General features: G+C 38.7%; 54 protein-coding genes (1 of these 54 running past the window's edge). 33 read left to right on the top strand and 21 right to left on the bottom strand.

Annotated elements, in window-relative coordinates; genetic code table 11:
* Nucleotides 1-242: the 3' portion of an antiterminator Q family protein gene (locus DD649_RS18665; protein WP_294110462.1), read on the top strand. The gene continues 190 nt to the left of window position 1, outside the view; 242 of the gene's 432 nt are visible here — the last part of the coding sequence; its start codon lies off the left edge, out of view; the stop codon is at nt 240-242.
* A gap of 51 nt (nt 243-293) precedes the next feature.
* On the opposite strand, the gene DD649_RS18660 is transcribed toward DD649_RS18665, so the two are convergent.
* The gene (locus DD649_RS18660) at nt 294-1,343 is read right to left on the bottom strand and encodes a competence protein CoiA family protein (RefSeq protein WP_294110461.1); all 1,050 of its coding nucleotides are present in this window, start codon (nt 1,341-1,343) and stop codon (nt 294-296) included.
* Nucleotides 1,344-2,081: 738 nt separating this feature from the next.
* Nucleotides 2,082-2,633: a hypothetical protein gene (locus tag DD649_RS18655; protein ID WP_294110460.1), complete on the bottom strand. Its 552-nt coding sequence runs from the start codon at nt 2,631-2,633 to the stop codon at nt 2,082-2,084.
* Nucleotides 2,634-2,817: 184 nt separating this feature from the next.
* Here DD649_RS18655 and DD649_RS18650 point away from each other — a divergent pair, with 184 nt between their 5' ends.
* Both DD649_RS18650 and DD649_RS18645 read left to right on the top strand, forming a co-directional pair.
* Nucleotides 2,818-3,162 carry a two pore domain potassium channel family protein gene (locus DD649_RS18650; RefSeq protein ID WP_294110458.1) on the top strand — a complete coding sequence of 115 codons (345 nt, stop codon included), beginning with the start codon at nt 2,818-2,820 and terminating at the stop codon, nt 3,160-3,162.
* Between the two features lie 799 nt (nt 3,163-3,961).
* Nucleotides 3,962-4,933 carry an FUSC family protein gene (locus tag DD649_RS18645; protein ID WP_294110456.1) on the top strand — a complete coding sequence of 324 codons (972 nt, stop codon included), beginning with the start codon at nt 3,962-3,964 and terminating at the stop codon, nt 4,931-4,933.
* A 198-nt stretch (nt 4,934-5,131) separates the two neighbouring features.
* On the opposite strand, the gene DD649_RS18640 is transcribed toward DD649_RS18645, so the two are convergent.
* Nucleotides 5,132-5,845 (bottom strand): GNAT family protein, encoded by a 714-nt coding sequence (locus DD649_RS18640; RefSeq protein ID WP_294110455.1) that lies wholly within the window; start codon nt 5,843-5,845, stop codon nt 5,132-5,134.
* A gap of 211 nt (nt 5,846-6,056) precedes the next feature.
* Nucleotides 6,057-6,965 (bottom strand): hypochlorite stress DNA-binding transcriptional regulator HypT, encoded by a 909-nt coding sequence (gene hypT / locus DD649_RS18635; RefSeq protein ID WP_294110453.1) that lies wholly within the window; start codon nt 6,963-6,965, stop codon nt 6,057-6,059.
* A 461-nt stretch (nt 6,966-7,426) separates the two neighbouring features.
* Here hypT and DD649_RS18630 point away from each other — a divergent pair, with 461 nt between their 5' ends.
* Both DD649_RS18630 and DD649_RS18625 read left to right on the top strand, forming a co-directional pair.
* Nucleotides 7,427-8,152 (top strand): amino acid racemase, encoded by a 726-nt coding sequence (locus tag DD649_RS18630; RefSeq protein ID WP_294110449.1) that lies wholly within the window; start codon nt 7,427-7,429, stop codon nt 8,150-8,152.
* A gap of 85 nt (nt 8,153-8,237) precedes the next feature.
* Nucleotides 8,238-9,539 (top strand): anaerobic C4-dicarboxylate transporter, encoded by a 1,302-nt coding sequence (locus tag DD649_RS18625; RefSeq protein WP_294110447.1) that lies wholly within the window; start codon nt 8,238-8,240, stop codon nt 9,537-9,539.
* A 217-nt stretch (nt 9,540-9,756) separates the two neighbouring features.
* On the opposite strand, the gene DD649_RS18620 is transcribed toward DD649_RS18625, so the two are convergent.
* Nucleotides 9,757-10,338 (bottom strand): phosphoglycerate mutase family protein, encoded by a 582-nt coding sequence (locus DD649_RS18620; protein WP_294110445.1) that lies wholly within the window; start codon nt 10,336-10,338, stop codon nt 9,757-9,759.
* 319 nt (nt 10,339-10,657) lie between these two features.
* Between DD649_RS18620 and DD649_RS18615 the strand changes: the two genes are divergently transcribed.
* The 7 genes from DD649_RS18615 (at nt 10,658) to DD649_RS18585 (ending at nt 17,449) form a co-directional block, all read left to right on the top strand.
* On the top strand, nt 10,658-10,831 hold the full coding sequence (locus DD649_RS18615) for a hemin uptake protein HemP (protein ID WP_294110444.1): 174 nt from the start codon (nt 10,658-10,660) through the stop codon (nt 10,829-10,831).
* 454 nt (nt 10,832-11,285) lie between these two features.
* A complete protein-coding gene (locus tag DD649_RS18610) occupies nt 11,286-13,298 on the top strand; it encodes a TonB-dependent hemoglobin/transferrin/lactoferrin family receptor (RefSeq protein WP_294110442.1) in 2,013 nt (670 codons plus the stop codon).
* Between the two features lie 26 nt (nt 13,299-13,324).
* Nucleotides 13,325-14,374, top strand: coding sequence for a ChuX/HutX family heme-like substrate-binding protein (locus DD649_RS18605; RefSeq protein WP_294110439.1), 1,050 nt, complete (start codon nt 13,325-13,327; stop codon nt 14,372-14,374).
* A 19-nt stretch (nt 14,375-14,393) separates the two neighbouring features.
* Complete coding sequence (locus tag DD649_RS18600; RefSeq protein WP_336431036.1) at nt 14,394-15,215, top strand: hemin ABC transporter substrate-binding protein; 822 nt, start codon at nt 14,394-14,396, stop codon at nt 15,213-15,215.
* Complete coding sequence (locus DD649_RS18595) at nt 15,212-16,213, top strand: iron ABC transporter permease (RefSeq protein WP_294110435.1); 1,002 nt, start codon at nt 15,212-15,214, stop codon at nt 16,211-16,213. Before DD649_RS18600 ends, DD649_RS18595 begins: the two co-directional genes overlap by 4 nt.
* Before the next feature lie 4 nt (nt 16,214-16,217).
* Entirely contained in the window at nt 16,218-17,018 is an 801-nt protein-coding gene (locus tag DD649_RS18590; protein ID WP_294110434.1) for a heme ABC transporter ATP-binding protein, read from the top strand.
* 230 nt (nt 17,019-17,248) lie between these two features.
* Complete coding sequence (locus DD649_RS18585; RefSeq protein ID WP_294110433.1) at nt 17,249-17,449, top strand: HEAT repeat domain-containing protein; 201 nt, start codon at nt 17,249-17,251, stop codon at nt 17,447-17,449.
* Between the two features lie 104 nt (nt 17,450-17,553).
* Here the strand turns inward: DD649_RS18585 and fghA are convergent, their stop codons facing one another.
* The 3 genes from fghA to frmR all read right to left on the bottom strand — a co-directional run bounded on the left by fghA (nt 17,554) and on the right by frmR (nt 19,855).
* Nucleotides 17,554-18,390 carry an S-formylglutathione hydrolase gene (fghA, locus tag DD649_RS18580; RefSeq protein ID WP_294110431.1) on the bottom strand — a complete coding sequence of 279 codons (837 nt, stop codon included), beginning with the start codon at nt 18,388-18,390 and terminating at the stop codon, nt 17,554-17,556.
* Nucleotides 18,391-18,451: 61 nt separating this feature from the next.
* Entirely contained in the window at nt 18,452-19,564 is a 1,113-nt protein-coding gene (locus DD649_RS18575; RefSeq protein WP_294110429.1) for an S-(hydroxymethyl)glutathione dehydrogenase/class III alcohol dehydrogenase, read from the bottom strand.
* An 18-nt stretch (nt 19,565-19,582) separates the two neighbouring features.
* Nucleotides 19,583-19,855: a formaldehyde-responsive transcriptional repressor FrmR gene (gene frmR, locus DD649_RS18570; RefSeq protein ID WP_294110427.1), complete on the bottom strand. Its 273-nt coding sequence runs from the start codon at nt 19,853-19,855 to the stop codon at nt 19,583-19,585.
* A gap of 420 nt (nt 19,856-20,275) precedes the next feature.
* On the opposite strand from frmR, the gene DD649_RS18565 reads away from it, so the two are divergent.
* The 14 genes from DD649_RS18565 (at nt 20,276) to DD649_RS18500 (ending at nt 33,387) form a co-directional block, all read left to right on the top strand.
* A complete protein-coding gene (locus DD649_RS18565; protein WP_294110424.1) occupies nt 20,276-20,590 on the top strand; it encodes a non-heme iron oxygenase ferredoxin subunit in 315 nt (104 codons plus the stop codon).
* A 2-nt stretch (nt 20,591-20,592) separates the two neighbouring features.
* Nucleotides 20,593-20,901, top strand: coding sequence for a recombinase-like helix-turn-helix domain-containing protein (locus DD649_RS18560; protein WP_294110422.1), 309 nt, complete (start codon nt 20,593-20,595; stop codon nt 20,899-20,901).
* A gap of 62 nt (nt 20,902-20,963) precedes the next feature.
* Nucleotides 20,964-22,004 carry an aromatic ring-hydroxylating dioxygenase subunit alpha gene (locus tag DD649_RS18555; protein ID WP_336431035.1) on the top strand — a complete coding sequence of 347 codons (1,041 nt, stop codon included), beginning with the start codon at nt 20,964-20,966 and terminating at the stop codon, nt 22,002-22,004.
* The gene (locus DD649_RS18550) at nt 21,997-22,770 is read left to right on the top strand and encodes an SDR family oxidoreductase (protein ID WP_294110418.1); all 774 of its coding nucleotides are present in this window, start codon (nt 21,997-21,999) and stop codon (nt 22,768-22,770) included. Before DD649_RS18555 ends, DD649_RS18550 begins: the two co-directional genes overlap by 8 nt.
* 48 nt (nt 22,771-22,818) lie before the next feature.
* Nucleotides 22,819-23,595 (top strand): IclR family transcriptional regulator, encoded by a 777-nt coding sequence (locus DD649_RS18545; protein WP_294110414.1) that lies wholly within the window; start codon nt 22,819-22,821, stop codon nt 23,593-23,595.
* Between the two features lie 111 nt (nt 23,596-23,706).
* Nucleotides 23,707-24,633 carry a VOC family protein gene (locus DD649_RS18540; protein ID WP_294110411.1) on the top strand — a complete coding sequence of 309 codons (927 nt, stop codon included), beginning with the start codon at nt 23,707-23,709 and terminating at the stop codon, nt 24,631-24,633.
* Between the two features lie 3 nt (nt 24,634-24,636).
* Nucleotides 24,637-25,851 carry an FAD-dependent oxidoreductase gene (locus DD649_RS18535; protein WP_294110409.1) on the top strand — a complete coding sequence of 405 codons (1,215 nt, stop codon included), beginning with the start codon at nt 24,637-24,639 and terminating at the stop codon, nt 25,849-25,851.
* A gap of 21 nt (nt 25,852-25,872) precedes the next feature.
* Nucleotides 25,873-27,159, top strand: a complete 1,287-nt coding sequence (locus tag DD649_RS18530) for an MFS transporter (RefSeq protein ID WP_336431034.1) — start codon at nt 25,873-25,875, stop codon at nt 27,157-27,159.
* A 30-nt stretch (nt 27,160-27,189) separates the two neighbouring features.
* Entirely contained in the window at nt 27,190-27,708 is a 519-nt protein-coding gene (locus DD649_RS18525; RefSeq protein WP_294110680.1) for a cupin domain-containing protein, read from the top strand.
* A 15-nt stretch (nt 27,709-27,723) separates the two neighbouring features.
* Nucleotides 27,724-28,623, top strand: a complete 900-nt coding sequence (locus DD649_RS18520; RefSeq protein WP_336431054.1) for an alpha/beta hydrolase — start codon at nt 27,724-27,726, stop codon at nt 28,621-28,623.
* Nucleotides 28,620-29,414: an SDR family oxidoreductase gene (locus DD649_RS18515; RefSeq protein ID WP_294110407.1), complete on the top strand. Its 795-nt coding sequence runs from the start codon at nt 28,620-28,622 to the stop codon at nt 29,412-29,414. The genes DD649_RS18520 and DD649_RS18515 overlap by 4 nt, the downstream gene beginning before the upstream one ends.
* An 11-nt stretch (nt 29,415-29,425) precedes the next feature.
* Entirely contained in the window at nt 29,426-30,220 is a 795-nt protein-coding gene (locus DD649_RS18510; protein ID WP_336431053.1) for an aspartate dehydrogenase, read from the top strand.
* A 13-nt stretch (nt 30,221-30,233) separates the two neighbouring features.
* The gene (locus tag DD649_RS18505; protein WP_294110403.1) at nt 30,234-31,703 is read left to right on the top strand and encodes an aldehyde dehydrogenase; all 1,470 of its coding nucleotides are present in this window, start codon (nt 30,234-30,236) and stop codon (nt 31,701-31,703) included.
* Nucleotides 31,704-31,743: 40 nt separating this feature from the next.
* Nucleotides 31,744-33,387, top strand: coding sequence for a thiamine pyrophosphate-binding protein (locus DD649_RS18500; RefSeq protein ID WP_294110401.1), 1,644 nt, complete (start codon nt 31,744-31,746; stop codon nt 33,385-33,387).
* A 591-nt stretch (nt 33,388-33,978) separates the two neighbouring features.
* Here DD649_RS18500 and DD649_RS18495 read toward each other — a convergent pair.
* A complete protein-coding gene (locus DD649_RS18495; protein WP_294110400.1) occupies nt 33,979-34,299 on the bottom strand; it encodes a DUF1090 family protein in 321 nt (106 codons plus the stop codon).
* A 569-nt stretch (nt 34,300-34,868) separates the two neighbouring features.
* On the opposite strand from DD649_RS18495, the gene DD649_RS18490 reads away from it, so the two are divergent.
* On the top strand, nt 34,869-35,969 hold the full coding sequence (locus DD649_RS18490; RefSeq protein WP_294110398.1) for an acyl-CoA desaturase: 1,101 nt from the start codon (nt 34,869-34,871) through the stop codon (nt 35,967-35,969).
* Nucleotides 35,970-36,043: 74 nt separating this feature from the next.
* On the opposite strand, the gene DD649_RS18485 is transcribed toward DD649_RS18490, so the two are convergent.
* Entirely contained in the window at nt 36,044-36,946 is a 903-nt protein-coding gene (locus DD649_RS18485; RefSeq protein ID WP_336431033.1) for a hypothetical protein, read from the bottom strand.
* Nucleotides 36,947-37,381: 435 nt separating this feature from the next.
* Here DD649_RS18485 and DD649_RS18480 point away from each other — a divergent pair, with 435 nt between their 5' ends.
* Complete coding sequence (locus DD649_RS18480; protein ID WP_294110393.1) at nt 37,382-38,326, top strand: ATP-grasp fold amidoligase family protein; 945 nt, start codon at nt 37,382-37,384, stop codon at nt 38,324-38,326.
* A gap of 94 nt (nt 38,327-38,420) precedes the next feature.
* Here the strand turns inward: DD649_RS18480 and DD649_RS18475 are convergent, their stop codons facing one another.
* The 8 genes from DD649_RS18475 to DD649_RS18440 all read right to left on the bottom strand — a co-directional run bounded on the left by DD649_RS18475 (nt 38,421) and on the right by DD649_RS18440 (nt 48,943).
* Nucleotides 38,421-39,563 carry an MFS transporter gene (locus DD649_RS18475; protein ID WP_294110678.1) on the bottom strand — a complete coding sequence of 381 codons (1,143 nt, stop codon included), beginning with the start codon at nt 39,561-39,563 and terminating at the stop codon, nt 38,421-38,423.
* 724 nt (nt 39,564-40,287) lie between these two features.
* Nucleotides 40,288-41,919 (bottom strand): sodium/sugar symporter, encoded by a 1,632-nt coding sequence (locus DD649_RS18470; RefSeq protein ID WP_294110391.1) that lies wholly within the window; start codon nt 41,917-41,919, stop codon nt 40,288-40,290.
* 242 nt (nt 41,920-42,161) lie between these two features.
* Complete coding sequence (locus DD649_RS18465) at nt 42,162-43,166, bottom strand: substrate-binding domain-containing protein (protein WP_294110388.1); 1,005 nt, start codon at nt 43,164-43,166, stop codon at nt 42,162-42,164.
* A gap of 177 nt (nt 43,167-43,343) precedes the next feature.
* The gene (galM, locus tag DD649_RS18460; RefSeq protein ID WP_336431032.1) at nt 43,344-44,384 is read right to left on the bottom strand and encodes a galactose-1-epimerase; all 1,041 of its coding nucleotides are present in this window, start codon (nt 44,382-44,384) and stop codon (nt 43,344-43,346) included.
* Between the two features lie 56 nt (nt 44,385-44,440).
* Entirely contained in the window at nt 44,441-45,598 is a 1,158-nt protein-coding gene (gene galK, locus DD649_RS18455; RefSeq protein ID WP_294110384.1) for a galactokinase, read from the bottom strand.
* Between the two features lie 83 nt (nt 45,599-45,681).
* A complete protein-coding gene (locus DD649_RS18450; protein ID WP_294110382.1) occupies nt 45,682-46,731 on the bottom strand; it encodes a UDP-glucose--hexose-1-phosphate uridylyltransferase in 1,050 nt (349 codons plus the stop codon).
* 20 nt (nt 46,732-46,751) lie between these two features.
* Nucleotides 46,752-47,780, bottom strand: coding sequence for a UDP-glucose 4-epimerase GalE (gene galE / locus DD649_RS18445; RefSeq protein WP_294110380.1), 1,029 nt, complete (start codon nt 47,778-47,780; stop codon nt 46,752-46,754).
* A 233-nt stretch (nt 47,781-48,013) separates the two neighbouring features.
* Entirely contained in the window at nt 48,014-48,943 is a 930-nt protein-coding gene (locus DD649_RS18440) for a cation diffusion facilitator family transporter (protein ID WP_294110378.1), read from the bottom strand.
* A gap of 309 nt (nt 48,944-49,252) precedes the next feature.
* On the opposite strand from DD649_RS18440, the gene DD649_RS18435 reads away from it, so the two are divergent.
* On the top strand, nt 49,253-49,690 hold the full coding sequence (locus tag DD649_RS18435) for a universal stress protein (RefSeq protein WP_294110376.1): 438 nt from the start codon (nt 49,253-49,255) through the stop codon (nt 49,688-49,690).
* An 82-nt stretch (nt 49,691-49,772) separates the two neighbouring features.
* Here the strand turns inward: DD649_RS18435 and eco are convergent, their stop codons facing one another.
* Nucleotides 49,773-50,249: a serine protease inhibitor ecotin gene (eco, locus tag DD649_RS18430; RefSeq protein WP_294110375.1), complete on the bottom strand. Its 477-nt coding sequence runs from the start codon at nt 50,247-50,249 to the stop codon at nt 49,773-49,775.
* 267 nt (nt 50,250-50,516) lie between these two features.
* Between eco and DD649_RS18425 the strand changes: the two genes are divergently transcribed.
* The 3 genes from DD649_RS18425 (at nt 50,517) to DD649_RS18415 (ending at nt 53,120) form a co-directional block, all read left to right on the top strand.
* Nucleotides 50,517-50,738 (top strand): DUF465 domain-containing protein, encoded by a 222-nt coding sequence (locus DD649_RS18425; protein ID WP_294110372.1) that lies wholly within the window; start codon nt 50,517-50,519, stop codon nt 50,736-50,738.
* A gap of 302 nt (nt 50,739-51,040) precedes the next feature.
* Nucleotides 51,041-51,406, top strand: coding sequence for a nitrous oxide-stimulated promoter family protein (locus DD649_RS18420; RefSeq protein WP_294110371.1), 366 nt, complete (start codon nt 51,041-51,043; stop codon nt 51,404-51,406).
* Between the two features lie 892 nt (nt 51,407-52,298).
* Nucleotides 52,299-53,120, top strand: coding sequence for an AraC family transcriptional regulator (locus DD649_RS18415; RefSeq protein WP_294110369.1), 822 nt, complete (start codon nt 52,299-52,301; stop codon nt 53,118-53,120).
* A gap of 150 nt (nt 53,121-53,270) precedes the next feature.
* Here DD649_RS18415 and DD649_RS18410 read toward each other — a convergent pair whose 3' ends face one another.
* The gene (locus DD649_RS18410; protein ID WP_336431031.1) at nt 53,271-53,711 is read right to left on the bottom strand and encodes a helix-turn-helix domain-containing protein; all 441 of its coding nucleotides are present in this window, start codon (nt 53,709-53,711) and stop codon (nt 53,271-53,273) included.
* 88 nt (nt 53,712-53,799) lie between these two features.
* Between DD649_RS18410 and DD649_RS18405 the strand changes: the two genes are divergently transcribed.
* Nucleotides 53,800-55,011, top strand: a complete 1,212-nt coding sequence (locus DD649_RS18405; RefSeq protein WP_294110366.1) for an MFS transporter — start codon at nt 53,800-53,802, stop codon at nt 55,009-55,011.
* A gap of 96 nt (nt 55,012-55,107) precedes the next feature.
* Here the strand turns inward: DD649_RS18405 and DD649_RS18400 are convergent.
* Nucleotides 55,108-57,671, bottom strand: a 2,564-nt coding sequence (locus DD649_RS18400) for a hypothetical protein (RefSeq protein ID WP_294110365.1), incomplete at its 5' end; no start/stop codon positions are given.

The following is a 57,671-nucleotide window of genomic DNA, read 5'->3' as shown; positions in this document are numbered from 1 at the left end:
TCCAGATGGAACAAGAATGTGACTTTATCGAATGTTACTACGCTAAAGGTATGTCCAAACGTTCTATAGGCCGTAAGTATAAGCTGAATGAAAGTGAAGTCCGTAAACGCATGGCGATAGCGGAAAGCTTTATCTTAGGATGCTTAACTGCTGTAGATGAACCTTTAGAACTAAATTTACTTTACGGCTTTCCCCGTCACCAGCAACGCGTACAGCCACAAAATGCCGCTGTTCTTAGATAACCCTGCCCGAGTAGATGGTATCGTTTTTGAACCATGTTAAAAATTGCATGGTTATATTCGTTTGGCCCTCAGTCCTTGAAAATACCAATTCTGATTTATAAAAGGGCTTCCACGATAATCAAATGTGAAAGTAGCTATAGATTTATACTTATTACTCCGGTATTCAAGGGGGGAGTTCGGCAAGTAAAAATCACCAAGTAACGCATTACAATATTTACAACCATTGGAAAGGTAAAAACCACCCGCAGTTTTACTATAACGTTGTTTTAATTCGCCTATGCCATGCGATTTTAGAACTTCATTACTTATATGCTTGTGTATAAGGTCTTTGCAATCTTGATTACCAAAAGAGATAAAATCTAGAGCTATATTATCGAGTGAATGGATCCCTATTCCTCGGACAATGTTAGTTTCTTTCCCACACCGCCAGCATTCCTCTTTGTACGGAATAACCTTAGCTTGTAACTTCGAATTATTATGGGGATGCCAAGTTAACTTTTTCTCTAAAACGCCTGTAATGAATTGGTCGACTGAAACCGAGAATTGAGGCAAATAGTAATTATTATTTTCGTCCTGCAGCAGACCAAACATTGGTAAATCGTAGGATATACAAATATCGCGAAAATAAAATTCTTTGCCTTTTCTCAATTTGTGTAACCAAAGAACTCTATTAATGCCTGACGCTATGTACTTAGCCTGTCGTTCTTTGAATACATCCATGCTCTGTTGTGATAGCTGTACTTCAAATATCAATTGAACATTATTTTTAGTGCAGTAGACATCAGCTATCCACTGCTCACCTGTTGGCGTTTGGCCTGATTTCTCTGTAGTAACAGACCATCCAGCTTTGTGCGCTAACTTTGCAATTAAAAATTTCAGGTATAAGTGATCTGGGCTTTCCCTTGCATACTGGCAATCGCTTTTGGGTTTGTGCGAAAAATGAAAGTTATTTAGCTTACTGGTTTTGGGTATGGCCCCGTGTCCACAGCACGACATTACGAGAGTTCGTTTTTTATATGAGTCTTTTAACTCTTCCCATTCCCTCTCATTAAAAGTGAATGAGTGAATTTCTTCCCCATCTAAAATTGCTTTTATCGGCATGCCCCCCCTCCCTGAAATAATGAAAAAGTCAAAGCTAGTATACATAAGTACACTTCCTAACTGGTACAGAAAAGCACAGGTTAAAATTCAGCCGCACCTATTAGGTACAATCCGAGGAGGGGTAACGCATCGGGACACAGAAAAAATGGGTGTCCTGCGCATTGTCCCATGATATGTACGTTAGGCAGGTATATTAACTATATAATATATATAATATTTTTATATTAATATATATTACATAGGACAGATGGGACAGCGGGACAAGCAAAAATAGATAAATGTATTTATAAAAATACTATACTCTCCCCCTCCTCGGTCTAATCACCCTAGCAAAATACTTTGGTAGTAAGCTTGGTAGTAAAATTAAAAACAATAAATACAAATAACATTATTTATCAAATGATTACATTACCAATTCCAATTCCGCCAGCCCAAAGATAATTACACTCCTTGCTGAGGACAATCTATTTCTATGCGTGGCTTGCGGCTGGGGGATGAGACTCGTTTTTACATAAATGCATCAAAAGCCGAAGGAAAGACTGATCATTGACTTTTATTTTCCGGCTAATGCATATAATTCCTTTATGGATAAAACAAAAAACTGGTGAGTTTTTTCACAAGGCTGTCATACGACAACTAAAACAATACCAAGAAATGGCTGAGCATGGGATTATCAATCAAGATATAGATATATCCGACAAAAAATTACCATTCAACCCAGGGGTCGACTAGATTAGGTTACACTCTTTTCCATATAGTAATATCGCTACTAGTTGCAGCTACAATAAATTCACCATTCCATGAAAAGCCGGCGCAGACAAAAAAGTCAGACATTATTCTCAAACAGCCTTCTTGAAATCTATCTATTAATGGATCTTTACCTAAAGGCGCCCATATTAAGTATTCTAAGGGCCATTTAGGAGAAGCAACTGTCAATGTCTCGCCATAATGGTTTGCTACAGGCAATCCCCCACCGCATAAACCAGATATAGATATGGACTCATTTGATATAATACCTATCCCCATAGATGTTAGGTTAAAGGAGCTATACCAATCGCCATACTCTTCATAATCTCTCGCAATTTTTTCACCTGTATTACAATCTATTAATCCTCTGCCTGCGGATGATATTACCAATAACATATTGCTATACTGCTTAGAAAAACCGACCTCAGTTAAGCCACCAATGGCAATTATTGAACATAACTCCCATCCTAATGGTGCTTTAGCATCAGGGATACTTTCAACTATCTTAACTAACCTATGTTTTGTATTGAATAAATTGCGCAAAGCATCACCATCCCGCCAGTTAGTTTCAATAATGTTAGCTTAGCGGAAGTACAAATTGAAGCAAACAAAAGACCCGCGGAATTTGGCTTTACTTACGCCATCGCGATCAAGGCGGTAATTTCAGATAAGCTAACATAGATGGTATTATGCAATCACTTCATTAAATTACTTTGAGAGAAAAGCCATGTTTGAATCTAAAAATATGCCACTAATTTCATTCAGTGCATTTTTAAAACGAATGCTATTGCATTTTAGTTACGCACTTGCGCTAGTCCTTGTTACTTTGCTAATAGGCATTGTCGGGCACATAGCCTTTGATTCGAGCATAAATTTACATGATGCAGTATTTAATAGTGCTTTTATAGCCAATGGCATTGGCCCATATATTGTTCCACAAAATATTTCAGGAAAGTTTTTTTTCGCTTTCTATGGTGTATTCACCAGTGTCGTCTTTATGACCACTCTAGGATTAATATTTGCACCTATTGCCCATCGATTATTACACAAATTTCATTTAGATGATGAATAAGAAAATCCATTAGAGTGGATTATTTTAAAACAGTTTCTACTAGAAATTTAAATGGTAGATGCTCATTCACCTCAGCAATTTTTATTGGACCATAAATATAAAGGTGATACGTCTATGTCTGGATATTTTAATTCATTCTTCGCTTCCTTTTTCACTCCTCTAATTATTTTTATTATGGTATTTTTATATAACTATAGTTTTTATTAAAAAGCCTTTAATCAAAGGTTTATTGTTCCATTTCCCGAACTACCATTCTACTCTAAGAACCTTTTTATAATCTAAATGTCTATTGATGCATAATCACAACTTTTTTGGCGCATATGAAAAGTCTATTTACGTTGATATCTGTATTTGCGATAGATATTGCAGGGTATTTGGTTTATATAGCAGTACTTTATATTAAAGTACGCTTTTAGCAGCCTCAACTTCCCGTATTGCTTGCGCGACAAGTGAAAACCTTGAACTAAGTTAAATTCATGTCGACTACTTGTAATATTTGATATAAATCACTGATAATGTATTAAATAGTAGATTAGGTGTTATTATCGACACCACTTCAATAAGTGGATCTACACCCTTTTTGACTTTAGTGAATTTTTTTAAGTATTCTGATTTGGAATGATTTTGGAAGTGGCTCTTTTACTAAAATGATGCAAAGGTTACAATGAAGAAAACAACTATTATTAATATCTATAATCGAATAAATATTAAATATGATACAAATGACTTAAGCACACATTTTAATCATAATAGCTAACGAATTAGCACATGCTTACTTCTCATCCAACTAGGTGAATTCATGGCGAAAGTCGCAGAAAGCTTTTATTTAACATTATGTCTCGTCATAAGTTTTATCATTACCTACTATGCAGCAGGCATTGATGCAACACTCTGGAGCTCACTATCAACTCTGCATGGCTACACAATATTCAATAAAGCCAATCAATATAAAAATATCATCTATTCGCTATTGTGTTCCTTATTGGTTTTTTTGGGTTCCGCGTTAGGCTACCTTTTCGGTTTTGACTCTCTATTTTTTATCGTCCTCTTCATATCGCCTTTTGTTTACTACCAGTTTTACAATATTGATTCATCATTAGATATGTCAATTAAGTACTTTATGATTTTCTACATCATAGGCGCAACACTTAATGAATCTAGTTTTGATGGCCTTGTAATAGGTCTACTAATAGGAACAATTATAACGCTTGCATTTTGCTACGCCATGAGTAAACGCGAAGAAATCACGCTATTTCAAATAAAGAAATACATCACACTAAAGAGAGATAAGTTATCTTATAATCAATTATTTCAGTCATTTATCTATTCTTTAGGGTTACTTTTATGTGTTTTAACCTCTAGAGCTATTAATCTTGACCATTTTTTCTGGGCTCCATTAACGTATATTTTTGTTTTAAATCCTAAGTTAACCAATATCATTAAGCTAACTAGAGACCGTGTTATTGGTACACTAGTCGTTGTTTTTCTACTCTATTTTTCCTTTAACCTCGTAGAATTTATGCCGTATATTGGCTTTGCACTCATACTCATTTTTGCTTTCTTGATCCCTATTAGTAATACAAAAAAAAATAATGTATTTGGTACGTTTTGTCTTACAGGACTTGTATTATCCTTAATAGAAATGTCCATTTTCTTTAATAATGTAGATTATCACCTTTTACCTGAGAGAGTCATGGAAACGCTTATTGGAGGGATATTTGCAATTATATGTAGTTATTGCATTAAATTAATGATGAAAAAAAATAAATAATGACTTCTAAAATGAATTACCCTTATTTTATCGAATGATAAAATAACTAAAGAACTTAACTGAAAACTGGAAATTTTAAAATAATCTATATAGGTTAAGTAGTTAAATAATTTAATCCGGTGACGGATGAAAGCTCCGTCAGCCCGTTTTAAAATTTATCTTTGCTTTTTTGAAAGTTATCTAAATTCCGTCTATATGTTAACGCAATATATTTTCTCGAATTTCTACAAGTGTTTTTATTTGCCTTCCAGTGTCTGTAAAATTTAATGGTGATAACCATTGTTGCATAGTTTTATTGACGATATCCCATTCAGTATCAATAATTGAAAACCAATCTGTATCACGGTTTCGCCCCTTAGCAACAAGTGCATTTCTAAATGTACCTTCATATTGAAATCCAAGGCGTTTAGCAGCACGGCGGGAAGGCTCATTTAAGCTATTACACTTCCACTCATAACGTCTATATTTTAGCTCTTCAAAAACATATTTCATCAAAAGCCAATGCGCTTCAGTTGACATAATCGTGCCACTTAGTAGAGGCGAAAAGTGAACATGTCCAACTTCAATGACGCCATTATTTGCATCTATTCGCATAAGAGCAAATACACCTATGGCTGCCTGTGTGTTTTTATCTAAAATGGTAAAGAAAAATGGATCATTTTTCTGACATTTATTTTCAACCCACGAAAAATATTCAGCAAAATTTTTAGGCGCTTCATCAAACAACCATGTCCAACTTCTACCATCAGGCGATTTTAAAAATGAATTATATAAGCTTTCAGCATGATCCAAATTTAGAGGCTCAACCATACAATATTTGCCTTCCAACACAACGTCAGATGGCTGTGGACGAGGAGACCAATTTTTAACTAAATGACCTATTGGCTGTCCAAATTCATTCTGTGTGTACATAAAAACCTCTTTTTAATGGATTATCACAATTCTAGTGAAATGTTGATAACACTCAAGAACCAGTTTTTTGATATCATTAAGTACCAGTTCTCATCATCAATAATTTATTGTTTAGCTAGTCATGAATATCTAATAGCCATATGCCATCACTCATTTAAATACTTCACACAATAACCTATTACCTTAGCGATGAATGAAAAATTTACTTTCTTTAAAGATCTTTTAAATCATCAGGAATATTCTTTTTTAAAATTCGCCAAAAATCTTCTGCGGTTTTATTTAATCTCGTATCCATTCGATAAATATATGCCTGAATAGGAATAGTTAGCTCTGGCGTATCAAGGCAGACTAATTTTTTTTCTTTCAGTTCATCAACAACAGAATAAATAGGTAACCAAGCGATACCATGTCCATCTAACGCCATATTTTTCAATAGCTCACTCATCGAGGACATAAATAATGTTTTAGAACTAATCGTCCCCGATTCACTTAATCGGCGATTAACTAACCTCCCCATATACGATGCACTCGTATAATTGAGTAACGGCACCTGTGGTTGATAAATATCGAATAATGGTGCTCCAAATTCATTTGTGGCACAAATAGGGTAAAGCTCAGACTCAAATACATTTAAACAACTAAAGGGGGGTTGCATAAGATCTTCATCATAAAAAGAGATAATAAAATCACTTTTCCCTTCCCGTAAGGTATTGACCACTTGAACAACATCAATCGCTTCAACATGATAAACAAATTCGCCACCATAACTTGATAGTGAATGAACTAACTTAGGTAACATAGTGAGTGATAATGAATGCGCCGCCGCAATTTTTATATTGGGAATACTAAGTACATTACGCCCTGAAAGCTCATTAAGATTGCATTCGAGTTGCTGTAAAAGACTCCGAGCTTGAGAATGAAAAACCTTACCTTCTTCTGAAAGCTGTAACGGTAATGTTGTTCTATCAAATAACTCAACACCTATAGCTTCTTCCAGTGCTTTTATTCGGCGGCTAAATGCAGGTTGAGAAATATTGCGCTGTTCTGCTGCGTGAGAAAAATGACGACAAGACTCTAAAGTTAAAAAGTCATATAGCCATTTCGTTTCTATATTTTTCATATTATTTGACCCTAATCACACTTTACGGCAATGATGTTTAATTAATTACTTTAATTTCATTGATAATTAAAGTTAATTATTAGTTACATTATTCGGTAATATTTGTATCTTCATTATTTGTATTATGCATAACCCTACTAATTTAAACATTACTTAAAATCAATTTATATTGCTTATATTCCTCATACTGCCTTCAACACTAGGACAAATAGTCGCTCACTAAATATTTCCAATAAAATATAGACTATCTGAATTTATTTAATGCACATTTTGCATGATGCCATACATATTTGCATTTCTCTTACCCTATAAACACTGATAGAAATTAATTCCAGATTAAATAAAATCGTTAAATTTTTAATTAATCACATTTGCAACCTCATGTTAAATGAAATAGTCAGTCTATTATATTTATTTTAAATTGATCTTGCTGAGATATTAAATATTCAGGAGTAATTATAGTGAAAGGATTAATTGGCGTACTCGGTGGAATGGGTCCAGCTGCAACTGTAGATTTATTTAATAAATTTGTAACATTCACTACTGCAAATAATGATCAGGAACATATCCCATTAATTATATCTTCTATTCCCGATATTCCAGATAGGACAGAGGCTCTTTTAAATCACGGTATATCTCCGTTACCGGCTATGACCGACTATCTTAAAAGGCTCGAAGGTGCAGGTGCGGAATGTATTATAATACCTTGTAATACAGCACATTTTTGGTTTTCAGAGTTAAAGAAATCATGTCATGTAGAAATGCTAAACATCATTGAAACAACCATGAAAGAAGTGCTTTTAACAAAAAAAAAATCAATTGGTTTATTAGCAACCAACGCAACGCTATACATGAATTTATATCAAAAAAACATTGAAGACAAAGGACTTAATTGCATTACACCAGATGTTGAAAATCAAAAAAAAGTAATGAAAAGCATTTATTTATTAAAATCTGGAGATTTCAACCTTGCAGAATCCTTAATGAAAGAACAAGCCAGTTTATTATTTTCCCAAGGGGCAGAAATAATAGTATTAGGATGCACTGAAGTACCGGTCATTCTTGCTAATGAAGTTAAAAATAGTCCTGACAAATATATAGACTCTACCGGTTCATTAGTACGCGCTGGAATTGAATGGTATGAAAACAGAGTCGGAAAAATAAATTTAAAAACAAATAAGAATTAACAATAAATACTCATGTGTAGTATCAAATTATAACAACTAAATTTTTCAATTACTAATGACAATATATTGTCTATTGGAGACGATTATGGTTTGGCTAGAGGTCATTGTTGTATTAGGTGCTATTTTCTTCGGTATTAGAATGGGGGGAATAGGTATTGGTTTATGTGGTGGATTAGGATTAGCAGTATTAACCATTGGATTTGGCTTACCTATCGGTTCACCACCCGTTGATGTTATTTTAATTATTATGACCGTGGTTGTGGCAGCCTCTGCGCTTCAAGCTGCGGGAGGTATGGATTTTTTAGTTCGTGCTGCCGGTACCTTTATGCGAAAAAATCCAAAATATATTAATATCATTGCGCCCATTACAACTTGGGTAATGACAATTATGGCAGGGACTGGTTTCATTGTATTTTCCATGCTTCCTGTCATTGCTGAAATTGCAAAAGACTCAGGCGTTCGCCCTTCAAGGACACTAGCAGGCTCCGTCGTTGCCTCTCAGATTGCAATATCAGGCTCTCCTATTAGTGCAGCAATGGCGGCCATGTTAACTATAATGGAAGGAAATGGTGTCACTTTTATTGTGGTGATGTCGGTTTGTCTGCCCGCTTCTTTTGTCGCGGCAATGGTAGCGGCTTTTATTGCATCGCGTCAGGGTTGTGAACTTGAAGATGACCAGGTTTATTTAGAACGTCTACAAAAGGGCTTAGTCCATAAATATGAAGAGAAAAAAGGTGACAGTACAACAAAAGAAAAATTCTCAGTTGTTCTATTCTTATTAGCCACCGTCGCCATTGTCATCTTGGCCGCATTTCCTCAGCTACGTCCAGGTTTCGATATCGGTAAACCGATGGGAACACGCGATATCATCATTATTTGTATGTTGAGTGCTGCGTGTTTGATGGTGATATTTTGTAAGACTTCACCTAATTCCATCGTACTCGCGCCAACCTTTCGCTCAGGTATGAGTTCGTTAGCGGTCATACTCGGTATTGTGACATTGGGAACGACCTTTGTTGATGCACATATGGAACAAATCAAAGAAATTGCGGGAGATGTACTCGCAGCCTACCCAATACTGCTTGCATTAGTTTTATTTTGTACCTGTGCATTATTATATTCACAAGGCGCAACAACACCTTTAATTATTCCACTAGCAATTGCATTAGACGTACCGACATGGGCAATTTTAGCCTCATTTGTCGCGGTAACGGGGGTCTTTGTACTACCGACCTACCCAACCTCCTTAGCAGCCATAGAATTTGACTCAACGGGATCAACTAGAGTGGGTAAATATATTTTAAATCATCCGTTTATGTTACCTGGGCTCGGTGGGATTATCGCTGGTGTGGCTTTTGGTTTTATCATCGCGCCAATGATTGTGTAATCAACTAATATTTGTATAACAGATTTTATTTCTCGAAAAATGAAACTAGAAAATTGAATTATTTGGCTTCAAACCTATTAGGTTAATTCGTACCTAATAAGAATGAAGCCTTTTTTCATCATGATTAATACGTTAAATTATGAACTTAAGGTGGATAAAAAAAGCGTTAGCAACCAGAGTTTATCTCAACACTTTTATCGTCATAAAATACAAATAATTAATCAGGGCATTTATCAGAAACGTTATTTAAGCCTTGCTGTTTATGTTCGAAAGTAATTGTTTTAGTACCGTTATCTCGGTTAATTCGAAGAATATAGATACTGTCAAAATCACTACCTGGCCATTTAGGGACCAAATCAGCATCACCACCTTCATGTTTCATAATATCTTTTGCAGCTTTGACCAAATTGTCATGCTCCCAAGCAATAAAAATAACTGAATTTTCATACTGTTGGCTTAACAATTCTTTGCGTAATTCTTTTGTCTCTTTTGCATGAAAATTAAGGTGAATAGGTAGTGAAACTTTAATCGCTGTCGGGGTGATCGTTTGAACTGCACGTAATGAACTGCCTAACTTACTTTGTTTAGGTGCCGAAGCAAATAATGCATCTGGCTGACCAAATTGGCTAATCAGTACGCTAGGCAAAGCTAGAGCACGGTTTAAGCCTTTACAAGTTAATTGTCCGCTATCATTATTGGGTTTTTCACCATGTCTTACAAAAATAATAGTTTGCGTTGAAAACGCTATCTGACTGAATCCCATGATAAATAAACCTAAAAATATAAGTGCTTTGTTCATATATTTACACCCTTACTCAATGAATGAATAACAACGCTAATCATAGTATAAATACACCTGTACTATTAACTAACCTAAATTCTAAAAGCTTAAATCGTTTTACACCAGATATTTTCAATCAAGCAAATTAATTATTTATTTAGCTTCAGCCCTACAACGGCCACCTGTTCGATTGTACTTCTTTAAGTATATGTTATTCCTTTAACATGTAGACCTTTTGTTATTTCAATGTGAAAAATGCTTGATATCGATAATGATTTTAAAGATAATGATTATCAGTATCATTTTTATTATCAACAAATTTAATGTGGTAAATAACATGACCAAGCCACTTGTTGCAGATAGCATCGAAATAATCAAGCAACCGATAAAAACTGACGTGATAGAAAGCCAACAGCTATTGGGTCCGACAGGTAAAGTTGAAATACAGCATCGTGGTGAAATTTATCAATTAAGACAAACACGTACCGGTAAATTAATTTTAACCAAGTAATGTATTAAGTTAATAAATATACAATATATTCCGCAAGCCACCTAGGTCGTATATCCAGGCAGCCAGCTTAATCGAGTACATAAGGAAAGGGTTTCTTATGGTGTTTAAACTGGTGTCAGCTTTTGGGATATTACCTGCCAATCGATATCATCTTGTCAAATCCCTCATCGCATTAAGCCATGATTGGGCAAATTATCACATTGCCTATAGGGTCACACAACACCAACAAAAACAACCGCCTAACCAAACTCAAGCCACGCGCCTTTTAGCCGAAAAAACTCATCTCACTTGTTGTTTAAATAACAAGTTAGTTCTCTATTTTAATGTGAGTTATCAACGACAACTAATTCATAACTAAAACAAAAATATCATCAATTCATTTTGTATGTCGGTGATGGCAATTAATAGTGCCCCGATAAAATGAATCAATAAACTTTTGCGGAGTATCACTATTATGTCTCATGTATTACGTGTGTCAGTTTTAACCAGTGCGATTGTTTCAATTATAGCCAGTGCTCATGCAGAAACAGCGGTACCAGCTACAGCAAAAAATAGTCATGAAGTGATGACTGTTTATGCAACAGGAAATGAAAGAGATAGCTTTGACGCACCCATGATGGTGACAGTAATCAAAAATAATTCTCCTGAAACACAAACCGCGAGCACGGTGAATGATATCTTGCGTAAAGTGCCCGGAATTGGAGTGACAGGTACCAGCCGTGCGAATGGGCAAGATATTTATATGCGCGGTTTTGATAGACGCGGAATTTTGACTTTAGTTGATGGTGTTCGCCAAGGCACTGATACTGGCCATATGAATGGTACTTTTGTTGACCCTGCCCTAATCAAGCAAGTAGAGATTATTCGTGGCCCTTCAGGACTATTATACGGTAGTGGCGCGATGGGCGGTGTAATTGCATGGGAAACCGTCGATGCTAAAGATTTACTGCGTGAAGGACAAAACAGCGGTGCTAGGGTATTTGGCTTAGGAGCAACAGGCGACCACAGTTTTGGATTTGGTGGCACGGCTTTTGGTCGTACCGATAATCTTGATGGATTATTCAGTTTTGTGACTAAGCAAGTGGGAGATACTCGCCTAAGTAATGGCGATGATATGGATAACAAAGAGACTATCGCAAACTTACTGGCAAAAGGAACTTGGCAGTTAGATGACGCACAAAAACTGTCAGGTCAGATGCGTTATTATGATAACGACGCTTATGAGCCTAAGAATCCACAAGAAATTAGCACCAGCAAAAGTAATTTAAAAGTCAATCGCACCACTCGCCAACGTGATGCACAAGCTACTTATCAACTGAATCCTGAATCACAAGACCTACTTAATCTTAAGATCACGCCTTATTATTCAGATATTAATATCACAGCAAAAGGTGTCGGTACCAATTACGAAGGTAGAACTCAAAAAACTTACGGATTGAAATTAGATAACCGTTCCAATTTTTATGACTTACCTGTTGCCGCACATAATTTAACTTATGGTAGTGAAGCTTATAAACAAAAACAAACGCCTTACGCGTCAGCAACACAATTCCCTGATGCCGATATCACCTTTGCTTCAGGCTTCTTACAAGATGAAATCACCTTAAAAGACTTACCAATTTCATTTATTTTAGGTACACGTTATGACCATTACAAAGCCACAGCAAAAGGTCATGATGATGTTAAAAAAGGTAACTGGTCTTCTAAAGGTGCGGTAAGTATTACGCCGACTGAATGGTCAATGCTATTTGCTTCATATTCAGAAGCGTTCCGTGCTCCCACTATGATGGAAATGTATAACGACGAAATTCACTTCCAAGGCGGCCCTATCATCAATAGATGGCGTCCAAATCCAAACTTAAAACCTGAATCTACCAGCACGGCTGAATATGGTTTTGGGCTACGTTTCGATGATTTGATGATGGAACGCGATAATTTGCAATTCAAAGCGAGTTATTTTGATACCAAAGCTAAAGACTATATCGATACACATGTTAATTCCGATAAAGTTGACTTTAGTAATAACTATACTACATCAGTTAATGTCAAACGTGTAAAAATTAAGGGTTGGGATGCCTCTATGGACTATAAAACCGACTATTTCAGCTGGAATTTAGCCTATAACCATACCGAAGGTAAAAATGAAGCCAATGGCAAATCTATAACCTCGATCAAACCCGATTCAGTCACCAGTAATATCGCAGTTCCTATTGACGATAGTGGTTTTGCAGTGGGTTGGTTAGGCGAATTTACACGTCACACTGACTTCAATACTGCGGCTAATGTGCAACAACAAGCCGGTTATGCGGTACATGATTTTTATGTCAGCTATCAGGGTGAAGGCCAACTCAAAGGTTTAGGTACTAGTGTCGTCTTAGGCAATGCCTTTGACAAAGAATATTATTCATCGCAAGGCATTCCACAAGATGGACGTAATGCCAAACTGCTTGTCAGCTTCCAATGGTAATTCACAAAAAAATTAAGGAGATACCCGTGAATTCAGCACTTTTCGAGCGTTACCAACAGGCCAAAACAGAAAACAAAGCAAAATACGCTCGTGATCTAGCCGCTTATCTCGAGGTTTCAGAAGCGGAATTACTGCATAGCCGTGTGGGTCATGATAAAGCTCAACGTCTTAATGTTGATGCCCCAACCTTACTCACCGCTTTGGCGGCAGTAGGACAAGTCAAAGCTATCACACGCAATGAATATGTCGTTCATGAACAAGTTGGCCGCTATGACAATGCGAAATTTAGTTCTCACGGTGGTTTAATTTTAAACCCTCGCGCATTAGATTTACGCATGTTTTTCTCTCACTGGGATTCTGTATTTACCCTCAGTGAAGAAGCTAAAAATGGTGAGCGCCACAGCATTCAATTTTTTGATAAACAAGGTGATGCACTACATAAAGTTTACACCACAGATGAAACGGATCTAGCGGCTTGGAATGCATTAATCGAGCAATATTCCACGACCGAGAACCCATTACTGGAACTTGAAGCGGCTAAGCCTTATACCACTCAACCGATCAGTGATGAACTCAAACAGCAGCTAGAACAAGAATGGCGCAATATGACGGATGTGCACCAATTCTTTATTCTACTCAAGAAAAATAATTTGAGTCGCCAACAAGTGTTCAGTGCTGTCAGTGATGATCTTGCATGGAAAGTGCCTACAGATTCATTTAATCAATTGGTCAATACTGCTTTTAATGACCAAAACGAAATTATGATTTTTGTTGGTAATCGCGGTTGTGTGCAAATTTTCACCGGTCAAATTAAGCGCATCATGCCTTATCAAAGAGAAGGTTCAGATCTCAAATGGCTGAATATTTTTAATCCTGATTTCACGTTACACATGATCGAGAATGATATCGCTGAATGTTGGGTAACACGTAAATCAACACAAGATGGTTTTGTCACCAGCCTTGAAGTCTTTGATAAAGATGGCAATCAAATCGTTCAAATGTATGGTCAACGTACTGAAGGCACGCCAGAACAAGAACAATGGCGAAATCAAGTGATGGCATTGCCTCACATTTAACCAGTTAGGTAATTTAATAATGAAACAATGGCTTCTAATGATCGCGACGCTGATAGTATCCGTCAGTGCACATTCGGTTGAACGTATTGTCACCCTTGGCGGCGATGTTACTGAAATCGTGTATAAACTGGGTGCACAAGACCAACTCGTTGCACGCGATAGTACCAGTCTTCACCCCGAGCAAGCACTCGCCTTACCGGATGTAGGCTATATGCGAATGCTTAACGCGGAAGGTGTGCTATCAATGCGCCCAACGCTAGTGATTGCCAGTGAACTCGCGAAACCGTCGATGGCTTTAACACAGATAGAAAAAAATGGTGTCAAAATCATCAAGGTTACCGGAAAGCCTGCTTTAGAAGCCATTCCAGAAAAAATTACCACAGTCGCGAATGCTGTGGGGAAAACACAGCAAGGTCAGCAACTCGTTGATCAATTCAACCAAGAGCTAGCCAAAGTCAACACCGCACCAATTAATAAAAAAGTATTGTTTATCATGAGTCATGGTGGTGTTCTACCCTTAGCAGCGGGTCAACAAACTGCCGCTGATAGTCTAATAAAAGCAACTGGGGCCAAAAATGCGATGGCAGCATTCAATAGCTATCGTCCATTGTCTCAAGAAGGTTTTATTTCCAGCCAACCTGACTTAATCATATTCACCGAAGAAGGCGTTAAATCACTCGGTGGTATCGATAAAGTTTGGCAATTACCGGGAATAGCCATGACACCAGCTGGTAAAAATAAAGCCTTATTAGTGGTCGATGATGTGGGAATGCTCAGTTTTAGCCTAGGCACGCCAAAAGTCATGCAACAATTACGCGAGGCGTTAGAGAAGTCCCAATGAGTCGCTTTAAACACCCGTTACTTGTGATTGTTGTTTTATTTATCGTGCTTTGCGCCATCGCGTTGATTGCATCCAACGCGGGTGCAATGAATTTGTCATTAAAAATGCTATGGCAGGCATCAGCAACAGATCCAGACTGGCAAGTATGGCTAAATATTCGTTTGCCTCGTATTTTATTAGCCATTTTAGTTGGACTGGCACTTGCTGTTTCTGGCGCTATCATGCAGGGATTATTTCGTAATCCACTGGCTGACCCGAGCCTACTAGGGATCAGCAGTGGCGCGGCCTTGTGTGTCGCCGCATTTATCATTTTTTCACTTTCACTACCCAGTGTATTGCAAAGTTATGGTCATATTGGCGCAGCATTCATTGGTAGCTTAGTGGTTTCATTGATTATTTTTAGTTTAAATCGCAGCTCTAATGGCAATTTAGCGCGATTATTACTGGCTGGAATAGCGATAAATGCACTCTGCATGTCTTTTATCGGAGTGCTCAGTTATATCAGTAATGACCAACAATTACGGACTTTTAGTTTATGGATGATGGGCACACTCGGTAATGTTGATTGGACATCCCTTTCTATTGCCGCATCAGTGATCCTGCCCATCAGTTTTATTTGTTTATGGCAAGGTAACAAATTAAATGTTCTACAATTAGGTGATGAGGATGCTCATTACCTTGGTTTAAATGTCGAGCGCAGTAAATTTATTCTGTTATTTCTGAGCGCAATGCTAGTGGGCTGCGCTGTCGCAATGAGTGGCGTGATTGGTTTTGTCGGTTTAGTGATTCCCCATTTGATCCGCATGACATTAGGTCCTGACCATCGCTGGTTGATCCCAGGCTCTGCCATTGTGGGGGCAACGCTGCTATTGGTGGCAGATACCATCGCTCGTATTGCTGTTGCACCAGCTGAAATCCCTGTTGGGCTATTAACGGGCTTGATTGGGGGGCCTTATTTTTTATGGTTGATCCTACGTCAACCCGTCGGGAAGGTTTAACGATATGGAAATGAAAATAGAACCACAATCTACATTGCTTGAAGCCAATCACTTAAGTTATCGCATCAATAATAAAACATTAATTGACGATATAAATTTTTCAATCAAACAAAATGAGATGGTGGTGATCATCGGCCCTAATGGTGCGGGTAAATCAAGCTTATTAAAGCTATTAACGGGTTATACTCATCCAACGCAGGGAGAATGTCTGTTAGAAGGCCGTTCAATTTCCGAATGGGATAGCAATGCGTTAGCGCGAAAGCGAGCGGTAATGAAGCAACAGAGCCATTTGCAATTTGCTTTCACCGTTGAGGATGTGGTTGCTATGGGAAGGACGCCTTACGGTTCAGAACATAAGCACGAAGCCATTGAAGAATCCTTAATACAAACTCACTGCCAGTTATTACGTGAACGCGATTATCGCCAACTTTCGGGAGGAGAGCAGCAACGAGTGCAATTAGCCAGAGTACTTGCTCAGCTTTGGCAGCCAACAGCCAGCCCTGCATGTTTGTTTCTCGACGAACCGACTTCGGCTCTCGATTTGTACCATCAACAACACAGTTTACGGTTATTACATCAACTGACTCGCGAGCGTCCATTAGGCGTGTGTTGTGTCTTACACGACCTAAACCTTACCGCCTTATATGCAGACAGAGTGTATTTAATTCATGAAGGAAAACTGGTTGCAAATGGTACACCTACTGAAGTATTAACGACAGATAACTTAACTCGTTGGTATAAAGCAGATTTAGCTGTTAGCCAGCACCCTGAATATGCAACCCCTCATGTCTATTTACGCCATTAAATTACCATTATTTGAACAAATTTAGCATATCAATAATTGTACCTGAAAAGTTATCTATTAACTGATTAAGGTGCCATTTTTATACTTGGTAAAAATAATTAATAAACTCAATAAATACGATGCTAATAAAATCGTAAAAAATCTTTTTTTTATATTTTAAAACTAACTATTCTGATAATTTAAATATCATAAGACATTAAATATAACTTGAATTATCACTCGGATAGATTATGGAAAACAATATTGTTAATACGTTGATTAACTTAACAAATAGAACAAATGATGATATAAAAATTGCTGCAATTAATGCACTGGGAGAATATAAAGCAGCAATTGGTCATAAAACTGCAATTGAAAGATTACTTCTATTATGCAAAGACCCTAATAAAAACATCGCTATTTCAGCAATAAACTCCATCAGTAAACTTTAACATTAGCTTAAATATTTATTATTAACTAGCTCAATAATATTAATATGACCAATACGCTATTCTTATTCATGGGTGAAACCTATAACAAGTTCCACCCTTAATGACTATTTGACGTCGTTTAAATATTTTGCATGAAAAGTAATATGTTCACCGATAAAACTACTGATAAAATAATAGCTATGGTCGTACCCATCACGTAAATTTAATTGATAATGATGCTGTTTTTTATCACATGCTTCTGCAAGTAGCTCAGGTTTAAGCTGCTCATGATAAAAAGAGTCGCCCGTCCCAACATCCACTAAAATAGGTGGAATTGTAGTGGCTTCATTCAGTAAATTCACCGTGTCATAACATAACCACTGAGTACTCTCTGCACCTAAATAAGCGGTAAATGCTTTTTGTCCCCAAGGCACTTGGGAAGGCGCAACAATAGGTGAAAAAGCAGATAAGCTGGTATAGCGAGACGAGTTACGCAGGCCAATCATTAATGCTCCGTGACCGCCCATGGAATGCCCAGAAATTGCACGCTTATCGGATGCGGGTAAATGTGCTTCAACCAAGGCTGGTAACTCAGAGACAATATAATCATACATCTTGTAATGAGTGCTCCACGGTTTTTGTGTCGCATTCACATAGAACCCCGCACCTTGACCGAGATCGTATGCCTCATCATCGGCAACATCTTCTCCGCGAGGGCTGGTATCCGGTACGATTAAAATAATACCATGCTGCGCGGCAAACTGTTGTGCTCCCGCTTTAGTGATAAAATTTTGTTCGTTGCAAGTAAGCCCAGACAACCAATAAATAACCGGACATGATTGTTGTTCAGCTTGCGGCGGTATATATGCAGCAAATTTCATTGAACAACCTAACACATCCGATTGATGTTGATAAACATCCTGCCAACCGCCAAAACAAGCGTGGCGTTCAACTCTTTCCATTAGTACTCCTATTAATAACTCAGATATAGGCGCTAAATTGCGCCTATATGCCTAATGAAAACTATTTATAATGAATAACGGTACGAATCGACTTACCTTCATGCATTAAATCAAATGCTTCATTAATGTTATCAAGTGGCATGGTATGTGTCACGAATGGGGCTAATTCAATGTCACCTTTCATGGCATCTTCTACCATCGCAGGTAATTGACTGCGGCCTTTTACACCACCGAATGCTGTGCCGCGCCAAGAACGACCTGTGACTAATTGGAATGGACGCGTTGAGATTTCTTGTCCTGCGCCTGCGACACCAATAATAATGGATTGGCCCCAACCACGATGTGCGCTTTCTAGTGCCGCTCGCATTACATTGACGTTACCAATACACTCAAAGGTGTGATCAACGCCCCACTCAGTCATTTCCACCAGCACTTGTTGAATTGGCTTATCAAAATCTTTTGGATTCAAACAATCCGTCGCCCCAAACTGGCGGGCTAATTCAAATTTAGCCGGATTCGTATCGATGGCAAAAACACGTCCCGCTTTGGCTTGTCTCGCCCCTTGAATAACCGCAAGACCAATACCACCCAGGCCAAATACAGCAACAGAATCACCCGCTTGCACTTTAGCGGTATTATGCACTGCACCAATACCCGTTGTAACACCGCAACCTAGCAAGCACACTTCTTCATGATTTGCTTCAGGATTGATTTTTGCCAGTGAAACCTCAGCAACAACGGTATATTCACTAAACGTGGAGCATCCCATATAGTGATAAACTGGCTCACCATTATAGGAAAAACGTGTTGTACCATCTGGCATCACACCTTTGCCCTGTGTCGCGCGAACGGATACACAGAGGTTAGTTTTACCTGATTCACAAAATACACATTTTCCGCATTCTGCGGTATACAGAGGGATCACATGGTCACCAACACTCACACTGGTAACGCCTTCGCCCACTTCAACCACAACACCTGCGCCTTCATGGCCAAGCACCACCGGAAACAAACCTTCGGGATCATCACCTGACAAAGTAAATGCGTCGGTATGACAAACACCGGTATGACTAATTTTAACTAATACTTCGCCCGCTTTCGGCGGCATCACATCAATCTCAACAATTTTCAGTGGTTGACCCGGTCCAAATGCAACTGCTGCACGTGATTTCATGTTTATTCCTTTTGATATTTAACGCAGGTATGTGCGAATAAGTGAGATGGCATCATCTACAGAATCTTTTTGAATTTGCGTATCAGCGGAGGCTTGCAACCCTTCACGCAGGTGACTTTCTAAAACCCCTGCCATCAAGCCATTAACCGCACCGCGTATCGCCGCTATCTGTTGCAGTACCGCCGAGCACTCAACTTCATCCTCTAATGCAGTCTCTAGGGCAGATAATTGTCCCTTTAATTTTCTGACACGAGTCAGTACCGCTTTTTTCTCTTTGGGTGAATGTGGCATCGTAAAGCCCTCTCACGTATACATAGGGGGAGTATAGTATTGATAATACAAACTGTACAGAAAATAGGATAAAAAACAGTTCACTGCGCTGTCATTCGAGATGAAATTCATTTTTTATTTTCTAATCAATAAATTAAATTAAAATTTTAAACTCATATAACTTAATTAATCAGTACAAAAAATCAGTAATCATGCTTAATCAGATTCCATTGTCCAATATCCAGTAAAAAACCATAAAGTTTCTGATATGAAACTAAACATCCTCATAAGCACGACGCACACCACATTTTGACACAAATTAATCACATAAAAATAACATTTGATTGACGAGTAATCACCCTAGCAATTAGTCTGGTTTTAAATAATAAACAAAGTTTTACATATGAAACAAAATAGTTATCAGGGTAAATGGAGGAAGAGATGAGCTGGATTACCGTTTGTGATGTATCACAAGTACAAGAAGAATTTCCCTACTCCGCCAAGATCCACGGTACCGAAATCGGTATTTTCTTAGTTGAGAACCAATATTATGCCATGGAAGATATTTGTCCCCACGCATATGCCTTACTCAGCCAAGGATTTGTGGAAGATGGAAAAGTTGAATGCCCACTGCATGAAGCCATTTTTGATATCAAAACAGGAAAGTGTTTACGAGAGCCTGGCGGGCGCGACCTTAAAACTTATCAAACACGCGTTCACGAAAATCAAATCGAAATCAGTTTAATTGAGGAATAGCAATGGAACCGATACAAAACATCAACCCTTACTTACCCGCAAATCATCAAATTATTCCCGCCCGCGAAGGGGGTAAAGGTAGCATTCAATCTCCTGGTACTGCGCCCAATATTGTTTGGCAAACCCGTTCAAGAGTTCCGGATGAATATGAAACCAGCCTAATTGCCGCCTTAGAAACCTTATTTGCATCAGGAATTGAATCACTCTCAGATATTGTTAATGCCCTGAATCAACAGCTCCTTGTTGACCGCCAAGGTCAGTCATGGAGTGAAAGTAGTTTTCGCGAGTTTCTACAAGTCAACGGGTATTAATTCTCTGCTATTTCATAGCGATTATCACTTGAATAATACCGCCGATAACAGGAAGCAGATCAATGACAACAAATACACAACTTCATAGCGCTCAGGATTACTTAGATGTTGGACTACGAGGGCAATGGTACCCCGTATTATCAAGCTGGGAAGTCAATAGCAATCCCATTGGGATCACGCGTCTAGAAGAGCAAATTGTGCTATGGCGTGATGATAAAGGCCAAATCCATGCTCTAGAGGATAGATGTCCCCACCGTGGTGCTAGATTATCAATGGGCTGGAACCTCGGTGAACGTATTGCCTGTTGGTACCATGGTGTTGAAGTGGGTGGTGATGGCGTTGTTAAAGATGTTCCGGCGGTAAATCAATGCCCGCTTGAAGGCCAAAAGTGCTTAAAAACCTATCCCGTTAAAGAACTTAATAGCGCTATTTTTCTTTATTTTGCGATAACCGAAAATGAAACGCCACCAGAGCTTGAATTCCCCGAGGAGTTGGCTGACCACGAAAATCACAGTCATTTTTTGTGTACTGCCACATGGAATTGTAACTATCAATATGCATTAGAAAATGTCATGGACCCAATGCATGGCACCTACTTGCATTCATCATCTCACTCAATGGCAGATGGTGATAAGCAATCAGAAATGATCTTAGTCCCTACCCAACACGGCTTTATCTTTCGTAAAAATGACCAAATTGGTGTCAATTTCGATTGGGTTGAATTTGCAAGTACCGGTGCTAACTGGATGCGCTTATCGATTCCCTATCAAAAACGTTTTGGACCCGGTGGTCATTTCTGGATTATTGGTATGGTCGTCCCTGAGGATAGATTCAATACCCGCGTATTCTTCTGGCGTATCCGTAAAGTTAAAGATTGGCAACGTGATTTATGGCGATTCATGTACCGCAATCGCTTAGAAGGCTTGCATTGGGATGTTTTAGAACAAGACCGCATCATCTTAGAAAACATGGCTCCAAATGCACGCGGACAAGAGTTCTTATATCAACATGATGTGGGGTTATCACGCCTACGCCGAATTATGCAACGAGAAGCAAAAAAACAATTTGACCTGATTTATGGCAAGGAAACGTCAAATGCATGATTTATTAGCCGCAAAACGTATTGTGATTACTGGCGCCGCAAGAGGACTCGGTTTTAGCTTTGCACAAGCGGCGGCTAGGCAAGGTGCGAATGTGATTTTATGCGATATCTTAGGTGACCGATTGCAAGAGAGTGTCGAACTGTTGTGCCGTGAAGGGCTAAATGCCGAAGGGTTAACATTCGATATTGCCAATCCTGATGCAATTAATCAGGCCTTTGACACTATTGGAAAAAAGGGTTCGATTGATGGACTAATCAACAATGCCGCTTTAGCAACTGGCGTCGGTGGAAAACCATTAGATGAGTACGATTTAACGCTGTGGGATAAGGTGATGACAGTCAATGTACGAGGTACTTGGTTAGTCACAAAAGCTGCGCTGCCATTATTAAAACAGTGTACGTCAAAACAAGGTTCATCAACCGCCAAAATCGTAAATATTGCCTCTGATACCGCATTATGGGGAGCTCCAAAACTGATGGCCTACGTCGCCAGTAAAGGTGCCATTATCAGTATGACACGTTCAATGGCGCGTGAACTTGGTGTACATCGAATCTGTGTTAATGCCATCGCTCCGGGATTAACCAAAGTAGAGGCTACTGAATATGTTCCTGTAGAGCGCCACCAGCTCTATGAAAATGGGCGAGCTTTACAAGGTGAACAAATGCCTGATGACGTAACGGGAACCGCCTTATATTTATTATCACCGATGTCTGATTTTGTCACAGGGCAATTAATTCCTGTCAATGGCGGCTTTATTTTTAACTAAAAACAAAATCGCACCAAGCAAAACCGCTTTGGCGGGGAGATTAAGACGATGAGTTCAACATGTAAATATTTAGTTCCAGGTTTGGAAAAAGGTTTACAACTGCTACTTCTCCTCGCGAAGCAGCACCGCGAGCTGACTTTTGCGGAAATTCTTCGTTTAATCGATATGCCAAAAGCGACTGCATATCGGGCAATTCAGACCTTAGTACATTTAGATTTTATTGAACAGCATCCACGAACGGGGGCATTTTCCCTAGGTCGTAAGGTACTAAGTCTCGGATTGGGTTATATCGCTTCACTCGATTTAACCCAGCTAGGCCAACCCATTATTGAACAGCTGCGCGACCGCAGCCAGTGCAATAGCCATTTAGTCATACGCGATGGGCGTGACATTATTTACATTGCCAGAGTCAGCGGCGCAGAATCAAAAATTAACCATGTGAGTGTTGGAACTCGGTTAGCAGCGCACCGAACATCTCTCGGTCGTATGTTATTAACCAGTTTAAGTCGTACTGAGTTTGACTTGCTCTATCCCGATGAGGAATTACCTGATGATGCGGGCAGTAAACAGGTGTTTTGGAACATGATCCAAGCAGACAAATTACGCGGTTATGTGCTTGGCGAATCATTTTATCGTCGAGGTATTTCCTCGATTGTTTATCCTGTTTACAACCAAACCAATGAAGTTGAAGCCGTTATCAGCATTATGGTGCCAATGGATAGCATCCCAGCTCAGGAACGTCAGCGTTTACAAAATGAAGTTAGCAGTGCAGCACAAAAACTTACGGAGTTTATTGGCGGCATAAGACCCGCCAAAGCCGTTTAGCTTCCACCTTATTATCGACAACAAAATTTTAGGTTTATTGCCATAAGCCTCGGCCTCTGTTTGCTCAAAATGCGCATCTGGCAATAACACTACTCTATAGAGGGCTATACTATGTCAGTGATTGGAATAGAAAAAATGGAATTCGGGGTTGAAGACGTTGCTGCCTGTACTCGATTCTTTAAAGACTTTGGTCTGCACGCTTGCGCTGATAATCCAACTTATTTTACGACATTATCAGGTGCAGGGATCAACGTTTCGCCCCTTGATGATAATACCCTTCCTGCGCCTTTTGAATCGGGTTCAACCCTACGCCGAATCACATGGGGGGTGGAAAATACGGCTTCACTCGCTGAAATTATCACGCAAATAGCACAGTGTGATGGTTTCCGATTAACCGAAAATGGTGCCGAATGCCGCGACCCTAATGGCATGACAGTGGCATTTTGCGTTAGCCAACAAAAACCGGTTTCACTCGATATTTCCCCAATTAACCAATGGGGTGATATACGCCGCATAGATGCCCCGAGTCCTGTTTATGAAAAAGCGACTCCCATTAATATTGGTCATGTGGTGTTTTTTGTCGATGATCTGCCCGCGACTGAGGCATTTTACTGCCAAAAATTAGGATTTCAGGTTTCCGACCGTTATATCGATCGGGCTGTATTTTTGCGGGCACAAATCAATGGCTGCCACCATAACTTATTCTTACTCAAACTCCCTCATCGTGGTCGCGGTCTAAATCATGTGGCATTTACAGTCAGAGATATTCATGAGGTCATCGGGGGTGGTTTAGCAATGAACCGCCATCAATGGAGCACCTTTATTGGCCCCGGCCGTCATCCTATTTCATCTGCCTATTTTTGGTATGTAAATAGTCCAACGGGCGGTGCTTTTGAATACTACACCAATGATGACTACCTCACTGAAAAATGGCAGCCGCGGGAACTGGAACACTCTTTAGTGTCATTTACCGAATGGGCAGTTGAAGGTGGTCTCGATTATGACACTCGTCGCCAAGTCAAACCCAATAAGGAGTAGACCATGGACGCAATTATCCAAGGTGGTATTGTGATTATTGGTGGAGGGCAAGCCGGAGGCTGGGCAGCGAAAACACTCAGAGATGAGGGCTACCAAGGCACACTGTCTGTTATCAGCGATGAGATCCATGATTTCTATGAAAGGCCGCCTTTATCAAAGGCAGCATTAACCCAAGATACTTTAGCGCTTTCACGCCTGTTCAGTGAAGCCGATACTGATGCACTCAACTTGCAATGGTTTCGCCCTGTCCGCGCGACTCGAATTGATAGTGACCAAAAACAAGTCCAACTCAGTGATGGACGCCAACTGGCTTTTGATAAACTATTGATAGCCACAGGTGGACGACCTCGTTATCTCTCAAAAGCATGGCAAATACACCCACAAGTTTTTGCACTTCGTTCTTGGGATGATGCCCAGCAGCTACGCACAGCACTACTTTCAGCTCAAAAAATCGCAATCATCGGGGGTGGCTGGATTGGTTTAGAAGTTGCCGCTTCCGCACGAAAAATGGGGCTTGATGTGACGATTTTCGAACGTCAATCACGTCTATGTGAGCGCAGTGTACCCCAAAATGTGTCCGATGCTTTAGCGCAACGTCATCGACAAGCCGGTGTGCATGTCATCACGGATTGCGGTGATATTTACCTTGATGAAACGACATCTGAACTCAACATTGGTTGTCAAAAACAACCTACGCAATCTTTTGACCTTGCCGTCATGGGCATTGGTGTCGAGCTCAATTTAGAGTTAGCCGCACAAGCCGGGCTTACTCTCACTCAAGGTATTGTCGTCAATGGCCATGGGCAAACATCCCACGCTGATATCTATGCGGCAGGCGATGTAGCATGCCATCCAACACTTTCGTTGTGTTTACAGTCTTGGGCCTATGCTCAAAACCAAGCTATTGCGACAGCAAAAGCCATGCTAAATAGCCAAAGCGAAAAATTTAACGAACCAGCTTGGCTTTGGTCTGATCAATATCAGGACAACATCCAAATTCTCGGTATTCCCACAGGGCAAGCTTTACAACATATTCAGCGCCATACTTCGACTTCTGAAATCCATTTTTCACTCAATGAAATCAATGAATTGGTGCAGATGGTTGCATTTAACGATGCACGTGCGATCAAACTCGGTAAACGTTGGATACAAAACAATCGCAGGTTAGACCCGTCAGAGCTTGCTGACCCAGCCTTTTCATTAATGTCGCTGAAATAGTGTATAGCTAAGAGAGATAATATGGCAAATCAAGGTATTACTGTACACACCAAGATACCAGAACAAACCAGCGTCCAAGCGACAGTCCAAAATGACGCTCAAGAAAAAGTGAATTGGTTGATCCCGATAGCCTTGTTTTCTTGCGTATTGCTGGCTTTTTTCGACAAGATTAGTATTGCGGCACTATTTTCTGATGAGAAATTTCAACAAGCCCTTGGCATTGATTTCGATCCCACTCGTCTTGGCCTATTAATGAGCGCATTTTTATTCGCTTATGGCGTTTCATCAATGTTATTGAGTGGCATTGGCGATCGTTTTCATCCCACTAAAATGCTACTTTTCATGGTCAGTAGCTGGTGTATCTTGATGATTCTCATGGGCTTCACACACCATTATGGCACTATGATTTTCTTACGTGTTTTGCTCGGGATTGCTGAGGGGCCGTTGCTCGCTATCTCATATGCCATCGTGCGCCGTACATTCCCACAAAGAATGCAGGCTCGAGCGACCATGCTTTGGCTTTTAGGTACCCCATTAGGCGCCGCGCTGGGTTTTCCTATCGCACTATATCTTTTACAAAATTTTGGTTGGCAAAGTACATTCTTTGTCATGGCAGCCTTTACGGTTCCAGTTTGGTGGTTAGTGATTATAGGTATCCGCCACCCAAATCTAGCTAAAAAAGTAGCACCGCTTGGTAACAAAGCCCTGACAGCGAATATCATTGAAGCAAAAACGCAGCGAAACATCTTACTGCGCAATTCACACTTTTGGATTATCTGTCTATTTAACATCGCCTTCCTTGTCTATCTGTGGGGAATGAACGGCTGGTTGCCGAGTTATTTAATCAAAGGTAAATCGATTGATTTATCGCACGCAGGGATCCTATCTTCCCTTCCCTTTATCGCAATGTTGTTTGGTGAAGTAATTGGTGCTTGGTTATCAGACCGTTATGACCGCCGTGCACTGGTTTGTTTCATCTCCTTACTCGGCGCAATTATCGGACTTTCTGGCGTGTTATTTCTCACGGAAACCTACAGCATCATCATGATGATGGCATTTAGCATGTTTATGTGGGGAGCCGGCGCACCAAATATTTTCGCACTACTCGCCAAAGCAACGCAAAAACAAGTCAGTGCACTGGCTGGTGGTATTTTCAATGGTCTAGGAAACTTGGCTGGCGCAGCGGCTCCGCTCTTAATGGGTATGCTTATCGCCTTCACTGGAAATATGGATAACGGACTTTTATTTATCGTAATTATAGGTTTGGTTGGCAGTTTCTTATTACTGCCGCTACTCAAAAAATACTGATTAATCTGTGTCTTATCAGGAGAGAACACTATGTCACAACTTTCGAACCAAGTTAAACCTCAAGATATTTCAATGGCGCAATGGATTGAGTCTCGCGTGGCACGCTTTGAAGGGCGCAAATACGATTGGAATGCACTGAAGTTTCAAGCGGATTTTGATCCTAAATACCGTCGTGCACAAATGCGCTATATCGGAACAGGGGCAACAGGAGTCGCCAACGACACCAATACCGTACCCGCTGAAAATTTCACTTTTTCGACCATGGTGCTTCCGGCGAAATGTGAAGGACCGCTGCATTTACACCCCGATGTTGAAGAAGTTTTTTTCATGCTCAAAGGCACCATCACCTTATTTATTAAAGATGGTGATGAAGAGTTTGAAACGGTACTAAAAGAACGCGATCTCATTTCTGTTCCCGCTGGAATTTACCGTGGTTTATTTAATCATGGGGAAGAAGAAGCATTAATGTGCGTCATGATTGGTACACAAAAACCCGCTATTCCAACGTATCCAGAAGATCATCCTTTATCAAAAGTTAAGCGCGGATAATAGGAGAAATCAATGATGAGACTGCCAATTGACAAGCTACCCAACTTACAATTTGCTGAATTTGGCCAATATCGTCTTAATTGGCGTGAATCTGGTGACGGCTTTCCTATCGTCCTGCTCCATGGTATCAGCTCAGGTTCGACTTCATGGATATGTCAGTTCGCAGACTCATCACTGACAGATAACTATCATTTATTTGCATGGGATGCGCCGGGCTATTCAGACAGCGATCCCCTTGCAACCCGCACACCTGTTGCTCTTGATTATGCTGATGCGCTAACGGATTTTTTAAATGATTTGGGATTACAACAAGTCATTTTAGTTGGGCACTCTTTAGGGGCATTAATGGCTTGTGCCTTTGCTTCTCTACATCCACAAAGGGTTAGAGGGTTATTGTTAGCTAATCCTGCGCAAGGATATGCCACTAAAAGCCCAGAAGAACGTCATCGTGTTTATGATAAGCGCCGTGAAATTGTCTGTGATTCAGGTATTGAAGCTTATGCACAAAATCGTGCAGCCGCATTACTTTCCCCTTCGGCATCCGCTGAAAAGATTGAATGGGTAAAACGTAATATGCAAAAACTCAATCCAGAAGGATTTTTAGCCGCTGCGTGGATGTTGGCTCATGACGATATCAGCCTTTATTTAAACGCTTATCAAGGCCCTGTCGAGATGATTGTTGGCTTAGATGACACCATTACACCACCAGCACAAGTTCAGCAATTATCAACCGATAAACAATGTCCATTGAAAGTGATAAAGCAAGCAGGACATGCCAGCTACCTTGATGCACCGATAGAATTTAATCTCTATTTAAAGCAATTTTCAGATGCCTTGGAATGTACTGACTCACCCAAAAATCGTTTTCCAAAAGACAGTTCACAAAATAAAGCTTCACAAAGGAAAGTGCCATGAATTTACAGTTACATGATCGTGTTGCTGTTGTGACGGGGGGAAGCTCCGGTATTGGTTTTGCGACAGTCAAATTATTACTCGATGAAGGTTGTAAAGTCGCCTTTTGCGGTCGCTCTCAAGATAAATTGCAACAAGCCCTCGACACATTGCAAAAAACTTATTCTCAAGAAAAGTTTATGGCGGTTAATTGTGATGTGCTAGATAAAACACAAACTTTGGCATTTGCTGAACAAGTTAAACAACAGTATGGACAAGTAGATTTACTGATTAATAACGCCGGACAAGGCTATGTGGCGAGCTTTACAGATACACCAGAAGAAGCGTGGTTACAGGAAGCACAGCTCAAACTTTTTGGTGTTATTAATCCCGTTAATGCATTTTTACCATTACTCGAACAGTCGAATATTGCCTCAATCACCTGTGTTAATTCGCTCTTGGCCTTACAACCGGAGCCTCATATGGTCGCTACATCTGCGGCACGAGCGGCATTACTCAATATGACGCTTAATCTATCAAAAACCTTGCTACCTAAAGGTATTCGAGTGAATTCAATTTTACTAGGAATGGTGGAGTCCGATCAATGGCATCGCCGGTTTGAAAATCGCAATGATAAAACAAGCGATTGGGCGAGCTGGATTGGCGATATTGCCAAAAAACGCGGTATTCCTATGCAACGCTTAGGCAAACCTGAAGAACCGGCTCGTGCACTGGTTTTTTTAGCATCACCGATGGCTTCTTTTACATCAGGCGCTGCATTGGATGTTTCAGGTGGTTTTAGTCACCATATTTAAAGGATTTTATGATGAAAACATTGATGCTTATTGGGTATGGTGCGATGGCCAATGAAGTGATTGACCGCTTACCCAATGGAATTGTACTTCGCTGGATTGTTGCTCGCCCTAGCCATCACGATGACATTATGACTCGTTTTCATGGTCAAGTAATACCGATCAACGACCTCGCGACAGTGACCGAAAAACCCGATTTAGTGTTGGAATGCGCGAGTCATCAAGCGGTTAAACAATATGCTCCCATCGCGCTTAAACGAGGTTGGACAATAGCCATCATTTCAACGGGTGCCCTTGCTGATGCCATATTCGCTCGCGAGTTAAGTGATCTTGCTCGCCAACATCATGGTCAGTTAATTCCACTCAGCGGCGCCATTGCAGGGTTAGATGGTCTTCGCGCAGCAAAAGAAGCCAATATTACACAAATTACCTATCAATCACGAAAAAGTCCCGCCAGCTGGCGTAATGGCCCTGCCGAGCAATATATCGACCTTAATCAAGTATCAGAACCAACCGTATTTTTTAGCGGAACGGCGCGAGAAGCGGCGCTCAATTTCCCAGCCAATGCCAATGTCGCCGCAACCGTCGCACTGTATGGGATAGGTATGGATGCAACAAAAGTTCAGCTAATGGTTGACCCTACAACACAACAAAATACCCATCGAATCGAAGTCGTCGGTGACTTTGGTCGTTTCTGTATTGAGCTTAATGGTCAACCGTTAGCCTCGAATCCTAAAACGTCTTTATTGTCAGCCTTAAGTGCGGTCGAAATGTGTCGCCGAGTTGCTGAACACAATGCCATTATCTGACAGGAGTAGCACAATGAAAAACAGGGATATTTTTGTCGGCGGTAAATGGCAACAAGGCCGCGGTCAGCAAATGCAATCACGTTTTCCTGGTGATAACCACGTTGTCGCAACCCTCAATAGCGCTAGCCTTGAGGATGTTGAGGATGCCGTGATCGCCGCCGAAAAAGCTTGGCGTGACCCGAAGTGGCGCCATATGCCATCTCATCAACGCGCCGCTATTCTACTCAAAGTCAGTACATTAATTGACGAGCAATGTGAAGAATTGGTCAGGTTACAGACTCTCGACAATGGAAAGCCTTGGGCTGAAGCCCGTGGATTGGTGATGAGTGCTGCCGCAACCGCCCGTTATTTTGCGGCAGTATGTGAAGTCAGTGGTGGCGAATTGCCACCCCGTCGCCAACCTGACATCATGACCCTTAGCACCTATCAGCCCCTTGGTGTCATCGCCGCAATCACTCCTTGGAACTCACCCATTGCCAGTGATATGCAAAAAATTGCGCCTGCAATTGCAGCCGGTAATGCTGTTATTTTAAAACCCGCAGAAGCGACTCCTCTTGTTTCACTTAAACTTGCCGAACTCTTTGAACAAGCAGGGTTACCCGCAGGATTATTAAGCGTGCTTCCCGGCAAAGGCTCAATTATTGGCGATGCATTAGTACGTCATCCACTAGTACGAAAAATTTCATTTACAGGTGGCACCAATACGGGACGCCAATTAGCTCATATTGCTGCCGATAAACTGATTGGAACCTCATTAGAATTAGGCGGAAAATCCCCAACGATTGTCTTAGATGATGCGGATTTAGATTTAGCAGCCCACGGTGTTTGTTATGGTATTTTCAGTTCAATGGGACAAGCCTGTATTGCAGGTTCTCGTTTATTTGTCGCCCGAAGCGTCTATCAAGCTTTTATTGAAAAACTGACGAAACTCACACAAGGACTCATCATCGGTGACCCACGTCAAGAACGCGTACATATTGGTCCGCTGATCTCCTCTGCACATCGAGATAGTGTCATAGCTTACGTCTCGCAAGCTATTGCAGAAGGGGGCAAAATTCGTGTCGGGGGCAAGGTACCAACTGATCCCGCACTGCAATCGGGTCACTATTTCGAACCCACGATTATCGAAGGCTTAACTAACCAAGCGCATGTGTGTCAGGAAGAAATTTTTGGCCCAGTGCTCGTTGTTATTCCTTTCGATGATGAAACCAGCCTAATTCATGATGCTAATGATTCTATTTATGGCCTTGCAGCCGGTATTTGGACGCAAGATTATACTCGTGCATTTAAATTAGCCGATACGCTAGATGTCGGTACAGTTTGGATTAATACCTACAAAGTTTTTTCCATCTCAACACCTTTTGGCGGTTTTAAAGATAGTGGACTTGGAAGAGAGAAAGGCCTTGAGAGCCTCAAAGCCTATATGCAACAAAAAAGTATTTTTCTGGCGCTTAACCCACAACCAAACCGTTGGTGTGAATAAATGTCCTTAAGTGGATTATTGACGTATTAAGGAGAACACAATGTCTGAAACTATCACGGTTGGCGAAGCTGTCGCCAGAACATTAGAGCAGTACCAAGTCAGCACAGTTTATGGTGTTATTTCAATTCATAATTTACCGATTGCAGATGCTATTGGTCAGCGTGGTATTATCGATTTCACACCCAGCCGAGGTGAAGCTGGTGCGGTAACGATGGCAGATGCTCACAGCCGCTTTCGTGGACTCGGTATCGCACTCACCAGCACTGGCGCTGGTGCGGGTAATGCCGTCGGATCAATGATTGAAGCCATGAATGCCAGCTCCCCCATGATCCACATTACCGGACAAGTTGAAAAAGCATTTTTGGATATGGACGCTGGGTTTATTCATGAAACACGCGATCAATTAAGCTTTTTACGCGCGAGCTCCAAACAGGCGTTTCGAGTGCATAGTGCAGAACAAGCTGTTGCAGTACTACATAAAGCTATTCAAGTTGCACAAACAGTACCTTGCGGCCCAGTTTCAATAGAAATTCCTATCGATATTCAAAATACCCAAGTTCCATTATCGGTGCTCAGCGCCCCACTTCATCGCGCGCCATTGCCACCCATATCAACCACTGAAATTGATATAATTTGGGAACAATTTAAATCTGCACAACGTCCATTATTATGGATTGGTGCCGGTGCACTTCAAGCCACAGATGCAGTAAAAAGGCTGGCTGATTGTGGTATTGCCATCATCAGTAGTACCCATGGGCGAGGCATTTTATCAGACGAACACCCATTTAGCCTTAGAGCCTTTCATAATGCTGACGCCATTGATGCATTAATGCGTACTTGTGATTTAACACTTATTGCAGGCTCTCGTTTACGCAGTAACGAAACCAAAACATGGTCACTGCCGCTGCCTCATCCATTGATCCAAATCGATATTGACCCTCTGGCCGCAAATCGTAACTATGTTGTCGATCTCAGTGTCACAGGAGACTGCAAAGCTTTACTTGAGGGACTTGCCGATAAAGTAGAGCAAGAAAATCGCCCAATAGCATCCTCATGGCGCCAACAAGTACAAAAGGCTGTCGAGCAAGCCGAGCAGCAATTACGAGAACAATGTGGCCCTTATAGTTCCCTTAGTGATGCCGTTGAACAAACCTTACCTGAGCACGGTATCTTTGTACGTGATATCACCGTTTCGGGGAGTTTATGGGGAAGCCGTTTGCTTAAAGCCACTCACCCAATGCATAACATTCATTCATTAGCTGGAGCTATTGGTTTAGGCTTATCCATGGCAATTGGAAGTGCAAAGGCCAATCCAAATAGCCCTGTAGTGGGCTTAGTCGGCGATGGTGGGTTGATGTTAGGAATTGGTGAGCTTGCCACCATGGCGCAAGAGCAATTACCAATTGTTTTAATCATTATGAACGACAAGGGTTATGGCGTTATGCGCGGTATTCAAGAAAAATATTTTGCGGGCAGGCAATACTATAATGAATTATTAACGCCTTCATTTAGTAAACTTGCTGAATCGATGGGAATAACCGCGTTCACAGTAGCCAAAGCAACGGATTTTAAATCCACGCTTGAACAGGCTATTGCGTTAAATCAACCGGTTGTCGTTGAGGTGCTAATGGATAATATTGGCACAATGAATTTTTCGGGCCCACCTCAGAAAAAATTATTTTAGCAAATACATTAAGTAGCGTGACCTTTATAAGAAATCACGCTACTTTTTCAAAATAGATAACCGTTCCTTGCGTTTTCTAACGAACTAATACCATTTCCCTCTTTAGGTGAACTTAATATTATTGAGAATATCTGCAAAAAAATAAGTTAAATTCAGTTTTACCTATTAAATTTATTGAATATGTCCATTGCTAATTATTAGACACATCAATATAATTAATTATTATCATTCAATTTGACGGGTTTTTTATGCTGCGCAAATCTATTTTTATTATCATATTTTCCTTTCTAGTCATATCCTGTAGTCAGTCTAATATAACGTCATCGGCAATAATGGAGCCTACAGAAAAAAATGTTCATAACACTTGGTTAAAAGTAAAGTACGATATTAAGACTGATGGGCAAGTCACAAACATTGAATTAGTCGATAGCTATAAAGCGAGTCATAAAGTTAAAGTTGATACCATTAATGTGATAAAAAAATGGAATTTTCCCAAGAGTAATGCAAAAAATGGGAATATAGTCATCATATATTTTCGCCCTGCACCATCAGTTTGATAGAAAAATTAACTCAATATCTAAATTATGCGTATTATTCCTTTTTTAATCGCTCAATTTCTTTTTTAAGAATTTCAATCTCTCGCACTAATTCTTGAGTTTTAGAAAATGCATCATCGTGACTATATCTCGTTGCTCCCGTAGCCCCAGAATAATGGTCATAGCAATGATTTTGAGTATTTACTATTGCTCTTTCAAGGCCTTCAACTCTATATTTGTTACCATAACGCTTTGCATAGCTGAGTTGTTTTTCAAGCTGAGTAATTTTTTTATCACAACCATAATATTGCGACCCAGCTTGGGAGGAGAATGGAAATATTATTATTGATAGCATGATAAAAAATATACGTTTCATTTATTTTCCCTAATAGATAATTATTTAATCTTCATCTAATGGAAACATTTAAATATAATTATTCATATAGGTAACATTCTTAATGTTGATATAAAATCAAGAACACAATCACTTATTACTCAAAATAGTTGTATTGAAGTAAAAATAATTGTAAATAAAATCGTTGTTACATTTTAATTTAATTTATTACAGACAGATACATATTTATTAGTTATATTAGTATCAATGGATTAAATTACATGGATGTAACTCCTCAACCCCACTTTGTCTCTCCCCTTTCCCACAAATTAATTACATTATGTTATTAGTTTAATATAAACACAACGCCCACAAAAAATACAACCAAAGCTAAATTTAAGAATATATAAACTTAAATCTAAAATAAAATGTATTAAATCAATCTGGTGAAAGTCATAAAATGCGTATTCTCAGCACTATTTTATTTTACAAAAATAATAATTAAGAATAAGTTTAAAGCAGTGAAACTAACACTAATTGTTTTGCGATAACTGTAGGGCAAACGATATAATCTCTGTAATTATTTTTTGTAAAACATAGGCAAGAGAAATATGTGTTCCGCTGAACCAGAACTGCAGTTTACACAAACTCATGAGCAGCATTTTCATCTCGCTTTAAAACAGGCTAGCCGAGATTATCTGCAAGAAAAACAAGACCATGTATATGCTAGTCATTTAGATATTGCTGTAATCATCAGTTTGTTTATGGTCGCTATTTTGTGTTATCTCCCCACGCTTTCGACCTCTTCAACACTGATTTACTCCCTTTGCTATTTTAGCTTCGTTTTATTGACCATGTTTTTAAATGTCATCGGCCAACATGATGCCTGTCATAACACCTTATTTAAAACGAGTTGGAAAAACCGAGTGTTTGGTCGCCTCGTGACACTGCCACTAGGTCTAGAACCCGAGTTTTGGCGTGCAAGACATGTTTATTTTCACCATCATTATGCCAATATTGAACATTACGATCTTGATACTGAAGAGAATGGAATTTTTCGCCAAACACCATTTCAAAAATGGCGACCATTTATGCGGTTTCAACATATCTATTGGCCATTTGTAGCTTCGTTATCATTAACTTGGATTGCTTTAGTCTTTGATTGGTCAGATAGAACGGGAAAAACCCCAATAAAAACGAAGAAAATACTCAATAGGAAATTAGGCTGGTTTCTATTTCTGTCCAGTAAATTATGCCATCTAGCTTTAATGTTAGGATTACCTTTAATTATTGCTCACGCCAATGGCATCAGTATTATGGCTATATTATTAACTTATTTAGCTAGCCAAATGGTTGCTTCATTATTTGTAATCTACCTATTACTTGGCACCCATTGGGCTGAAACCCAATTTTTCACACCACCAGACGACAAAATAATACCTCATGGTTGGTATCACCATAATTTTGTCACCTCGTGTGACTGGATCCCTTCACCACATTATTTATGGCGTTTAACTGGTGGGCTTAATTACCACTTAACACACCATTTATTTCCTCATTGGCATCATCGCCACTACCCTGCTCTTGCGCACATCATTTCTCAACTTGCAAAAGAATATAATATGCCATACCGCTGCATTAACTATCGCGAACTGGTTAAAGCGCAAATACGTTTTTTACGTAAAATGGGTGAGCCGCCAATTCATCAATAAAAATAGGTCTAAATAACATAGTTCAAAATGCAGGCTGGTATCCACTGCATCTTGAACTATCGCCGTGCTATTTTTCAACCTGAAAATTGAGCCAGTCCGGTATAGCCATTACCTTGGTGAATCTTATCAAATTGTCCATTGCTCAGCATTACTCGATAGACTCCCCCACTAAGATCAGCAATATACATGATATTTTCCGGCTTATTGTAAGCTAAGCCAATCGCCTCTTTAAATCCCCGACAAATAACTCGATAATTATTTAGCCCATCATCAGTCACGTTCGCACAATTCAAGCTATTTCCATTAGGCTCTGAGCCTCTGTCGGTCCAATAAAGAATTTGAGTCTCTTTATCGAATAAGAGGTCAATGGGCTCTGGCAGTTTGTCCAGCAGTAGCTGAATATTATCAGCATCAGATTCATCAACGAAATCACCTGATGACTTTGATAATGGCATCCGGAATATTCGTCCTTTATTTCCTTTTGCAGGCCCTTTTTGAGTCCAATATAACCAATTCGCATCCAAATCTAATGCAATACCAACACATTGATCTAAGATATCAACGCTATCAGTCACTGTCCTAGGTCGCCGAATGTGTGTTTGGAGATCAGTCCCATCCGTCTTGCAGGAACAAACCTTACCGCCTTCTCTATCACACCAATATAGACGTTGGCTTTGACTTTCCAATAACAGCTGCTTAGGTGTTCGAAGTTGCCCATGACCTAATAGCATTTTTCGACCACTACCATCAAAATTAATTAAATTGAGTGAACCGTCATCAGCTTCATAGTTATCGCCCATATTAGTCCAATAAATCAAACGATTGATATGATCAATAGCAATACCATCAGGCGTACCACCAAGCTCATCAATCAGATTGAAAGTCACTAAACTTGTCGTGTCCAACTGAATAATAGCGGGATTGATGGCATCAAGTAATAGCAGATAAGGGTAAGATATTTCAGGATTTTGGGACATACAAACCTCATCATATATTTCGATATAATTAAATATAGTTGATGAAAAATGCATTAGCCAATGCACTAAATAAATCCTTAATGTTTCAAGCTAAATATCCGATATTATACAGTCATAAAGTATAGGGATTAATAAAATGAAGAGTGCTATGGAAAAAACTTAATAAAACCATTTAATAAAACCATTTAATAAAACAAATGATTCGATTATTGATATAAATTCATCCAGATTTTATATTTAATAACCGTTTATTTTTATGGTTGTTTACTCTTTGTTTAATAAACTATCAATTCATTAAACAAAGTATTGAAATAGTGTTTTTATTCTTAAAACTAAAATCTATTTACTCTTTATTTAAAATAGCCGAAATATACTTAAAAAATAATTATATTCCATAACAACACCAATTATATTTTCAGAATGGTTGCCACTCTCATGAAAAAATTAGAGTATTTTCTCAAAAAATTACGCACATTTATTATCAGTGATAAAGCCTATCTTACTAATAAATTTACTAAAAAATTAGGTTACATACCTAATATCAAGACACCGAAAAGCTTTAATGAAAAAGTAAACTTTAGGATGATATATGACAAAAACCCACTTTATACACAATTAGCAGACAAGCTTGCAGTAAGAGATTATGTTTCTCGTACAATAGGCTATGAATATTTAGTACCAATTTTAGCCGCCTTTAATCATGTAAATGAAATCAATATTGATAAACTCCCTAAACGCTTTGTATTAAAGTGTAATCATGATAGTGGCAGTAGTATTATTTGCCAAAATAGAGCCAAATTTGATCTACATAAAGCCAAAGAAAAATTATCATTTCATTTAATGAAAAATCTTTATTACATTACACGTGAACGTCACTATAAAGATATTGCTCCTCAAATAATTTGTGAAGAATATATTGATCTATTTGCTAATAAAAATAGAAAGTTAGTTCCTGAAACCTGCCGCATTCATTGTTTTTCTGGCAAACCCGTCTATGCAGAGATCGATTATACCGATGAATTTGGTCATGAATTCATCAATATCTACGATATCAATTGGCAACTACAACCCGTGACTTTTGATTACCCTAATATGTTAGAGCCCGTATCTGAGCCACCTTTATTCCAAGAAATGCTAAGGCTAGCTCAAATATTAGTCACACCATTTGACTATTGCCGTGCTGATTTTTTAATGTCAGATGAAAACACCTTGTATTTTAGTGAACTTACCTTCGCACCAAATGCAGGACGTACAGTTATTTCACCGCTTTCGTGGGATTTCAAGCTCGGTGAATTATGGGAACAAAGGATCACAGAAACGCAATCAATCACACAAACTGAACCCGCATTTGCAACAGCATCAATAAATAAGAAAAAATAAGCTAGTTCCAATAAAAATGCCGCGATATTTCTATAAGTAAAATAGAAACATCGCGGCATTATTTTTTATCGCATTTAAAACGATAAATAACTGATTAGTTCGCCAGCACACTCGCTTTACGGCGTAAACTTGCGACTAGCATATAAATCGCCGTCACAATCAATACAATAAAGAAGAAATCAACTAAACCATTATACTGCGCTAAGAAGGTCCCAGCAGCTAATGGTCCCATCGCTGAACCTACACTATAGCTAAATAGCATCACTTGAGTTGCAGCCACGATATACGATGAATCTAAGTTATCGCAAGCTAATGTAATAGCAATTGGATAGAGTGCAAATGAGGACATGCCAAGCAATGCTAACGCAATAATCATCACTAAATAATCGCTCGAAATGTAAATAACACCCATTGCGAATACGCCAAGCAAAGACACCATTGCCAGTAGCAATGTTTTGCTTATCATCACAGATAACTTGCTAATAATTGGCTGTATTATCATACCACCAAGAATGATTGAGGCCATTAACACCCCGACTTGCTCAGTGGTAAACTGATCTTTTTTCAGCGATAACGGCATCAAACCATAAATCGTTCCCATTAAAATGCCAGAAACCATACAACCAATAATAGCAGGCTTACTTAGGCGGCTAATTTTTTTAAACGATAACTTTTGGTGAATTCCACTTTCTGGTTGGCCTTGACGAAACAATAATGGTGGCATCACCGCTAAAAGCAGTAATCCCAGCACCACCATAAATGGATAAGCACCTTGTGTACCAATAAATCCAATGGCAAGCTGCCCAAGCGTTGTGCCACCATACAAAGACGTCATATAAAAACTAAGACGCTTTGCACGCTCTTTTTGGTTATCACCAATTAATAGCCATGATTCGACAACAACAAAGATCCCCGCCACTGCAATACCAGCAATCAACCTATTGGGTAACCATGCTTCAATTGTTGGTGTCCAAGGTAAAACCACAACTGTTGCAGCAAGCATCAATAAAAAACCAATAAAGGCCAGTCGATGACCAATTTTGGCAATAATAGGTTCAATCAACAACGAACCTATTAGCAGACCAATATAGTAGGCACTCGCCAACCAACCCGCATAGCTAATGTCGATATTAAAGCTTCCCATCGATAACGGGATTAAGCTCATTAAATAACCCGATGCAATAGCAAAAATCGTTAAACCTGCAACGGGTACGAATGTATTGTCGCGCTTGCGCATGATAGTAGTGGACTGATTCACGCCCCACTCTCCAACTAACAAAATAAAAATAATATGCGCTGCAACTACATCATCGTAGAATAAGCCAAATTTGCGTTCTCTAAAAAGAACACATTATGGTGAGATTTCGGCGAATAGCGCAGTGGTTAATAAATTGATAAGACTAATTTGAGCGCAATATAGAACGTTAATTCATTAAGTTAAAATGAGAAAATCTAATGGTAACTAACAAAAAAATTTATGTGAGAAAAATCACGTTTTTTTAAAAGTAGAATCAAGATCAAAAAACGTAAAAAACACCCATTTTATTCTATAAAAACAATAGGATATTTAATGTTACTGTTTTGATGGTATGGTTATTTTTTAATGTACCTTAAGTGATATTAAAACGTCTTCAAAAATAGGTTATAGCAAAATATTGTCTTTATCATTTTGTCCTACTAATTTATTTATATAAAGTAGGTTATTAGGCTCAATCAGATAAATTACGTAGATTATTAATCTGTTTATTTATAAATTGGTCTATAGTTTAGGTAATGACTAGCTTGATTTAAAACTTCCCCTATTTACTCTAACTATTTAGCGACATAAAGAATACCAACGCCACAAATACTTGCATGTAAAACCGGTTATTTCCGATTAAACATACCCAAAACGGGCAAGAAGTGTGTTTACATTCCTGCCCGTTATTATTACGGATAATAAGTACCTATTAAGTCATACTCTACCAAAGTAAAGCATACAACACACAAAGAATGACCATAATGATATAGGATGCAATATTAAATCCAGCGGATGTTTTAAAAGTATCAGCAGTTAAAACTATCGCGCCATCGCTATCATCCTGTTTTGATGTTGTCAGACTAATTAACCCAATCACCACCGCGGTAAAGAAGAAGGTGTACATCATTTGATCTAAGAATGGCATTCCAAGTGGCATCAATTTCAAGAACAATGCGAATGGAATTGATAATAAGACCCCAATTGTCGCACCTTTTGCATTCGTTTTTTTCCAAAATAATCCTAATAAGAAAACGGCTAAAATCCCAGGGCTGACTAAGCCTGTATATTCTTGGATATACTGAAAAGCCTGACCAATATTGCCAAGTAATGGCGCAATAAAGCAAGCAATCACTAATGCAACTACCGCACTGGTACGTCCCACATTCACTAATTTATGGTCGTCCGTCGCTGGAGCAATATATTCTTTATATATATCCATGGTAAAAATGGTCGCGACGGAGTTCAGCATAGAAGCTAATGATGAAACAATAGCAGCAGCTAATGCAGCAAAAACAATACCTTTAGCGCCAACAGGTAAAAATTGAGTTAACCAAGGATAGGCTTTATCTGCTTGAGCCAGTGTTGGCATATGTTCATGTGCCATAGAGCCGAGCCCAGCAAGTAAAACAGGGTCTGACACAATCACATAAGCAGCAATACCCGGCAGAACCACTAATATTGGCACAATCAATTTTAAGAATGCGGCAAAAACTAAACCTTTTTGCGCTTCACCGATAGATTTAGCCGCTAAAGCACGCTGAATGATATATTGATTAAAACCCCAATAATAAAGGTTCGCAATCCATAACCCGCCAATTAATACCGCAATACCCGGTAAATTACTAAACTGCGGATTATCCTGGCTTAGGATCATTTCAAAATGGGCAGGCGCCTCACTTACCATACGGCTCATACCGGCAAAAACCCCTGCATCGCCACCAATATAACTTACCGCCATAATCGTCGTTAAAAACCCGCCGAGAATTAAGAAAAAAACCTGTACAACATCAGTCCATGCTACCGCAGATAAACCACCGTACAGAGAATACGCGACCGCAAATAATGCCAAACCAAAGATGGCATAATACATCGGAATACCAAGGATAGTTTGTAACGCTAATGCGCCTAAATATAAAACCGACGTTAAATTAACAAAAATAAATAAAGCTAACCAAAATACCGCTAAAATTGTTTTTAATGTTTTATTAAAGCGTTTTTCAACAAATTCAGGAATAGTAAAAATGCCTTTATCGATAAAGACAGGCATAAAATATTTCGCCACAATAATCAGCGTTAGTGCTGCCATCCACTCATATGATGCAATAGCTAATCCGATAGAAAAACCAGAGCCTGACATACCAATAAATTGTTCAGCAGAAATATTTGCAGCAATCAGTGAAGAACCAATTGCCCACCAAGGTAATGTTTTTCCTGCAAGAAAATACTCTTTAGTTCCTTTTTTTTGCCCATTTTTATCTCGGGATACCCATAGCCCGACGGTGATAATGATAAGCACATACAGAATAAAAACCCCATAATCTAATGTACTTAATCCAATACCTTCTGTTTGCATATTAAAATTCCTTCCCAAATGATAACGCCATGAGTGTAAACGTTACCACTACTATTCTCCGTTACTTGAATCACATATTTTCATTAAATATTAAGCAACACTTATCAAAAAAGTTTAATTAGTTATAAATCAATGAATTATATTTATTTCTAATGGGCTAGAATTGAGATGGAGGTAAGGAAGAACTCAAATTATTGAACGCCATCACAGAATAATGATAACGTTTTCACAAGGTGGCCGTATTATACTTGTATTGGGCGAACAGAATTACGTTGAACCAGCGTTGGTGAATAAATAAGATCTTCCTCAATCACCTGCTCATGACGCGCTAAAGCAAGTGCTAGCTGTGTTGCACGTTCAGCCATCATTTGAATAGGGTAACGGATCGTGGTCAAACGAGGATGAATATAACGGGCAATCAATACGTCATCAAAACCAATGACAGAGACTTGCTCTGGCGAGCGTATTCCATTTTCATCTAAAACAGCAATTGCCCCCGCTGCCATAAAATCGTTATAACCAACCACTGCGGTAATATCCAAAGATTTAACCAAAAGATTAGTCATGGCTTGCTCGCCACCTTCACCGTAAGGGGAACCATATTCTATATAGGTTTCAGGTAAATAAATGCCATTATTTTTTAATGCATCCCGGTAACCTAATAAACGCTGGTCGGCATCTTCAATTAAATGATTTGAAGATATATAAGCAATTTTAGTATGTCCCTGACGAATAAGATGCTCAGTCGCAAGATAAGCACCTTTGTAGTTATTGAGTGAAATACAACGATTAGCAATTTGTTCAATACGTCGATTAATCAATACCATGCTAGGAACTTCATTTGCATACTCAATCAATTCTTCATCAGCTAATGCTTTAGAATGAATAACCAGTGCATCACAACGATTATTAATTAATAGTTCAATCGATTGCCGCTCTTCTTTGGCGTTATGGTATCCATTACAAATTAAAATATGCTTACCATTTTTGTGAGCAATCCCATCAACGGCTTTAACCATCACACCAAAAAAGGGATCAGAAACATCATTCACCAATACACCGATTGTATTTGAACTTTGATTGACTAATGCGCGGGCGGCGGCATTGGGCCTATAGCCAAGTTTATGCATTGCACTTTTTACAGAGGCTATCGACGCTTGGCTTGCTTTAGGTGATTGATTTATCACACGTGAAACAGTGGCGACAGAGACCCCTGCTTCTCTTGCCACATCTTTTATTGTCGCCATTATGAACCTCTATATACCAAATGCCTTATTAGACAATACACAAGATATAAAAACAAAGCATAACGTATATTAAGCTGATTTAAATGGTAATAATTTGATCTCTTGCGTTAAAATAAAAATAGAAACGCCACAATGAAGTCGCATTTCTATTAGAAAAAAGTACTGAGAATTTTATTATCAAAAAATAAATTGATAACTGGTTTGGCTAGTATAAATATTATTAGGCTCTGCAATACCGCGGTATTGCTCACCCCACTCAGGATGATTAATCGCATCGGGTGGGAACTGTGTTTCAAATGCCACCCCAGAAAATGGCGTGTATACTTGAGATTTACCCGATACAGCAATAAGGTAATTACCCGTATATAATTGCATCGCTGGTCGGGTTGTGGTGACATTCATGCGAACATCACCGTCAGGAGATATTAATGAAGCGACAGCTTCTTTGCCATCAGTCAAAGTACTATCTAAAATAAAAGTGTGGTCATAACCACCAACTGTGCGTTGCTCATCATCTTGTAAAAAGTCACGCCCAATACGCTTCCCTTGTCTAAAATCGAAATGTGTATCCGTCACATCACGCCATTCCCCAGTAGGGATCCCTTCATTATCCGTTGGTAAAAAATGCGTGCCATGAATTTGTAAATCATGTTCTAACGCAGTTTTAGCTGAGTTTTCACCCGCTAAATTGAAGTAAGTATGATTAGTCAAATTGACAGGGCAACCTTTATCTACTTGATACTTATAACTAATAATAACTTGATTATCATCTGTCAGCTCATAGCGAACTTCGACTTTCAACTCACCAGGAAACCCTTGGTCACCATCGGGAGATACTAATGTGAAAACAGCTTGTTGCTGATCAGGTTGTGTGATTGACCACACACGATGGCTAAAATTATCTTTTCCACCATGCAAACAATGCACACCTTGATTATTAATTACGGAATACTCGTTGTTATCTAAGATAAATTTTGCGTTAGCAATACGATTAGCAACTCGCCCAACCGTAGATCCTAAATAAACACCTTGCTCCATCTGTGCACTCATATTCGGAGAACCAAGAACCACATCACGTTTACCTGTTGATAGCGGTAATATACAACTCACCCAGCCAGCACCTAAACTTGTTAAAATAATCTTCATGCCATGTTGATTGGCCAACGCAATGACTTTTGGTGTTTTCAACGTATGACGCTGTTCCTTGGTAAACTGCATGCTATCCTCACTGAATACGTAAATAACTCATGATATGGTAATAATAAAACATAAAATTAGGCAATGACTACACTAGCACCTTCACTCGGTTGGCAGACATAAATATCAGCTTTAAGCCCTGTCATTACTTGATATTGTTGCTCTACTGCCGCTATCACAGGTTGTACAAGTTGTTGTTTCATCAATGCGACAACACAACCGCCAAACCCCCCTCCCGTCATGCGCACGCCACCTTCACTCCCCAACACCGATTTTACAATATCCACTAACGTATCAATCTCTGCCACTGTTATTTCAAAATCATCACGCATAGACGCATGAGATTGTTCCATTAACTGACTTAGTAATAATAAATTATTCTCAGTCAATGCCTTAGCAGCTGTCAGGGTACGTTCATTTTCGGTAATAACATGTTTAGCGCGCTTTGCAACCAGAGGGTCTAATTGATTTTGCTTTTCAATAAATTGTTCAAAAGTCACATCTCTGAGTGCTTTTACTGCAAACTGCTTCGCCGCCACTTCACATTGTTGGCGACGTGTATTGTACTCGCTATCCACAAGACCCCGTTTTTTATTTGAATTTATAATCATTACAACCAAATCATTGGGTATTGGAATAGGAAAAACGGTCAAACTACGGCAATCAATAAGTAATGCATGCCCCGCATCACCACTCGCCGAAATTAATTGATCCATAATGCCACAATTACAACCGACAAATTGATTTTCAGCTTGTTGCCCATTCAACGCAATATCTTGCTGACTAATATCAAGTTGATAAAGCGCTTTAATCGTTTGTCCAATCACAACCTCTAAAGATGCTGATGAGCTTAGCCCTGCTCCTTGTGGAACATTTCCGCTCACCGCGATATCACATCCTCCAAAAATAAAACCGCGTTGTAATAAGAATTTAACCACACCACGAATGTAATTCGCCCACATTTTTTCAGGTAAAAAAGTGATTTCTTGGTCTAAATTAAATTCATCGTAATCATTATGATAATCGGCGGCAACAACACGAACGATTCGATCATTACGCTTTGTTGCCGCAGTCATTGTTTGATAATTAATGGCACAAGGCAGTACAAAACCATCATTATAATCAGTATGTTCACCAATAAGATTTACTCTTCCTGGCGCTTGTACATAAATATCTGCTTGATAACCAAACTTAGTTTCAAATGAATTTGCCACTATTTTTTTGAGCTGTTCCATTTTACGCATCCTTCACATTTTAAATTTTAATTGCTCGCTTTTTCACTGGAAAACAAACAATTATTGATTCGATTAATCGCTTATTACTGCTGTTTATAATGAATATCACTGACTTCACGTAACCGCTGTGCGGCTTGCTCTGGCGTTAAATCTCGCTGGGTTTCCGCTAACATTTCATACCCCACCATAAATTTTTTTACCGTCGCAGAACGCAGTAAAGGTGGATAAAACAGCGCATGTAGCTGCCAATGCTCAATATTTTCATCTGGGTTAAAAAAAGGCGCAAAATGCCATCCCATGGAATAAGGGAAAGCGCAGTGAAATAAATTATCGTAACGGCAAGTGAGCTGTTTAAGTGCCACACTCAAATCAGAACGCACAGATTCATTCATTTCATCCATACGTTTTATATGTTGCTTAGGTAATAACATGGTTTCAAACGGCCACGCCGCCCAATAAGGCACCACTGCTATCCAATGCTCCGTTTCAACCACAGTTCGTGAACCGTCGTGCATTTCAGCCTGAACATAATCAACCAGTAAATTGGTGCCATGCTGCTGATAATACTGTTTCAAAAAATCATCTTTACGTGCAATTTCATTAGGTAAAAAATCACTCGCCCAAATTTGTCCATGAGGGTGTGGTTGAGAACACCCCATCGCTTCACCTTTATTTTCAAAAACCTGAACCCATAAAAATCGATCACTTAGCTCTGCAATTTGCTGCTGCCAAGTTTCAATAACTCGTCCAATTTCAGTGAGCGATAATTCTGGAAGCGTTTTACTGTGATCAGGTGAAAAACAAATAACTCGACTTAACCCACTCACCGCTTGAGCTTTAAATAAATCCGATTGCAAACTTGGTTGCTCACATTGTTCTGGGAGTAAGGCCGCATAGTCATTTTCAAAAACAAAAGTGCCCTGATAGTCAGGATTTTGGTCTCCAGAAACGCGTTTATTCGTTGGGCATAAAAAGCAGTTTTTATCGTAATGGGGTAGCTCGCTAAGTAGCGGCTTTTCATCTTGTCCACTCCAAGGCCGCTTTGCACGATGTGGGGAAACCAGCACCCACTGCCCAGTTAATGGGTTATAACGACGATGCGGGCAATCGGCAGGATCAAATTGATTTTTCATAAAGATAATTTCCTAATTAATTACTCATTACCATAGCCATTTGGATTCTGTGACTGCCATCGCCATGAATCTATCGCCATATCCTCTATTGAATGAATTGCACGCCATCCGAGCTGCATATCCGCTTTAACTGGACTTGACCAATACTGTGCAATATCACCAGCACGACGTGGCTCAATAACATAAGGAATCGGTTTACCCACTGCTTTTTCAAAGGCATGAAGGACTTGAAAAACGCTGCTGCCATTGCCTGTGCCTAAATTGTAAATATGCAAGCCTGATTTCTGACCGACGACGTTTAATGCGGCAACATGCCCATTAGCTAAATCCATCACATGGATATAATCTCGTACGCCTGTTCCATCAATTGTAGGGTAATCGTTTCCATAAATAGCCAGCTTTTGACGTCGTCCTACGGCAACCTGTGCAATATAAGGCGTTAAGTTATTTGGAATACCTTGAGGGTCTTCTCCCATCAAACCTGATGGATGTGCCCCTACTGGATTAAAATAACGTAGTATTGAAATTGACCATGTTTTATCTGCTTGATAAAGGTCTGATAAACAACGCTCTACCATATATTTACTTGTACCGTAAGGGCTTTGCGTATTACCTGTCGGAAAATCTTCTGTAATCGGTAACGTACTAGGTTCGCCGTAAACGGTCGCTGAAGAGCTAAAAATAAGGCTCTTCACATTCGCTTTACGCATACATCTAGCTAAAACTAGTGAGCCATTCACATTAACATCATAATATTCCAATGGTTTCTCAACAGATTCCCCTACAGCTTTTAAGCCAGCAAAATGAATCACAGAATAAATTTGATGAGAGGCAAAAATAGGCATTAAACATTTATCGTCACGAACATCACCTTGATAAAATGATGGGCGATAACCTGTTAATTTCTCAATACGATTAAGGACTTCCATCTTAGCGTTACATAAATTATCCACGATAATGGGTAATATCCCTGCTTTTATCATCTGCACGCAAGTGTGACTACCTATGTAGCCAAGTCCACCGGTTACTAATACTTGAGATTGCTGCATATTCCACCTCTTGACTCGTCTAAAAGTATAATTTTCGACTTTCTCACTCTATTGCTGGTGAGTATAGCAATGAGTTTACTGTCGATTCTGTGATCAAAACCACTTTAGTGTAAACGTTTACACTAAATTTTAAAATCATGCGTAAAAGACGATAAAAATAATAAAGCCCATTAACCGGAAACTATCTATTTTCGGCTAATGGGCCATCTGAGGTTTTTCATTCAAAAAGGGAATTAGTGCGGACCATTTTCGTCATAAGGGTCAAGGTGAGTCATCACATTGAGTATTTGTGGGTGCTGCATTAATCTTTTTTGCACATTAACAGTGATTTCATGACCTTTAAAAATAGTCATATTTCCATCCAATTCTAAATGCACATCAACCAAGTAAAAATCACCCGATTTACGCGTTTTCAGATCATGATAACCAGCAATCTCATTACTATTATCAAGAATCTGGCGGATCTCCATCAACGTTTCTTCATCCGCGCCTTTATCCATCAGATCTTGTATTGATTGATTGGTAAACTTGTATCCCATTCGAAAGACAAAAGTACCTACAATTAACGCTGCTATCGGGTCAAAAATACGAAAACCACATAAGCTACCAATAATACCAATTGCAACAACTAAAGAAGATGCTGCATCTGAACGTGCATGCCAAGCATTTGCGACTAACATACTGGAATTAACTTTATTCGCTACCCGTAACATATAACGAAATAACCCTTCCTTTGCGACAAGCGATATCAATGCCGCTACTAGCGCTATCATATGAACTTCTTGAATCAGCTCAGGATTCAACATTTTTTGTATGGCAGACCACACCATACCAACCCCAACTATCAATAAAATAATACCTAAAATCAATGACGCGCCATTTTCATAACGAAAGTGGCCATAAGGATGGTCTTCATCCGGTTTTTTATGACTTTTTTTATTCGCAATAAGTACAACAAAATCAGCAATTAAATCAGATAAAGTATGAATACCATCAGCAATTAAACCAGAAGAATGGGAAAATATACCAATGATAATCTGCCAAACAGACAATACTGTATTCACAGCCACACTAATAAGTGTACTTTTCCTAGCTGCCTTAAATTTAACTTTCTGTAATTCAAACTCATTATCTCCCTTCAATGGGAGTTCAGATTTATTCATAATTTACTTTCTTTAATGAAAAACAAAACAATTATCATTCAGTATATACTTTCAAATCAATAACTTAAAAGACACCAAATATTGACATATTATTTGTTAAAAGTCTCATTCTAATTTGTAAACTCTCTGTTGAATGATAACAGTTATCCTTTATTTTTATATGCTTAATAAGATAATCTTAAATGGATTAATTTAAGAGATAACAATAAATGCTAAATTTGGCTCATTTCATTGATGCCTATTTAACTTATAGTATATTGACACTCAAGAGTTATAATAAAATCTAAATAACATATGAACGAGGTAGCTATGTATAAGAAGATATTAGTTCCTATTGATTTGTTAGAGGATGATTTAAATCTCGTCATCATCAAACATGTCGAAGAGTTGGCAAAACTTGGTAAATCGGAAATTCACTTTTTGTCAGTGATCCCAAGTCTTGAGTTATTTTTTGGGATTGAAGTCGCTATATTACCGGAAAGCCATAAAGATTCAGCCCAACGCTCTATACTAGCAATGCGTGCCCTAGAAGAAGTTATCAAAGATATTAAAATCGCAGATGATAGAATTAGCTGCCAAATCGGTATTGGCTCTGCAAAAGATGAAATATTAGATTATGCTGAAGAAATTAATGCTGATTTAATTGTTGTTGGCTCTCATCACCCGAGTACATCAACTTATTTACTGGGTTCTACCGCTTCTGCAATTGTACGTCATGCGAAAACATCTGTATTTGTTATCAGATAAAAACTAATCAATAAGTAACCCACCAATGCGTAATAAGTGCCGCTATCTATATATGCGGCACTTATTAGATGTTAGCTTAGTTTTATTGCTTAGCAGATTCGATTAATTTATCATCTGTTGACCAAATACGGTATTTAACGTCCATATCGGATGGAGTGTAGACAACAATAGGAAGCTTACTGTTATAACGGATGAAAGCATCATCACCTAATTGCGTGGTGACGAAACGATCTTTCGCAGGTTCAGAGCAAGCCATCATTGTAGATGCAGGTCCTTTGACCTTATCTAATTTATAGAAATCATATCCCCAACCTTCCAACGTTTTAGTATCTAACTCCCCCATAAACCATTGGCGATTACAATCCGCTTTTATTGTTTTACCGATAACAAGCTCAACCATAAAATCATTTTCATTTTGCTGATTAGCCAACTGGATCACATGGCGGGTCATACCTGATTCGGCTTTTGGATATGGCGCAACCTTTTCCAATCCCTCAGTTGCCACTGCACATGATGAAACTAATACCGCAGCCATTACAGATAAAATTGCCTTTTTCATTATTATTTCCCATTTCAAAAGAATAAATCAATTTAAAATACTACCATTCACTCTATAGTAAGTCATTAATACCATTATTTTCACTATAGATGATTCTTAATTACAAAAATATAGATATAGACACTTAAAGCCGAGCCATCTTACTTAATTTTAGTATAAGGATCATAAATCTGATAAAAATTATGTAAATTACTCGCCATGTTGATGCATATAAAGTAGTCAATGCTTATACTGAATTTGAGGCTTAATACATTCTGAGGAGGTAGTATGTTATCTACAGAGCAAGATTTAGTTTCAAAATTGGTTGCTACACATCCACGTTTTCAAAACCTTTATGAAAAACACCATCAACTTAATAAAGAAATAAGTAAACTTGAAGGGCCTTCTGGCGCTGGCTATAACGAACATGTAGCCAAACTAAAAAAAGAAAAACTGCATATAAAAGATGAAATGCAAAAAATCATGCTAACCATGCAGGCCAACGAGTAATCAAATCATCAAAAGCAAAGCAATTAAGCACGTTGAAATTAATCTTAAATTTCAAACTAAACGGGATTAGCTGTCGCTAAGTACATTAAAGCCTTTCTATACTATTTATACTTAAAGACCTTTCCGTTTAGAGGTAAGCCCACTGAATTGCTGATGTACTACATTTTATCTTCATGGCATAAGCACTAACTTATGCCATTTTACGTTTATGAGCCTGCCTTTAACTTTCTATTAGAAAGTTAAACAGGTATATTAAACATATATTTAATATGCCTGTTTAATAATCCACTCAGAGGTAGGATATGAATAGTAAACGCATTAATCGAGAAATCCGCACAATCGAAAAAATGATAAAAATCTATGAACGAGCCCACCCTGCCCCTGTGAATTCCCCTGATGATTACAATAAACTTTATGCCTATGCCATCAATCGACTTGAAAAATGCCGTTATGGTGAACAGAAACCGGCTTGTAAGCAATGTCCCGTTCATTGTTACCAACCTAAAATGCGCGAACAAATGAAAGTCATTATGCGTTGGTCTGGCCCTAAAATGCTTTTCCATCACCCTATTTTAGCGATTCGTCATTTACTTGATGATAGAAAGCCAGTCCCTGAACTACCTAAGAAGTCGCGTAAAGCAATACGAGAAACAAATACTCGGCTTTAAATCGTATTATCATGGCCTGTTTTGCTCATCCAAAATCAGATAACAATATAATAGCTAGTACTATCACTCTTAGTATCCATTATATTATTAGACTTTCTTACGTTACACGTAACATTGATAAAATCATTCATTTATCATAATTAATCGGTAACTTATTGTTTTCATATATATCACAATTCTACTTACTATCCTCTTCAATCATCTATCAAGAATACAAAATAACCAACAAATACTCAGCACAGTTGTTATGTGGTTTATCTAAAAAATAATAACCTTTAAAAACTAATTACTAAAATCCATGTTTATTTTACCTATCATAGCTATAGAGCTGGCCTATGAGTTAGATTTTGAGACTTAAATCACAAAATACGCTTTTTTAGCTCACATTAATCAACAAAACAAATCATATCGATAAAAAAAACTAATAACTAAATTTAATAACTAATAAATAGTTAAGTTTTATTTATTAGTACTGTTTTTGCGAGTTTAATGACAATAATTTACATAGCTATAATTACGTATAGATCACGAAATATGACTACTTGGCCTCTATATGTAAAAAAACATAAATATTTATTAATTTTTTGGGATTATTAACATCTGATTTAACAAATAAAAGCAGCATAATAAGCTGCAAGTCTGGCTCATATTATAAATATTGCCAACGCATCACCATTTAATACTGTATTTTTTCCGATGCAAATAGCTAAATAGGACGTAAAAAGTATATTTGGAAACATTTATTAATACTTTGCATTAAAATGTGACACAAAAATGATCGTTTTATATAATTTTCGTCATTGAAGTCATGGTGACTTTTTATATCAACCTCAACAAACAAACCGATATAAAATTTTGAGCTAAGGCAAAGTAATCAACATAAGGCACTACTATGCAAGGTATGAGCAATTTAAATAACCAAACTATTAATAAGATCTGTATCGATAAGAATAACCCGCATTCAATACTCGATATGACATCAAAAGGCATTATTATCATTGAAAAAGGTTCTCTGTTGCTAGAAACACCCGCAGCAACAAAAACATTAAATGAAGGCGATATTTTATACCATAAGCAAGGTTCATACTCATTTCAAATTACCGATAATAGTATTGATTGTGAGTTTATTTGGTTGCCACTAGAAGACCACTTTTTACGTGAATTTATTAATCAGCATGGATCTCAGCTAAGTAAGATAGAACGCATTGAAAACGATCCTAGTGATGTAATTAAATTTTCGACTTGCGCTTTAATTCGAGATATTAAAAATAGTTTCAATTCATTTTCTCACAATCAATTTCCTGAAGTGATAGTCAGCTTAAGAGTTTCAGAACTCTTATTATTATTATCATATGGCGAGCAAGGGCCACATTTGCTTTCTAATTTTCGACAATTAAGTAATCGACAAGCCGAACGTTTACAATCCTTCATGGAACATAATTATCTAAAGGAATGGAAATTAAGTGACTTTGCTAAAACCTTTGGTATGGGCTTAACTACATTTAAAGAGCTTTTTAACACCGTCTATTCCACATCGCCTCGCTCTTGGATCAGCGAAAAAAGGATTATGTATGCACACCAGTTGCTGGTTAATACTGCAATGAGTATTGTTGAAGTTTCAATGGAAGCAGGTTTTTCAAGCCAATCTTATTTCACACAAAGTTATCGGAAGCGTTTTGGATACACGCCGAGTAGATCGCGAATAGCAGCTTAACCTACACATCGTTTGTATCGCTTATACAGAATACATGCCCTGTCAGTTATAGAATTAATGTTTTATCTATACACTGGCAGAAAGGCAATGCTATTAAATGCTTACTACAATTCACTTTTCACACCCCTTTCAATAAATCCAGCTTATTATTCAAATCACTTTTTTAACATAAGCCTCAGAAGGCAACAAAATATTTCCTTGCTCATTAACCACCTGCATCAATGGTATTGGCTTTTGCGTTTGCGCTTCAACCAATACAGAATGGGGTTCATTACCACTAAACAGATAAGTTTCCCCCCACTGCCTAAATGCAACAATGAGTGTAAACAGGCTTGTTCCTTTAGATGTTAAAACGTATTCCTGATATGCAGTACCATCTGATGCAGCTCTAGTTTCCAGTATTTCGCTCTCAACTAGCTTTTTCAACCTATCAGATAGAATATTACGTGCAACCCCCAGACTTTTTTGGAAATCTTTGAAACGACAGATTCCATCAAATGCATCTCTCACAATCAGAAGAGACCAACGGTCACCGACCAAATTAAGTGCTCTGGCAACTGGACAAAATTCAACTATAGGATCATTTGTCATGGAGTCCTCCTGACTGAACAATTAAGTTGCATTTTAAAACCACTTTGAATAACATACAACTAGTTTCAAATTAAAACCAGGTTAGTGTATGTCAATAATGACACTGCAACAAAAAATAATATCGACAAAGTTAACATGGCTGTTTGCAACTGCCTGCGGCTTGAGCGTTGCCAATGTTTATTATGCCCAACCTTTGTTAGATAGTTTGGCGCTTGAATTTGCAATCAGCCATGCTGCTATAGGTGGCATAATAACAATCACACAAATTGGCAGTGCGTTAGCCTTACTTTTTTTGGTGCCGCTAGGTGATATCATCAACCGCCGAAGTCTAATGCTAGCCCAACTTATTGGCTTAATGGTTGCTTTAATGATTGTCGGATTAGCTCAATCATCAATAATGTTATTAATTGGTATGCTAAGCGTTGGATTACTTGGTACAGCAATGACCCAAGGACTAATCGCCTATGCAGCCAGTGCCTCTGAAGGGAATAATCAAGGAAAAACGGTTGGAGCAGCGCAAAGCGGCGTATTTATTGGCTTGTTGCTCGCCAGAGTTTTCGCTGGTGGTGTCAGTGATATTGCAGGCTGGAGAAGTGTTTATTTAGGCTCGGCAATACTTATGTTAATTGTTTCAATTCTTCTATTTCGTTTGCTACCAAATATAGCAACCCGTACAAACAATTTAAGCTATTCACGTTTAGTTTTATCAATGTTTACTTTGTTACGAAAAAATAGAACTTTACAAGTTAGAGGCATCTTAGCCATGCTAATGTTTGCTGCTTTTAACGTTTTTTGGAGTGCTTTAGTTTTACCACTAAGCGCGCCACCTTATGCGTTTTCCCATACTCAAATTGGGGCATTTGGCCTTATTGGTGCTCTTGGTGCACTTGCTGCAACGAAAGCTGGAATATGGGCAGATCATGGATATACACAGAAAGTAAGTTTATTTTCCTTAATATTCATGTTACTAGCGTGGATACCCTTATCGCTTTTGGAGCAATCTTTATTCGCATTATTTATTGGAATAATACTATTAGATATGGGCGGACAAGCTTTGCATGTTACAAGCCAAATAATGATCTTTCGTGGAGATACAGGTTCTCATAGCCGACTCGTTGGTATTTACATGTTATTTTATGCAATCGGTAGTGGTATTGGTGCAATAACCACAACAATAACCTATACATATGCAGATTGGATTGGTGTTTGTTTCTTAGGATTTTTAATCACCATAATTGCATTAATATTTTGGCGGCTAACCTTATCGTACGTTTCTAAACAAAGTATTGAAGGGAGCTAACGTTGACAGTGATGAGGACTTGAATGAATTGTATAAGATAAATAAATTAAGGTAGCTTATTTTTCAACAAGCTACCTTTTTAATCATAGACTAAAATTACTTCGCTTTAATAATTTTCAAGTCAATAATTGACATAGAATTCGGTGGTATTTCACCAGGTATACCCTGAACACCATACCCACCTTCGGGTTTAATATAAACCTTGACCATTCCCCCTTCACCCGCTTTTTCAACAAATGAATTTAATGGCGTAGGTAACTCATTATAAGGTAGTGTCACTGGATTTTTGTCCGTATACATAACAGTTACCGTACCATCCGTTAACTGCTCTCTCATAATGAATGTAATATCTTTATTTTTAACATTCGTAATTGGCGAGCCTGCTTGTAACACTTTATAGTAAGTATTGCTGTCTAACTTACTGTATTTTTGCTGTGTTACTTGCTCAATTATTTTTTGATTCCGTTTACTATTATCATCAGCAATCTGTTTTAATTCTTTCGCTGAAGCCTCTTTTGAAGGAACCTTAGCGGCTAAACCTCTATTACCACTAGTCGGTTTTGTTTTTAACGCATTATTTTCTGCCTGAAGTTGCGTTATTTGTTTATTCAGGTCCATAATTTGTGATTTTAATGCATTATCAGTCGCTAAAGATTTTTGAGACGCTAACTCAGCCTGTAATTTTTTCAAATTCTCTTGTGCTAATGCGAGCTCTTTTTGCGACTTCGTATCAACTTCAACTTTATCATTCAACTGTTTTTTAAGTTTTTCTAACTCTAGTGTTTGAGTTTGAACTTTAGTATTAGCAACATTCAGTTTTTCAGCATCGAGTTTTAGTGAACTAATTTGTTTATTTGCATCAGCTAACCGTTGTTCAGCTTCATTCTGCTTTTTATGTTTATCTGCAATGTCACTTTCAAGTTTTAAGATCAGTTCTTCTCGAATTTTACTTTGTTCTGCAAGCTGAACATTCTGTAATTCTAATTTTTTCTTATCAGATTGCTGAATAGCAAGAGACTCTTGAATTGATTTTTTATCTGTATCTAATTTAGATAAATCATTCTCTTTTTGCTTCAATAAGGCAATTTGTTTATTCAGATCGGCTGTTAATGCTTTGACCTGTGATTCACTGGCTTGTCCCATCAAGGCCGTTTGCTTCTCGACATCTTTTTGCAATTTTTGCAAATCGACATTCGCTTGTGTGAGCTGTTTCTGCGCCGCTGCATAGTTCTGTTCATTTTGTGTCAATGCTGTTTGCAACTGCTGTTGTTGCTTCTGGCTATCAACATACTGTTTAGATAGCGTATTTTGAGCTGTTTGGTGCTCTTTCAGTTGTTGCATTGCACTGGCGAGCTCTGCTTCTAAGACCGTTTTTTGTTTGGCTTGTGCGGTTTGCTCGGCTAGCGATTGGGCGATTTTCTCCGCCTGCTGCGCTTTTTCAGTTAACTGTTTGGTTAACTGCTGGTTTTGTGTTTCCAACAGTTTCGCCGCTGCTTGCTGTTTAGCTAATGCCTCGCGAGTGGTTTGACTGTCCACTTCGGCTTTTTTCAGACCATCTTCTTTTTGTTTCAGCAACGCAATTTGTTGATTCAGATCGGCGGTTAATGCCTTCACTTGAGAATCACTAGCTTGCCCCATCAAAGCAGTCTGCTTCTCAACATCTTTTTGCAATTTCAATAAATCTGCATTCGCTTGCGTCAGTTGTTTCTGCGCGGCCGCATAGTTTTGTTCATTTTGTGTCAATGCTGTTTGCAACTGCTGTTGTTGTTTTTGGCTATCAACATACTGTTTAGATAGCGTATTTTGAGCTGTTTGATGTTCTTTCAGTTGTTGCTTTGCACTGGCGAGCTCCGCTTCTAAGGCAGTTTTTTGTTTGGCTTGTGCAGTTTGCTCGGCTAACGATTGAGCGATTTTCTCCGCCTGCTGTGCTTTTTCAGTTAACTGTTTGGTTAACTGCTGGTTTTGTGTTTCCAACAGTTTCGCCGCTGCTTGCTGTTTAGCTAATGCGTCGCGGGTAGCTTGACTGTCCACTTCGGCTTTTTTCAGCCCATCTTCTTTTTGTTTCAACAAAGCCACTTGTTGATTCAGATCGGCGGTTAACGTTTTCACCTGCGCATCACTAGCTTGGCTCATCAAGGCCGTTTGTTTTTCAACATCTTTTTGCAATTTCAGTAAATCAGTATTCGCTTGTTCAAATTGCTTTTGCGCCGCCGCATAATTTTGTTCATTTTGCGTCAACGCCAGTTGAAGTTGCTGCTGCTGCTTCTGGCTATCAACATATTGCTTAGACAATGTATCTTGCGCAACTTGATGCTCTTTCAGTTGTTGCTTTGTACTGGCAAGCTCAGCTTCTAAGGCGGTTTTTTGTTTGGCTTGTGCAGTTTGCTCGGCTAACGATTGGGTGATTTTCTCCGCCTGCTGCGTTTTTTCAGTTAGCTGCTTGGTTAACTGCTGATTTTGTGTTTCCAGTAGTTTTGCCGCTGCTTGCTGTTTAGCTAATGCCTCGCGGGTAGCTTGACTGTCTACTTCGGCTTTTTTCAGCCCATCTTCTTTTTGTTTCAACAAAGCCACTTGTTGATTCAGATCAGCGGTTAATGCTTTAACTTGCGTATCAGTGACTTGGCCCGCTAAAGTGACTTGTTCTTTTAACTCTTTTTGTA

It is taken from the genome of Providencia sp., from assembly GCF_003533305.1.
In the GTDB taxonomy this organism is placed as follows: Bacteria; Pseudomonadota; Gammaproteobacteria; order Enterobacterales; family Enterobacteriaceae; genus Providencia.
The sequence above is the reverse complement of the archived record's forward strand: the minus strand, read 5'-3'. Positions and strand labels throughout refer to the sequence as shown.

Excerpts from the sequence above, each read along its gene's own strand:
- DD649_RS18450 (WP_294110382.1), bottom strand. The coding sequence starts at position 46,731 with ATGAAAAATCAATTTGATCCTGCCGATTGCCCGCATCGTCGTTATAAC.
- DD649_RS18440 (WP_294110378.1), bottom strand. The coding sequence starts at position 48,943 with ATGAATAAATCTGAACTCCCATTGAAGGGAGATAATGAGTTTGAATTA.
- galM (WP_336431032.1), bottom strand. The coding sequence starts at position 44,384 with ATGCAGTTTACCAAGGAACAGCGTCATACGTTGAAAACACCAAAAGTC.
- DD649_RS18490 (WP_294110398.1), top strand. The coding sequence starts at position 34,869 with ATGTGTTCCGCTGAACCAGAACTGCAGTTTACACAAACTCATGAGCAG.
- frmR (WP_294110427.1), bottom strand. The coding sequence starts at position 19,855 with ATGCCACATTCACCCAAAGAGAAAAAAGCGGTACTGACTCGTGTCAGA.
- DD649_RS18405 (WP_294110366.1), top strand. The coding sequence starts at position 53,800 with ATGTCAATAATGACACTGCAACAAAAAATAATATCGACAAAGTTAACA.
- DD649_RS18425 (WP_294110372.1), top strand. The coding sequence starts at position 50,517 with ATGTTATCTACAGAGCAAGATTTAGTTTCAAAATTGGTTGCTACACAT.
- DD649_RS18595 (WP_294110435.1), top strand. The coding sequence starts at position 15,212 with ATGAGTCGCTTTAAACACCCGTTACTTGTGATTGTTGTTTTATTTATC.
- DD649_RS18625 (WP_294110447.1), top strand. The coding sequence starts at position 8,238 with ATGGTTTGGCTAGAGGTCATTGTTGTATTAGGTGCTATTTTCTTCGGT.
- DD649_RS18465 (WP_294110388.1), bottom strand. The coding sequence starts at position 43,166 with ATGGCGACAATAAAAGATGTGGCAAGAGAAGCAGGGGTCTCTGTCGCC.
- DD649_RS18420 (WP_294110371.1), top strand. The coding sequence starts at position 51,041 with ATGAATAGTAAACGCATTAATCGAGAAATCCGCACAATCGAAAAAATG.
- DD649_RS18585 (WP_294110433.1), top strand. The coding sequence starts at position 17,249 with ATGGAAAACAATATTGTTAATACGTTGATTAACTTAACAAATAGAACA.
- DD649_RS18615 (WP_294110444.1), top strand. The coding sequence starts at position 10,658 with ATGACCAAGCCACTTGTTGCAGATAGCATCGAAATAATCAAGCAACCG.
- DD649_RS18525 (WP_294110680.1), top strand. The coding sequence starts at position 27,190 with ATGTCACAACTTTCGAACCAAGTTAAACCTCAAGATATTTCAATGGCG.
- DD649_RS18485 (WP_336431033.1), bottom strand. The coding sequence starts at position 36,946 with ATGTCCCAAAATCCTGAAATATCTTACCCTTATCTGCTATTACTTGAT.
- DD649_RS18550 (WP_294110418.1), top strand. The coding sequence starts at position 21,997 with ATGCATGATTTATTAGCCGCAAAACGTATTGTGATTACTGGCGCCGCA.
- DD649_RS18565 (WP_294110424.1), top strand. The coding sequence starts at position 20,276 with ATGAGCTGGATTACCGTTTGTGATGTATCACAAGTACAAGAAGAATTT.
- DD649_RS18505 (WP_294110403.1), top strand. The coding sequence starts at position 30,234 with ATGAAAAACAGGGATATTTTTGTCGGCGGTAAATGGCAACAAGGCCGC.
- DD649_RS18435 (WP_294110376.1), top strand. The coding sequence starts at position 49,253 with ATGTATAAGAAGATATTAGTTCCTATTGATTTGTTAGAGGATGATTTA.
- DD649_RS18590 (WP_294110434.1), top strand. The coding sequence starts at position 16,218 with ATGGAAATGAAAATAGAACCACAATCTACATTGCTTGAAGCCAATCAC.
- DD649_RS18645 (WP_294110456.1), top strand. The coding sequence starts at position 3,962 with ATGGCGAAAGTCGCAGAAAGCTTTTATTTAACATTATGTCTCGTCATA.
- DD649_RS18575 (WP_294110429.1), bottom strand. The coding sequence starts at position 19,564 with ATGAAATCACGTGCAGCAGTTGCATTTGGACCGGGTCAACCACTGAAA.
- DD649_RS18610 (WP_294110442.1), top strand. The coding sequence starts at position 11,286 with ATGTCTCATGTATTACGTGTGTCAGTTTTAACCAGTGCGATTGTTTCA.
- hypT (WP_294110453.1), bottom strand. The coding sequence starts at position 6,965 with ATGAAAAATATAGAAACGAAATGGCTATATGACTTTTTAACTTTAGAG.
- DD649_RS18540 (WP_294110411.1), top strand. The coding sequence starts at position 23,707 with ATGTCAGTGATTGGAATAGAAAAAATGGAATTCGGGGTTGAAGACGTT.
- DD649_RS18555 (WP_336431035.1), top strand. The coding sequence starts at position 20,964 with ATGACAACAAATACACAACTTCATAGCGCTCAGGATTACTTAGATGTT.
- DD649_RS18535 (WP_294110409.1), top strand. The coding sequence starts at position 24,637 with ATGGACGCAATTATCCAAGGTGGTATTGTGATTATTGGTGGAGGGCAA.
- DD649_RS18510 (WP_336431053.1), top strand. The coding sequence starts at position 29,426 with ATGAAAACATTGATGCTTATTGGGTATGGTGCGATGGCCAATGAAGTG.
- DD649_RS18475 (WP_294110678.1), bottom strand. The coding sequence starts at position 39,563 with ATGCGCAAGCGCGACAATACATTCGTACCCGTTGCAGGTTTAACGATT.
- DD649_RS18545 (WP_294110414.1), top strand. The coding sequence starts at position 22,819 with ATGAGTTCAACATGTAAATATTTAGTTCCAGGTTTGGAAAAAGGTTTA.
- DD649_RS18500 (WP_294110401.1), top strand. The coding sequence starts at position 31,744 with ATGTCTGAAACTATCACGGTTGGCGAAGCTGTCGCCAGAACATTAGAG.
- DD649_RS18650 (WP_294110458.1), top strand. The coding sequence starts at position 2,818 with ATGTTTGAATCTAAAAATATGCCACTAATTTCATTCAGTGCATTTTTA.
- DD649_RS18660 (WP_294110461.1), bottom strand. The coding sequence starts at position 1,343 with ATGCCGATAAAAGCAATTTTAGATGGGGAAGAAATTCACTCATTCACT.
- DD649_RS18415 (WP_294110369.1), top strand. The coding sequence starts at position 52,299 with ATGCAAGGTATGAGCAATTTAAATAACCAAACTATTAATAAGATCTGT.
- DD649_RS18495 (WP_294110400.1), bottom strand. The coding sequence starts at position 34,299 with ATGAAACGTATATTTTTTATCATGCTATCAATAATAATATTTCCATTC.
- DD649_RS18480 (WP_294110393.1), top strand. The coding sequence starts at position 37,382 with ATGAAAAAATTAGAGTATTTTCTCAAAAAATTACGCACATTTATTATC.
- DD649_RS18530 (WP_336431034.1), top strand. The coding sequence starts at position 25,873 with ATGGCAAATCAAGGTATTACTGTACACACCAAGATACCAGAACAAACC.
- DD649_RS18620 (WP_294110445.1), bottom strand. The coding sequence starts at position 10,338 with ATGAACAAAGCACTTATATTTTTAGGTTTATTTATCATGGGATTCAGT.
- galK (WP_294110384.1), bottom strand. The coding sequence starts at position 45,598 with ATGGAACAGCTCAAAAAAATAGTGGCAAATTCATTTGAAACTAAGTTT.
- galE (WP_294110380.1), bottom strand. The coding sequence starts at position 47,780 with ATGCAGCAATCTCAAGTATTAGTAACCGGTGGACTTGGCTACATAGGT.
- DD649_RS18520 (WP_336431054.1), top strand. The coding sequence starts at position 27,724 with ATGAGACTGCCAATTGACAAGCTACCCAACTTACAATTTGCTGAATTT.
- DD649_RS18410 (WP_336431031.1), bottom strand. The coding sequence starts at position 53,711 with ATGACAAATGATCCTATAGTTGAATTTTGTCCAGTTGCCAGAGCACTT.
- DD649_RS18640 (WP_294110455.1), bottom strand. The coding sequence starts at position 5,845 with ATGTACACACAGAATGAATTTGGACAGCCAATAGGTCATTTAGTTAAA.
- DD649_RS18600 (WP_336431036.1), top strand. The coding sequence starts at position 14,394 with ATGAAACAATGGCTTCTAATGATCGCGACGCTGATAGTATCCGTCAGT.
- fghA (WP_294110431.1), bottom strand. The coding sequence starts at position 18,390 with ATGGAAAGAGTTGAACGCCACGCTTGTTTTGGCGGTTGGCAGGATGTT.
- DD649_RS18470 (WP_294110391.1), bottom strand. The coding sequence starts at position 41,919 with ATGCAAACAGAAGGTATTGGATTAAGTACATTAGATTATGGGGTTTTT.
- DD649_RS18515 (WP_294110407.1), top strand. The coding sequence starts at position 28,620 with ATGAATTTACAGTTACATGATCGTGTTGCTGTTGTGACGGGGGGAAGC.
- DD649_RS18560 (WP_294110422.1), top strand. The coding sequence starts at position 20,593 with ATGGAACCGATACAAAACATCAACCCTTACTTACCCGCAAATCATCAA.
- eco (WP_294110375.1), bottom strand. The coding sequence starts at position 50,249 with ATGAAAAAGGCAATTTTATCTGTAATGGCTGCGGTATTAGTTTCATCA.